This is a genomic window from Streptomyces agglomeratus (assembly GCF_001746415.1).
In the GTDB taxonomy this organism is placed as follows: Bacteria; Actinomycetota; Actinomycetes; order Streptomycetales; family Streptomycetaceae; genus Streptomyces; species Streptomyces agglomeratus.
In genome coordinates this window covers 2,601,452-2,659,122 of record NZ_MEHJ01000001.1, presented here as the reverse complement: position 1 = coordinate 2,659,122, position 57,671 = coordinate 2,601,452, and the positions used below count along the sequence as shown (strand labels likewise).

Annotated in this window: 44 protein-coding genes, 1 pseudogene and 2 riboswitches (2 of these 47 running past the window's edge); of the genes and pseudogenes, 20 read left to right on the top strand and 25 right to left on the bottom strand. The window is 71.5% G+C overall.

Annotated features, from left to right (window positions below):
• The 6 genes and pseudogenes from glgB to AS594_RS11080 all read right to left on the bottom strand — a co-directional run.
• Window positions 1-640, bottom strand: partial view of a 1,4-alpha-glucan branching enzyme gene (gene glgB / locus AS594_RS11105; RefSeq protein ID WP_420877774.1) — the 5' end (the start) only. Its footprint begins 1,997 nt before the window's first position; only the first 640 of its 2,637 coding nucleotides appear in the window; its start codon is at window positions 638-640; the stop codon falls past the left edge of the window.
• A gap of 478 nt (window positions 641-1,118) precedes the next feature.
• A pseudogene (locus AS594_RS11100) lies at window positions 1,119-2,558 on the bottom strand (maltokinase N-terminal cap-like domain-containing protein); the annotation flags it as partial.
• 203 nt (window positions 2,559-2,761) lie between these two features.
• Window positions 2,762-4,483, bottom strand: a complete 1,722-nt coding sequence (gene treS / locus AS594_RS11095; protein WP_069933050.1) for a maltose alpha-D-glucosyltransferase — start codon at window positions 4,481-4,483, stop codon at window positions 2,762-2,764.
• Window positions 4,480-6,468 carry an alpha-1,4-glucan--maltose-1-phosphate maltosyltransferase gene (locus AS594_RS11090; protein ID WP_069933051.1) on the bottom strand — a complete coding sequence of 663 codons (1,989 nt, stop codon included), beginning with the start codon at window positions 6,466-6,468 and terminating at the stop codon, window positions 4,480-4,482. Before AS594_RS11090 ends, treS begins: the two co-directional genes overlap by 4 nt.
• A 366-nt stretch (window positions 6,469-6,834) precedes the next feature.
• Complete coding sequence (locus AS594_RS11085) at window positions 6,835-8,043, bottom strand: S8 family peptidase (protein ID WP_069933052.1); 1,209 nt, start codon at window positions 8,041-8,043, stop codon at window positions 6,835-6,837.
• A 233-nt stretch (window positions 8,044-8,276) separates the two neighbouring features.
• On the bottom strand, window positions 8,277-9,212 hold the full coding sequence (locus tag AS594_RS11080) for an SDR family oxidoreductase (protein WP_176741045.1): 936 nt from the start codon (window positions 9,210-9,212) through the stop codon (window positions 8,277-8,279).
• A 127-nt stretch (window positions 9,213-9,339) separates the two neighbouring features.
• On the opposite strand from AS594_RS11080, the gene AS594_RS11075 reads away from it, so the two are divergent.
• The 6 genes from AS594_RS11075 (at window position 9,340) to glgP (ending at window position 18,928) form a co-directional block, all read left to right on the top strand.
• The gene (locus tag AS594_RS11075) at window positions 9,340-10,290 is read left to right on the top strand and encodes an AraC family transcriptional regulator (RefSeq protein ID WP_107358115.1); all 951 of its coding nucleotides are present in this window, start codon (window positions 9,340-9,342) and stop codon (window positions 10,288-10,290) included.
• Window positions 10,291-10,501: 211 nt separating this feature from the next.
• Window positions 10,502-11,956, top strand: a complete 1,455-nt coding sequence (locus AS594_RS11070; RefSeq protein ID WP_069933054.1) for a 4-hydroxyphenylacetate 3-hydroxylase family protein — start codon at window positions 10,502-10,504, stop codon at window positions 11,954-11,956.
• Window positions 11,953-13,377 (top strand): MFS transporter, encoded by a 1,425-nt coding sequence (locus tag AS594_RS11065; RefSeq protein ID WP_079148702.1) that lies wholly within the window; start codon window positions 11,953-11,955, stop codon window positions 13,375-13,377. The genes AS594_RS11070 and AS594_RS11065 overlap by 4 nt, the downstream gene beginning before the upstream one ends.
• A 300-nt stretch (window positions 13,378-13,677) precedes the next feature.
• A complete protein-coding gene (locus AS594_RS11060) occupies window positions 13,678-14,859 on the top strand; it encodes a monodechloroaminopyrrolnitrin synthase PrnB family protein (RefSeq protein WP_079148229.1) in 1,182 nt (393 codons plus the stop codon).
• Between the two features lie 14 nt (window positions 14,860-14,873).
• Window positions 14,874-16,160, top strand: coding sequence for an FAD-dependent monooxygenase (locus AS594_RS11055; protein WP_069933055.1), 1,287 nt, complete (start codon window positions 14,874-14,876; stop codon window positions 16,158-16,160).
• A 125-nt stretch (window positions 16,161-16,285) separates the two neighbouring features.
• Window positions 16,286-18,928: an alpha-glucan family phosphorylase gene (gene glgP, locus AS594_RS11050; protein WP_069933056.1), complete on the top strand. Its 2,643-nt coding sequence runs from the start codon at window positions 16,286-16,288 to the stop codon at window positions 18,926-18,928.
• Between the two features lie 78 nt (window positions 18,929-19,006).
• Here glgP and AS594_RS11045 read toward each other — a convergent pair whose 3' ends face one another.
• From AS594_RS11045 to glgX, 4 genes are all read right to left on the bottom strand, one after another.
• Entirely contained in the window at window positions 19,007-21,034 is a 2,028-nt protein-coding gene (locus AS594_RS11045; RefSeq protein WP_069933057.1) for a M4 family metallopeptidase, read from the bottom strand.
• 331 nt (window positions 21,035-21,365) lie between these two features.
• Window positions 21,366-23,282, bottom strand: coding sequence for an ABC transporter ATP-binding protein (locus AS594_RS11040; RefSeq protein ID WP_079148230.1), 1,917 nt, complete (start codon window positions 23,280-23,282; stop codon window positions 21,366-21,368).
• Window positions 23,279-25,087, bottom strand: a complete 1,809-nt coding sequence (locus tag AS594_RS11035; protein ID WP_069933058.1) for an ABC transporter ATP-binding protein — start codon at window positions 25,085-25,087, stop codon at window positions 23,279-23,281. Before AS594_RS11035 ends, AS594_RS11040 begins: the two co-directional genes overlap by 4 nt.
• A 44-nt stretch (window positions 25,088-25,131) precedes the next feature.
• Window positions 25,132-27,432, bottom strand: a complete 2,301-nt coding sequence (glgX, locus tag AS594_RS11030) for a glycogen debranching protein GlgX (protein ID WP_069933059.1) — start codon at window positions 27,430-27,432, stop codon at window positions 25,132-25,134.
• Window positions 27,433-27,585: 153 nt separating this feature from the next.
• Here glgX and AS594_RS11025 point away from each other — a divergent pair, with 153 nt between their 5' ends.
• The 6 genes from AS594_RS11025 (at window position 27,586) to AS594_RS11000 (ending at window position 34,248) form a co-directional block, all read left to right on the top strand.
• Entirely contained in the window at window positions 27,586-28,797 is a 1,212-nt protein-coding gene (locus tag AS594_RS11025) for a L,D-transpeptidase (protein WP_069933060.1), read from the top strand.
• A 177-nt stretch (window positions 28,798-28,974) separates the two neighbouring features.
• On the top strand, window positions 28,975-30,234 hold the full coding sequence (locus AS594_RS11020; protein WP_240508984.1) for a L,D-transpeptidase: 1,260 nt from the start codon (window positions 28,975-28,977) through the stop codon (window positions 30,232-30,234).
• Window positions 30,235-30,320: 86 nt separating this feature from the next.
• The gene (locus AS594_RS11015; RefSeq protein ID WP_069933062.1) at window positions 30,321-31,088 is read left to right on the top strand and encodes an enoyl-CoA hydratase/isomerase family protein; all 768 of its coding nucleotides are present in this window, start codon (window positions 30,321-30,323) and stop codon (window positions 31,086-31,088) included.
• Between the two features lie 247 nt (window positions 31,089-31,335).
• On the top strand, window positions 31,336-31,863 hold the full coding sequence (locus AS594_RS11010) for an ATP-binding protein (protein WP_069933063.1): 528 nt from the start codon (window positions 31,336-31,338) through the stop codon (window positions 31,861-31,863).
• 388 nt (window positions 31,864-32,251) lie between these two features.
• The gene (locus tag AS594_RS11005; protein ID WP_069933064.1) at window positions 32,252-33,067 is read left to right on the top strand and encodes a polysaccharide deacetylase family protein; all 816 of its coding nucleotides are present in this window, start codon (window positions 32,252-32,254) and stop codon (window positions 33,065-33,067) included.
• A complete protein-coding gene (locus tag AS594_RS11000; RefSeq protein ID WP_069933065.1) occupies window positions 33,064-34,248 on the top strand; it encodes a YncE family protein in 1,185 nt (394 codons plus the stop codon). Before AS594_RS11005 ends, AS594_RS11000 begins: the two co-directional genes overlap by 4 nt.
• A 21-nt stretch (window positions 34,249-34,269) precedes the next feature.
• Here AS594_RS11000 and AS594_RS10995 read toward each other — a convergent pair whose 3' ends face one another.
• Window positions 34,270-35,460, bottom strand: coding sequence for a cytochrome P450 (locus tag AS594_RS10995; protein ID WP_069933066.1), 1,191 nt, complete (start codon window positions 35,458-35,460; stop codon window positions 34,270-34,272).
• Between the two features lie 422 nt (window positions 35,461-35,882).
• Window positions 35,883-36,599, bottom strand: a complete 717-nt coding sequence (locus tag AS594_RS10990) for a GNAT family N-acetyltransferase (RefSeq protein WP_240508983.1) — start codon at window positions 36,597-36,599, stop codon at window positions 35,883-35,885.
• A gap of 106 nt (window positions 36,600-36,705) precedes the next feature.
• Between AS594_RS10990 and AS594_RS10985 the strand changes: the two genes are divergently transcribed.
• Window positions 36,706-36,921: an EF-hand domain-containing protein gene (locus AS594_RS10985; RefSeq protein ID WP_069926840.1), complete on the top strand. Its 216-nt coding sequence runs from the start codon at window positions 36,706-36,708 to the stop codon at window positions 36,919-36,921.
• A 27-nt stretch (window positions 36,922-36,948) separates the two neighbouring features.
• Here AS594_RS10985 and AS594_RS10980 read toward each other — a convergent pair whose 3' ends face one another.
• The 5 genes from AS594_RS10980 to AS594_RS10960 all read right to left on the bottom strand — a co-directional run bounded on the left by AS594_RS10980 (window position 36,949) and on the right by AS594_RS10960 (window position 42,663).
• Window positions 36,949-37,551, bottom strand: coding sequence for a PadR family transcriptional regulator (locus AS594_RS10980; protein ID WP_079148231.1), 603 nt, complete (start codon window positions 37,549-37,551; stop codon window positions 36,949-36,951).
• 25 nt (window positions 37,552-37,576) lie between these two features.
• Window positions 37,577-39,619 (bottom strand): oxidoreductase, encoded by a 2,043-nt coding sequence (locus tag AS594_RS10975; RefSeq protein WP_069935082.1) that lies wholly within the window; start codon window positions 39,617-39,619, stop codon window positions 37,577-37,579.
• Window positions 39,620-39,972: 353 nt separating this feature from the next.
• The gene (locus AS594_RS10970) at window positions 39,973-41,145 is read right to left on the bottom strand and encodes a serine hydrolase domain-containing protein (RefSeq protein ID WP_069933068.1); all 1,173 of its coding nucleotides are present in this window, start codon (window positions 41,143-41,145) and stop codon (window positions 39,973-39,975) included.
• 285 nt (window positions 41,146-41,430) lie between these two features.
• Window positions 41,431-42,006, bottom strand: coding sequence for a TerD family protein (locus AS594_RS10965; RefSeq protein ID WP_069933069.1), 576 nt, complete (start codon window positions 42,004-42,006; stop codon window positions 41,431-41,433).
• Window positions 42,007-42,204: 198 nt separating this feature from the next.
• On the bottom strand, window positions 42,205-42,663 hold the full coding sequence (locus AS594_RS10960) for a GNAT family N-acetyltransferase (RefSeq protein ID WP_069933070.1): 459 nt from the start codon (window positions 42,661-42,663) through the stop codon (window positions 42,205-42,207).
• A 168-nt stretch (window positions 42,664-42,831) separates the two neighbouring features.
• On the opposite strand from AS594_RS10960, the gene AS594_RS10955 reads away from it, so the two are divergent.
• Complete coding sequence (locus AS594_RS10955) at window positions 42,832-43,581, top strand: GNAT family N-acetyltransferase (RefSeq protein ID WP_069933942.1); 750 nt, start codon at window positions 42,832-42,834, stop codon at window positions 43,579-43,581.
• A gap of 77 nt (window positions 43,582-43,658) precedes the next feature.
• Window positions 43,659-44,543, top strand: coding sequence for a lysophospholipid acyltransferase family protein (locus AS594_RS47235; protein ID WP_276207396.1), 885 nt, complete (start codon window positions 43,659-43,661; stop codon window positions 44,541-44,543).
• Here the strand turns inward: AS594_RS47235 and AS594_RS10945 are convergent.
• Complete coding sequence (locus tag AS594_RS10945; RefSeq protein WP_069933072.1) at window positions 44,503-45,138, bottom strand: TetR/AcrR family transcriptional regulator; 636 nt, start codon at window positions 45,136-45,138, stop codon at window positions 44,503-44,505. The genes AS594_RS47235 and AS594_RS10945 overlap by 41 nt on opposite strands.
• A 170-nt stretch (window positions 45,139-45,308) precedes the next feature.
• Between AS594_RS10945 and AS594_RS10940 the strand changes: the two genes are divergently transcribed.
• A complete protein-coding gene (locus AS594_RS10940) occupies window positions 45,309-46,841 on the top strand; it encodes an APC family permease (protein ID WP_079148232.1) in 1,533 nt (510 codons plus the stop codon).
• Between the two features lie 146 nt (window positions 46,842-46,987).
• Here AS594_RS10940 and AS594_RS10935 read toward each other — a convergent pair whose 3' ends face one another.
• Complete coding sequence (locus AS594_RS10935; protein WP_069933073.1) at window positions 46,988-47,338, bottom strand: PRC domain containing protein; 351 nt, start codon at window positions 47,336-47,338, stop codon at window positions 46,988-46,990.
• Between the two features lie 152 nt (window positions 47,339-47,490).
• On the opposite strand from AS594_RS10935, the gene AS594_RS10930 reads away from it, so the two are divergent.
• The gene (locus AS594_RS10930) at window positions 47,491-47,670 is read left to right on the top strand and encodes a CsbD family protein (RefSeq protein ID WP_069933074.1); all 180 of its coding nucleotides are present in this window, start codon (window positions 47,491-47,493) and stop codon (window positions 47,668-47,670) included.
• 1,306 nt (window positions 47,671-48,976) lie between these two features.
• Here the strand turns inward: AS594_RS10930 and AS594_RS10920 are convergent.
• The 6 genes from AS594_RS10920 to gcvT form a co-directional block, all read right to left on the bottom strand.
• Entirely contained in the window at window positions 48,977-49,798 is an 822-nt protein-coding gene (locus AS594_RS10920) for a MerR family transcriptional regulator (protein WP_069933076.1), read from the bottom strand.
• A gap of 84 nt (window positions 49,799-49,882) precedes the next feature.
• Window positions 49,883-50,827, bottom strand: a complete 945-nt coding sequence (gene ppk2, locus AS594_RS10915; RefSeq protein ID WP_240508982.1) for a polyphosphate kinase 2 — start codon at window positions 50,825-50,827, stop codon at window positions 49,883-49,885.
• 181 nt (window positions 50,828-51,008) lie between these two features.
• On the bottom strand, window positions 51,009-52,376 hold the full coding sequence (locus AS594_RS10910; RefSeq protein WP_069933077.1) for an L-serine ammonia-lyase: 1,368 nt from the start codon (window positions 52,374-52,376) through the stop codon (window positions 51,009-51,011).
• Between the two features lie 142 nt (window positions 52,377-52,518).
• Window positions 52,519-53,781 carry a serine hydroxymethyltransferase gene (gene glyA / locus AS594_RS10905; RefSeq protein WP_069926827.1) on the bottom strand — a complete coding sequence of 421 codons (1,263 nt, stop codon included), beginning with the start codon at window positions 53,779-53,781 and terminating at the stop codon, window positions 52,519-52,521.
• Between the two features lie 19 nt (window positions 53,782-53,800).
• A complete protein-coding gene (gcvH, locus tag AS594_RS10900) occupies window positions 53,801-54,181 on the bottom strand; it encodes a glycine cleavage system protein GcvH (RefSeq protein WP_069926826.1) in 381 nt (126 codons plus the stop codon).
• Between the two features lie 58 nt (window positions 54,182-54,239).
• On the bottom strand, window positions 54,240-55,355 hold the full coding sequence (gene gcvT, locus AS594_RS10895) for a glycine cleavage system aminomethyltransferase GcvT (RefSeq protein ID WP_069926825.1): 1,116 nt from the start codon (window positions 55,353-55,355) through the stop codon (window positions 54,240-54,242).
• Between the two features lie 35 nt (window positions 55,356-55,390).
• Window positions 55,391-55,490, bottom strand: a riboswitch (glycine riboswitch).
• Window positions 55,491-55,588, bottom strand: a riboswitch (glycine riboswitch).
• Between the two features lie 126 nt (window positions 55,589-55,714).
• Here gcvT and AS594_RS10890 point away from each other — a divergent pair.
• From AS594_RS10890 to AS594_RS10880, 3 genes are all read left to right on the top strand, one after another.
• Window positions 55,715-56,440 (top strand): AAA family ATPase, encoded by a 726-nt coding sequence (locus tag AS594_RS10890; protein WP_069933078.1) that lies wholly within the window; start codon window positions 55,715-55,717, stop codon window positions 56,438-56,440.
• Between the two features lie 54 nt (window positions 56,441-56,494).
• A complete protein-coding gene (locus tag AS594_RS10885) occupies window positions 56,495-57,268 on the top strand; it encodes an enhanced serine sensitivity protein SseB (RefSeq protein WP_069933079.1) in 774 nt (257 codons plus the stop codon).
• Between the two features lie 78 nt (window positions 57,269-57,346).
• A protein-coding gene (locus AS594_RS10880) for an enhanced serine sensitivity protein SseB C-terminal domain-containing protein (RefSeq protein ID WP_069926822.1) crosses the window boundary here: on the top strand, window positions 57,347-57,671 show its 5' portion. Its footprint extends 476 nt past the window's final position; 325 of the gene's 801 nt are visible here — the first part of the coding sequence; the start codon lies at window positions 57,347-57,349; its stop codon lies beyond the right edge, outside the window.

The window sequence follows — 57,671 nt, the reverse complement described above, 5'->3', positions numbered from 1 at the left end:
CGTGCAGCGGCGTGCGGTGCCCGTCGGCCAGCACGGTGACGGCCCGGGCGAAGGGCCGCAGCGCACGGAAGACGACGCCCTTCGCGGCTCCCTGAACGGGGTGGGCGCCGAGCAGGCCGTGCGGGTCGTGATGACCGCCGGCCAGCAGCCGGTCCCGGTCACTGCCGTGGAGGGCGGGGCCGTCCGGCTGCGGCTGGGGAGCCTTGGTCCGCCGGGGCGTGGCGGCCTTTTCGGCCTTGTCGGCCTTCGTGTTCTTGGCGCTCCTGGCCGCGCGCGCGGCGGCCTGCGGCTTGCCGGACTCCGCGTCCTGAGCGGCCTTGGCGGCGGAGTCGGGAGGACCCGCGGCGGCCGGGGACTGCGTGACCTTGGCGGTCCTGGCCGGCCTGGGCTGCTTCACCGCCCTGGCGGGCTTGCGCGGCGGCGGGGTCTCGGCGGCCTTCAGGGGCTGCGGAGCGTCCTGCGGAGCCTGGGTCGGCTCGATCGCCTCTGCCTGCTTGGGAGCCCTGGCGGACTTGGCCCGCTTGCGCGGCGCCGCGGGCGGCGCGGCCTCGGGCTGCGCCGCCTCGGGCTGCGCCGCCTCGGGCGGCGTGGGCGCGTTCGGGGACTCGGCGGACTTGCGGGACGGTGGACGGGGGGTCACGGGTGCGGCCTCCTCGGGAGGATCCGGTCGGGTGCGGTGGACGGGGGGAGATTGGCTGAATCGCGTGGCGCGGGGGCGCGCGGGCCCGGTGGTCCGGCCGCGCGCCGGAGCCACAGGCGCCCGCGGCCGCCCCCGGCCGCCCACGGGCCGGCCAGGCCGCGCGGGCGTGCGGAGGGTCGTGCTGACCGGTGTCGGATCATGGCGTCGGTCCCGGGGTGTGGTCGGTGTCCGGGGGCGGTTCGGTTGCGCGGTGGCCGGTGGGGTCCGAGGGCGGTGCGGGGTGGCTGTGCGGGGGCGTCCCCGGGGGCCGGGTGGAACCCGCCCCGCCGCCGTGCCGCTGCGCCGCCCCGTGGAACGGGCCGGCGGTGCGGTGCGCGGAGCTCTCCGGGCGGTGGCCGGACACGCCGCCCGAAGTGGTCCCGTGGCGGTGGCCGACCGAGCCGGCGGGCGCCGCCGCGAGGCCGGTCGGGGTCGCCGACGCCAGGCGGTGGATGGCGGCCAGGGGGACCGGGAGCCAGTCCGGGCGGTGGCGGGCCTCGTAGAGGACCTCGTACACCGCCTTGTCCGTCTCGTACGCCCGCAGCAGCTCCGGCTCGTCCCGCGGATCGCTGCCGGACGCCTTCGCGTAGCCGTCGCAGAACGCCTCCCGGCACCGTGTCGCCCACTCCGCGTCCCACGGCTGGTGCGAGCGCGCCGCGTAGTCGAAGGACCTGAGCATCCCCGCCACGTCGCGTACGACCGGCTGCGGGCGGCGCCGTTCCGCGAGCGGGCGCGACGGCTCCCCCTCGAAGTCGATCACCGACCACTCACCGCCCGGCGCCCGGAGCGTCTGCCCCAGGTGCAGGTCGCCGTGCACCCGCTGGGCCGGCCACGCCCGCCCTGCCCGCCCCCGCGCCGCGAACGCGTCGAACGCGGTGCGCAGGGCCGGGACGTACGGAACCAGGGCGGGCACCGCCTGCGCCGCCGCGTCGAGCCGTTCGGTCATCGCCGCCGCCAGTGCCTCCGTCTGCTGCCTGCGCAGCGTCACCGTCGGCAGGGCGTCGGCGAGCGCGGTGTGCACCTCGGCGGTGGCCCGGCCCAGCGCCTGCGCGTCGGCGGTGAAGTCGTTTCCGACGGCGAGGGCCCGCAGCGCGCGCTGCCAGCCGTCCTCCGAGCCGTGCAGGAAGGGTTGCAGGACTCCGAGGGTGTAGGGCTCGTACGGATCGTCGGCGTTGTCGGCCTCGTACCAGGCGACCGGCGCCGGCACGCGCTCGCAGCCCTTGCGGGCGAGGGCCAGCGGCAGCTCCAGATCCGGATTGGAGCCGGGACTGACCCGTCGGAAGACCTTGAGAATGAACGAATCTCCATAGACGAGGGACGAGTTGGACTGTTCCGCGCCCAGCGGCCTCGGCGTGAGGCCGGGCGGGATGACGACCGACGGGTCGCGCTCGAAGCGCAGCGCCCCCGGCGCACCCGTGTTGCGCAGCCGCTCCAGAAGGAGACCCGCCAGCCGCGGGTCCAGCAGCGCGTCGTAGACGGTGAGACCGGCCAGCGGGCCCTCCTGTACGTGCCCGATCAGGGCCGGTGCCAGCCGTGGCGGCAGCGCGGACCGTACGCCGAGCAGCAGTTGATAGCAGTCGGCCACCGGCGGCGCCGGCGGACCGTGGGTGGAACCGGCGGGCTGCTGAACGCTCACCAGCAGATGCAGCAGCCCGGGAGCGCCCGGAGCACCGCCACCGGAGCCGCCGCCCGCGGGCAGCAACTCCGTGGCGGCGACGAGCGAGAACCCGGTGACCGGGCGTCCCTTTCCGGCGAACCACCGCTGCCTGGGCAGCCATTCGTGCAGCAGCGGCGCCAGCGAGGGGAGCAGCGCCGGGGGTGGGGCCGGCGGAGTGGCGCGGCGGGCGACCGTACTCCGGGTGGATGCAGCCTCCGACATGGCATCGCGTCCTTTCCCCGGGCACGCCACAGGATGCGCAGAGTGTCCCGGATTGCGACCGTAGCTGTCCGGGCGGTGCGTGGGGTTCTCCCCGCAGTCGAAACGCGGGAAGTGTCGGGTCGGGGATCGTCCGTACGGACCCGATATGAGGGGGAGAGTGCCCAGGGCGGGGCGGTGGAAACCGCCCCGCGCCGGACGGTACTTCAGGCGCGCTTGGCCGGCGGCGGCGTCGGGTCCTTGCGCAGCCGGAACCAGTAGAAGCCGTGACCTGCGAGGGTCAGCAGATACGGCCATTCGCCGATGGCCGGGAATCGCACCCCGCCGATCAGCTCGACCGGATGACGGCCGTTGAAGGTCTGGAGATCGAGTTCCGTCGGCTGCGGGAAGCGCGAGAAGTTGTGGACGCACAGCACCAGGTCGTCCTTGTACTCGCGCAGGAACGCGATCACGGCCGGGTTGGTCGACGGCAGCTCGGTGTACGAGCCGAGGCCGAAGGCCGGGTTCTGCTTGCGGATCTCGATCATCCGCCGCGTCCAGTGCAGCAGCGAGGAGGGCGAGGTCATCGCCGCCTCGACGTTGGTGACCTGGTACCCGTAGACGGGGTCCATGATCGTGGGGAGGAAGAGCCGTCCCGGGTCGCAGGACGAGAAACCGGCGTTGCGGTCGGGGGTCCACTGCATCGGGGTGCGCACGGCGTCCCGGTCGCCCAGCCAGATGTTGTCGCCCATCCCGATCTCGTCGCCGTAGTACAGGATCGGCGAGCCGGGAAGCGACAGGAGCAGAGCCGTGAACAGCTCGATCTGGTTGCGGTCGTTGTCGAGGAGCGGGGCGAGCCGCCGCCGGATGCCGATGTTGGCGCGCATCCGCGGGTCCTTGGCGTACTCCGCGTACATGTAGTCGCGCTCTTCGTCCGTGACCATTTCGAGGGTCAGCTCGTCGTGGTTGCGCAGGAAGATGCCCCACTGGCAGTTGGACGGGATGGCCGGGGTCTTGGCCAGGACTTCCGACACCGGGTAGCGGGATTCACGGCGTACGGCCATGAAGATGCGGGGCATGACCGGGAAGTGGAAGGCCATGTGGCACTCGTCGCCCCCCTTCTTGAAGTCGCCGAAATAGTCGACGACGTCTTCCGGCCACTGGTTGGCCTCGGCGAGGATCACGGTGTCCGGGTAGGACGCGTCGATCTCGGTGCGGACCCGCTTGAGGAACTCATGGGTGCGCGGGAGGTTCTCGCAGTTCGTTCCCTCCTCCTGGTAGAGGTAGGGAACGGCGTCGAGGCGGAAGCCGTCGATGCCCAGGTCCAGCCAGAAGCGCAGGGCGGAGATCATCTCCTCCTGCACGGCCGGGTTCTCGTAGTTGAGATCCGGCTGGTGCGAGAAGAAGCGGTGCCAGAAGTACTGCTTGCGGACCGGGTCGAAGGTCCAGTTGGACGTCTCCGTGTCGACGAAGATGATCCGGGCGTCCTGGTACTGCTTGTCGTCGTCGGCCCAGACGTAGTAGTCGCCGTAGGGGCCGTCCGGGTCGGACCGCGACTCCTGGAACCACGGGTGCTGGTCGCTCGTGTGGTTCATGACAAAGTCGATGATGACGCGCATGCCGCGGTGGTGTGCGGCGTCCACGAACTCCACGAAGTCGGCGAGGTCACCGAACTCGGGGAGGACGGACGTGTAGTCGGATACGTCGTAACCGCCGTCGCGCAGCGGTGACTTGAAGAACGGCGGCAGCCAGAGACAGTCGACGCCGAGCCATTGGAGGTAGTCCAGCTTGGCGGTGATGCCCTTGAGGTCGCCGACGCCGTCTCCATTGCTGTCCTGGAAGGATCGGACGAGCACCTCGTAGAACACCGCGCGCTTGAACCACTCGGGGTCGCGGTCCTTGGCGGGAGTGTCCTCGAATGTGTCGTGGACGGGCTCATTGACGATCATGATGTGGGTGACCCTCCGATCGGCGGGGACGGTCGCAGGACGACGATGTGCGCGGGCGTACGGCCCGGCTCGAGGCGCACATAGTTGGCCCTGCCCCAGTGGTAGGTCTCGCCGGTGAGCTCGTCGCGCACCGGGACGGAATCGGACCAGTCGAGGCCGAGTTCCGGCATGTCCAACGAGACCGTGGCCTCCTGGGTGTGGTGAGGGTCGAGGTTGACGACCACCACAACGATGTTCGAACCGGAGCGCTTCGAGTACGCGATGACCGCGTCGTTGTCGGCGTGGTGGAAGTGCAGGTCGCGCAGCTGCTGAAGCGCCGGGTGACGGCGGCGCACGCGGTTGAGGGTGGTGATCAGCGGGGCGATGGTGCGGCCCTCGCGTTCGGCCGATTCCCAGTCGCGCGGGCGCAGTTGGTACTTCTCCGAGTCGAGGTACTCCTCGCTGCCCGGCTTGGCCGGCGCGTTCTCGCACAGCTCGTAGCCCGCGTACACCCCCCACGAGGGAGCCAGCGTGGCGGCCAGCACGGCCCGTACCTCGAAGGCGGGACGGCCGCCCTGCTGGAGGTAGGCGTGCAGGATGTCCGGGGTGTTCACGAAGAAGTTCGGGCGCATGTACGAAGCCGCGTCGCCGGTGAGTTCGGTGAGGTACTCGGTGAGTTCCTGCTTGGTGTTGCGCCAGGTGAAGTACGTGTACGACTGCTGGAAGCCGATCGCTCCGAGCGTGTGCATCATCGCGGGGCGCGTGAACGCCTCGGCGAGGAAGATGACGTCGGGGTCGGTGCGGTTGATGTCCGCGATGACCTTCTCCCAGAAGACCACCGGCTTGGTGTGCGGATTGTCGACGCGGAAGATCCGTACGCCGTGGCTCATCCACAGCCGCAGCACCCTGAGCGTTTCCCTGACCAGGCCCGGCATGTCGGCGTCGAACGCGATCGGGTAGATGTCCTGGTACTTCTTCGGCGGGTTCTCGGCGTACGCGATGGAGCCGTCGGCGCGGTGGTGGAACCACTCCGGGTGCTCATTGACCCAGGGGTGGTCGGGCGAGCACTGGAGCGCGAAGTCCAGCGCGATCTCCATGCGCAGGTCCCGGGCGCGTGCGACGAAGTCGTCGAAGTCCGCGAAGGTGCCGAGGTCGGGGTGGATCGCGTCGTGGCCGCCGTCCGCCGAACCGATCGCCCACGGCACGCCGACGTCCTTGGCGGACGCCGAAAGCGTGTTGTTCGGGCCCTTGCGGTGGGTGGTGCCGATGGGGTGAACGGGCGGCAGGTAGACCACGTCGAAGCCCATCGCGGCGACGGCGGGCAGCCGCTCGGCGGCCGTCTTGAACGTGCCGCTCTTCCACTTCCCTCTTTTGTCGGTACGTGCGCCCTCGGAACGCGGGAAGAACTCGTACCAGGACCCGAAGAGCGCGCGCTCGCGCTCGACGAGCAGCGGCATCTCGGGCGAGGACGTGACCAGCTCGCGCAGCGGGTGGCGGGAGAGCGCGGCGTCCGCCTCCGGGCCGAGCGCGGCGGCGAGCCGGACGGCGGGGGGCTTCGCGGTGTCGCGCAGCGCGTCCACGGCGGCCAGGACGGCCTCGCGCCCGTCCTTCTTCGGCACGCCCGATGCGGCCCGCTCGTACAGCTCCGCGCCCTCCGCGAGGACCAGCTCGGTGTCCTGGTCCGCCGGGATCTTGATCCGGGCGTTGTGGCGCCAGGTGGCCACGGGGTCCGACCATGCCTCCACGGCGTACGTCCACTGCCCCTCGGCCAGGGGCGTCACGCGGGCCCCCCAGCGGTCGGTGCCCGGCGCGAGTTCGCGCATCGGGGTCCAGGGGCCCTCCCGGCCCGCCGGGTCACGCAGGACGACGTTCGCGGCGACGGCGTCGTGGCCCTCGCGGAAGACGGTGGCGGTGACTTCGAACGTCTCACCGGCCACCGCCTTCGCCGGCCTTCTGCCGCAGTCGACGGCGGGACGTACGTCCAGGACAGGGATGCGACCGATCATTGGCTCACCTGGGGGCTGTGCGGCCGCGGTCGAGCGCGGCTCGCGTTCGGGGGCTTTCTTGGGGTCTGTCCTTTTTATCTGCTCCGTTGGCGACTGGTGGGGTGCGGGCATCACCGCTCCTGTCCACGTTCACTCGGGTGGACCGACTTGGACCGACTTGGGGTGCGTGGGGGGCGTACCGGAGGAGCCTTCCCTCGTACTACGGGTGCGCAATCCGGGGCCTTGTTAACTACCGATGCGTAAGGGTGGCGAAAAATGTCGGCCCGGACCGGCGCGAACCGGACCGCGGGTGCGGGTGCGGAACGAAGGCCGCCCCGCCTTGTGGGCGGGGCGGCCGTTGAACCGGTGCGCGGGGGTGCCGCTGGGTCAGTTGTTCACCTGGAGCAGGCGGTTCGGGGAGGCGAGGCCGGCGCCGGTGATCTTGTCCGGGACCGCCTTCGCGGCCAGGGCCCCGCTCACCTCCGCCGGGGTCGCCGACGCGTGGTCCGCCAGGTAGAGCGCCGCGGCGCCGGCCGTGTGCGGGGCAGCCATCGACGTACCGGAAAGGGTCTTTGTCACTGTGTCACCCGTGTTCCAGGTGGACGTGACCGCCACGCCGGGGGCGAAGAGGTCGAGCCCCGGGCCCCAGTTCGAGAAGCTCGCGCGCGCGTCCTTGGCGTCGGTGGCGCCGACGGTGACCGCCTCCGTGACGCGGGCCGGCGAGTAGAGGTTCGCCGGCAGCCCTTCGTTGCCCGCCGCGACCGTGTACGTGACGCCGGACGCGATCGAGTTGCGTACGGCCGCGTCGAGCTGGGCGTTGGCGAATCCGCCGAGGCTCAGGTTCGCCACGGCCGGCTTCACGGCGTTACGGGTCACCCAGTCGATGCCCGCGATCACCTGGGCCGTCGTACCCGCGCCCGCGTCGTCGAGCACCCGTACGCCGACCACCTCGGCCTTCTTCGCGACCCCGAACGTCCCGCCCGCCACGGTCCCGGCGACGTGCGTGCCGTGGCCGTTGCCGTCCTGGGCGGTGGCGTCGCCGTCGACGAAGTCCCAGCCGCTGCTCGCCCGGCCGCCGAAGTCCTGGTGGGACGCGCGGATGCCGGTGTCGATGACGTACACCCGCACGCCGCCGCCGGCGCTGTCGGGATGGGTGTACGAGGTGTCCAGGGGCAGGGCCGGCTGGTCCAGCCGGTCCAGGCCCCAGGTGGGGTCCGTCTGGGTGGTGTTCAGCCGGACCTCGGTGTCCTGGACCACCGAGGCGACGTTCGGGTCGGCCGCGAGGCGCTTGGCCTCCGCCTCGCCGGCTCTCACCGCGTAACCGTTGAGCGCCGTGCTGTACGTGTGCTCGATGGTCGCGCCGTACAGCCGCGCGAGGTCGCTGCCGGCCTCGGAGGGAGCCTTGATTCCCCCCGGCCCGGTCTTGAGCGTGACGATGTAGCTGTCGCCGACCGAGCCGGGGGCACCGGCTCCGAGTATTCGCCCCTCGGCCGGGGCGGCCTGCGCGGGCAGTGTGACGGCCGAGAGAACCGCTGCCGCGGTGACCGCGGTGAAGGCCCCCGCGAGGCGCGGGCGGGTATGTCGCGTTCGAGCCATGGGCTGAGTTCCCTCCTCAACATGGCGCACCTGCCGCGGAGTTGATCCGGCACTTTCCGCCGGTCCGGGGTGGGCTGCCGCAGACACCTGCGAGGCAGCTCCTGTGCGCTGTGAAGCACTACAAGACCGCACGCCGGGACGGAATGGTCGGGAGTACCGGTGAGGGCATTGCGCAGGAGATCACTCAGGTCGTCCGCAGGTCTTCCAAAAGAGGGAGGCCGGGTACGCCGGTACTACGAGGCCGCGGTCGCCTCGTCCGACCAGATCTGCCACGGCTGCCTGGCCACCCACTCGTCCACCGGAGCCGGCCGCACGGACAGCGCCCCGGCGGCGCCGTCGTCGGCCGCCATCAGGTCCGGGCCCGCGCCGCTCGCCAGGTAGTGGTAGATGCCCGCCACACCGGCCGCCGCGACCGGGCCGACGACGCGCGCCAGCCCCTCTTCGAAGACGTGCGGGTCCAGCGGTACGTACCGCACGTCCCGGCCGAGTCCGCGCGCGAACGCCTGCGCGAGCTCGTGCCCCGTAAGGCTCCGCGAGCCGCCGATGTCCAGCGTGCGGCCGGCCACACCGTCCACGGTGAGCGCCGCGTACACCGCCTCGGCGAGGTCCCGGTGCGAGATCCAGGCGGTCCGGGTGGCGGCGGGCAGGGGGTAGGCGAGTACGCCCTCCTTCGCCAGCGCCGGGCCGTTCCACGGGCTGAAGAGGTTGTCGAGGTAGACCGGCGGGCGCAGCACCACCAGCTCCACGTCGCTGCCGCGCAGGCCCTCCCGCAGCACCGTCTCGGCCAGCCGCCGGGTCTCGAAGGCCGCCACATCGGTGGAGGCCCGGGGGACGCGGGTGTTGGAGTTGTAGACGACTCTGCGCACTCCGGTCTCACGGGCCGCGTCCGCGATGTTGCGCGCGTACGCCCCGACCGTCTCGGCGTCGTACACCAGCGGCATCACCACCGAGGCGTGCGTGGCGCGCTCGAAGAGGTGGCGTACGTGGTCCGCGTGCGCGAGGTCGCCGTTGACGAAGGCGGTTCCCGCGAGGGCGGGGCGCTCGCCCTCGGGCCTGCGCGTCAGGGTGCGGACGCGGTGCTTGCGCTCGGCCAGCAGACGGGCCACCGCGCCACCCTGGAAGCCGGTCGCCCCCACGACCGCGACGCGCATCGGAATCTGATCGGACATGAGTGTGTAGAGCCCTTCGATAGGGTGAGGCTGTCGCCGTGAACGGTCTGTCCAGGCTGGCGGCGGGGGCTTCGGCCGATCAATTAACAAACCGGGGCGAGGGTTGAGGGATCGTCCAATGGACGGCATGGCACGAGAAGTCGACGACGGCGAAGATCTGCTCAGCGAGCTGCTGAAGCCCTTGCGCCTCACCGGCGTTTTCGACAGCCGCTGGCACGTGAACGCCCCGTGGGCCATCGAGGGCGACGCCGAGCAGAGCTGCGCCGTACTCCACTACATCGTCGAGGGCGGCTGCTGGATCAGCGGCGAGGGCCAGACCCCTCTCGAACTGAACACGGGCGACCTCGCCGTCTTCCCGACCGGCATCGCGCACCGGCTCTCCGACCGGCCGGACCGGCAGGGCCTGCCGCTGCGCGCGGTGCTGCCCGAACGGCAGCCCGGCACGTCCGGCGAGATCCGGATCGAGGGCAGCGGGCCGGCGAGCCGGCTGCTGTGCGCCGGGCTCCACTACGACGCCAGCGCCGCCACCGGGCTGTACAAGGCGCTGCCGTGGGCCCTGGTGCTCGACGGCCCGCAGGTCGCGGCCGAGCCGCTGCTGCGGGACACGCTGCGGCTGCTCGCGGCCCCGGACCGGCCGGTGGGGCCCGGCGACCGGCTCATCACGCTGCGCGCCTTCGAGATGGCGCTGGTCCTCGCGCTGCGGCCGCTGCTGCGGGAACTCGCCGACAGCCCCGCCGCGCTGCCGGTACTGCGGCACCCCGGTATCAGCAGGGCCATGGTGATCATCGCGACCCGGTTCGCGGAGCCGTGGACCATCGAGTCGCTGGCCCGCGAGGTCGGCATGTCCCGCTCCGCCTTCACCGCCGCCTTCCGCTCGCTAGTCGGTGACGCTCCGGCCCGGCACCTGACGGGGCGGCGGATGCAGGAGGCGGCGCGGCTGCTGCGGGAGACGACGGTCGCGCAGTCGGCGGTGCCGCAGCGGGTCGGCTACCAGAGCGCGGTCGGCTTCCACCTCGCGTTCCGCAAGTGGTTCGGTACGACGCCGGGCGAGTACCGCACCGCGGCGGGCGCGGCGTAGGCCCCGCCGGACGCGATTGGCCGTTCGTCCCGGACCCGATTGGCCGTTCGTCCCGGACCCGGCCGGCCGGTTCGTCCCGGACCCGGCCGGCCGGTTCGTCCCGGACCCGACTGGCCGGTTCATAAGGACCGGTGGACGGGTGTTCATTGCCGGGGCGGACGCGGCCAGACAGGCTCGGCAACGGCAGTGCCGTTCCGCATGAGGAGAAAAGGTGACGAGGTCCGGTCAGGATTATCTGGAAGCGCTGCGAGACGGCCGAGAGGTGTGGCTGGACGGCGAGCGGGTCAAGGACGTCACCCGGCACCCCGCCTTCCGCAACACCGCGGGCTCCATCGCCCGCCTCTTCGACCTCGCGCACGACTCCGAGCACACCCCGGTGCTCACCACCGGGGGTGTCCACCGGGCGTACCACGTCCCGCACTCGTACGAGGACCTGGTCGCCCGCCGCCGGGCGTACAAGGTCTGGGCGGAGGCGAGCTTCGGCTTCCTCGGCCGTACGCCCGACTACATGGCCGGCGGCGCGGCCGGCTTCGCGGCGCTCCCGCACGTCTTCACCACGGAGTCCTTCGACGGGGCCCCGAACGCCCTCGCCTACCACCGGCGGCTGGCGGAGGGCGACCTCTACCCCACCTTCACCATCACCAACCCGCAGATCGACCGCACCAGGTCCGCCTCCGAGCAGGAGGAGGACGACCTCGTGGTCCGGGTCGTCGCCGAGCGCGACGGCGGGATCGTCGTACGCGGCGCCAAGATGATCGGCACCGGGGCCGTCTTCGGCAACGAGGTGATCGTCGGGACGATCGAGCCGCTCGCCCCGCAGGACATCGAGCACGCGGTGTGCTTCTCCGTACCGATCGACACCCCGGGGCTGAAGTTCCTGTCCCGCACGTCCTACGAGGCACAGGCGCGCAGCGTCTTCGACAACCCGCTCTCCTCCCGCTTCGACGAGAACGACGCGCTCCTGGTCTGCGAGGACGTCTTCGTACCGTGGGAGAACGTCCTCGCCTACCGCAACGTCGACGCGAGCTTCGCGATGTGGTGGCAGACCCCCGCGTACGTCAACTTCGTGCACCAGGCGGCGACCCGCTTCTGGACCAAGCTGGAATTCCTCACCGGCCTCGCCATCCTCATCACCAAGGCCAACAACACCTACCGGCTGCCGCCCGTCACCCAGGCCGTCGGCCGGCTGATGGGCAAGGTCGCCCAGGCGAAGGCGTTCGTCCTGGCCGCCGAGGCGTCGTACGAGAACGTCGAGGGCGGCCACGGCGTGAAGCCCGGCAAGGAGATCTCCTTCGCGCAGCGCATCATGGCCGGCGAGCTCTACCCGCAGGCCGTGCAGGAGATCAAGATGCTCGCGGGCGGCGGAGTCATCCAGTTGCCCGCCTCCGCCGAGGACCTGCTGCACCCCGAACTCGGGCCGCTCGTCAAGAAGTACATCCGCTCGCCCGGACACCCCGCCGAGGACCGGATCAAGCTGCTCAAGCTGGCCTGGGACGCGCTCGGTTCGGAATTCGCCGGACGGCACGAGCAGTACGAGCGCTTCTATCACGGCGCCCCGCACGTCTACCTGACGCAGCAGGCGTGGGAGGGCGACACCGATGCCTGCGAGTCGCTCGCGCGGTCCTGCCTCGACGGCTACACACTGGGGCGGGGCGCGACGCGGTGAAGGGCTCCCCGAAGGCGGCGCTCGCGCTGCTCGCCTCCACCCAGCTGCTGCTCATCATGGACACCGCGATCATCAACGTCGCGCTGCCCTCCATCGGTGAGGATCTCGGCTCGGGGTCGGCGGGACTGTCGTGGGTGGCCAACGCCTACCTCATCACCTTCGGAGGTCTGCTGCTCCTCGGCGGCCGCACGGCCGATCTGTTCGGTCACCGGCGGCTGTTCGTCGCCGGCCTCGGCCTGCTGGCGGCGGCCTCCGCCGCCGGCGGGCTCGCCCAGACCTCCGGCGCGCTCGTGGCCGCCCGCGCCGTCCAGGGCGTGGGGGCCGCGCTCGCCGCCGCCGCCGCGTTCGCCCTGCTGCTGATCCTGTTTCCGCACGGGCCGGCGCGGCACACGGCGCTCGGCGCGTTCGCCGCGATGGGCGGGCTCGGCGGCGTACTCGGCACCGTCTTCGGCGGGGTCCTCACCGACCTGCTCGGCTGGCGCTCGACCTTCTGGCTCAACGTGCTCGTCGAGGTGCTCCTCGGCGTACTGGCCCTGCGGCTCCTCGGCGGCGGTACGCGCTCCGCCGAGCGCGGCTTCGACCTCGGCGGCGCACTCACCGCCACCGGGGGGCTGGGCCTGATCGCGTACGCCCTCGTCGGCGCGGGCGAGGCGGGCTGGACCGGCGGACGGACGCTCGCCGCCGGCGGCGCCGGACTGCTGCTGCTCGTCACCTTCGCCGTACTCGAACGGAAAATCGCGCGCCCGCTGGTGCCGCCCGCCGTGCTGCGGCGGCCCGCCCTGCGGCTCGCCAATGTCCTCAGCGCGCTCGCGCAAATGGCGCTCTTCCCGATGTTCTTCCTCGTCAGCCTCTATCTCCAGAGCGTGCTCGGCCACTCCCCGCTCATCGGCGGCCTCGGGCTGCTGCCGCTGTCGGTCGTCGTCGTGCTCACCGCACCGCAGAGCGGGCGCCTCATCGCCCGCATCGGCCTGCGGTCCACCATGACGCTCGGCTTCGGCCTGCTCTTCGCCGGTACGGCCTGGCTGGCCCTGGCGCTGGCCGCCGAGGGCGCCTTCCTCACCACCGTCCTCGCACCCAGCCTGGTGCTCGGCCTCGCGCTGCCGCTGGTCATGGTCACCACCAATGTGGCCGCGACAGCCGAGGCGTCACCCGAGGAGACGGGGCTCGCCTCCGGACTCGTCAACACCAGCCAGCAGTTCGGCTCGGTGCTGGGCCTCGCCGTACTCGTCGCCGTCGCCACCGCCGCCACCGAGGCGTCCGCCGGCGCGGCGGCCACGGCCGAGACCGAGGGCTTCAGGGCCGCGCTGCTCGTCGGCGCCGCTCTGGCCGGCGTGGCCGGACTCCTCTCCACCCGGTTGCGCCTCCCCGCGACCGCCCATCTCCCGGCACCCCGGGAGCAGGTGGAGAACGCCGCGAAGTAACCGCGGGGCGTGCGGCGTTGAGGGGCGCCGCCCGCCCGCGCGCGGGCTCACCGCGCTCCGGCGCGCCCCGCGTGCCGTACCGAAGGACAGTGCGCCCCGCCTGCGGCCCGCCCGGGCGCCGGCCGGGCACCACGCGAGCGCCGGCCACGAGCCGCCGCCGCGACTGATCGGGGTTCGCCACCACGGACCGCACCACCGCACTGCGCACACCTCCGCCGCGCCCCCACCGCAGCGGACCCACGCCGTCGGCCGCACCGCATGGCATTCACCGCATCTTCATTGCCCGAGGAGGGCATTTCCATGACCACGCACCTGACGCACCTCACGCACCTCACGCACTTCCCGCATCCGAGGACCGCCGTAGGGCTCGTCGCGCCCGGTCTTGACGCACTGAACGAGCCGCGTTACCGGATATCCGAGATACGCCAGGCCGACCCGCTCGCCGCCGACCCGCTGCTCGCCGTACTGCCCGCGATGAACCGCGACGCCGATGTCCCCGCGCTCACGGTCGCCCTGCGCACCCTCCTGCCGCTCCCCGCCGCCGCCGACGAGTGGAGCGTCGTCGAGTCCCTCGCCGCCATGCGCGACCTCGGCATGTTCCTCGGTTCGCTCAAACGCCACGGCACCGAGCCGCTCGACGCCGTCCCCGAAGCCCTGCCGGTCCTGGAGACGCTGGGGCGGCGAACCGACATGGTGCCGCGCGACACCGTGCACCACTACACGACGTGGAACCCCATCGGCCTGCGCCGGCGCACGTACACGGGGGAGGCGATGGAGGCCGACCTCCAGGACGCCGTCCGCATGGTCTTCCCCAGCCTCGCCGCGTCGCTCGACACCTGCGCCGCGCTGGCCCGCCTCGAACCGCACGATCCCGGGTTCGCCGTCTCGCTCGACCGCACCGCGCAGCACGTCCAGTCCATGGTCGACTCCATCGACTTCACCGTCGCCAACGTCTCGCCGGTGTTCTTCGCGCGGACCCTGCGTCCGTACTTCGAGGAGATCGACGTCGCGGGCCGCGACTACCTCGGCCCGGCCGCCGCCCAGGTGCCCCTGTGGCTCATCGACCTGACGCTGTGGCAGTGCGACCACAGCAGCCCGGAGTACGACGAGTTCCTCGCCGAGTCGGTGCCGTACTCCCTCCCGTCCTGGCGCGACTTCCACGCCGCGCACACCGGCGGCGCCTCCGCGGTCTCCAAGCTGGCCGCCGCCGTCGACTGGGAGAACGCGGACCGGCTGTCGCCGCAGCTCGCCGCCTCCGCCGTCTCGCTCGCCCGCGTACTGCGCATCCTGAAGACGTTCCGGGCCCGCCACATCGGCATCGCGCGCAAGGCGTACAGCGACGACCTGCGGCTATACGAGGTGGGCTCCGGCGGCGCGCCGATCGAGCTGCTGCGCTCCGTGCTCGACCTGACCCGGGACAACGAGACCCTCGTGCGCCGCGCCACCGGCCGGTCCCGCACCCCGGTCGCCTCCCACGCCTGAAGGGCTGCCCTCCGATGACGCACATCCTGATCGCCGGCGGCGGCATAGCCGGACTCACCGCCGCCCTCAGCCTGCACGCGGCCGGCTTCGACCGGATCACCGTGGTCGAGGCGGCGCGCGAGATCCAGCCGGTCGGCGCGGGGCTGAACATCATGCCCAACGCCGTGCGCGAACTCGACGCGCTCGGGCTCCTCGGCGTACTGGACCAGCAGGCCGTACGCACCCGCGAGCTGCGCTACTACCACTGCTCCGGCGGCCTGATCTCCCGAGAGCCGCGCGGACTCGGCGCCGGCTACCGCTGGCCGCAGCTCTCCGTCCACCGGGGACACCTCCAGCTCTCGCTGGCCGACGCGGTACGCGAACGGCTGGGCCCGGACGCCATCGTCGGCGGTGTCCGGGTGTCCGGGCTGACCACGCTTGCGGACGGCCGCGCCCACGTGAAGCTGGAGCACCGGGACGAGGTGACCCGCGGGCACGCCGCCCTGGAGCCGGACGTACTGATCGGCGCCGACGGCATCCGCTCCACCGTCCGTACCGCGCTCGACCCGGCCGGGGGTGAGCCGCCGTGGAACGGCATGCTCGTCTGGCGCGGGGTCTCCCGGATGCCCGCCGAGCGCGCCGGGACGTTCATGCTCGTCGCGGGCTCCGACCGGCAGAAGGCCGTGGTCTACCCGATGACGGAGCCCGATTCCGGGACCGGGGAGGTGCTGGTCAACTGGGCGCTCGCGATGCCCGCCGAGTCCGTCGACGACGCCGCGCGGGGCGACTGGAACCGGCCGGTCCCGGTCGGCAAGTTCCTGCGGCACTACGAGGGCTGGGAGTTCGACGGCGTCAGCGTCCCGGACGTACTGCGGGCCGCCGACCGGGCGTTCGAATACCCCATGGTGGACATCGATCCCCTGGAACGCTGGACGTACGGCCGTACGACGCTGATCGGGGACGCGGCCCACGCCATGTACCCGATCGGGTCCAACGGCGCGACCCAGTCCATCGTCGACGCCCGCGCCCTCGCCCACGCCATGGCGCTCCACGCCGACCCGGCCGAGGCGCTGGCGGCGTACGAGGCGGAGCGCAGGCCCGCGATGACGGAACTCCAGCGGGCCAACCGGCGGCTCGGGCCCGAGGTCGTCATCAATCTGGCGCACGAGCGGGCACCCGGCGGTTTCACCGACATCGACGAGGTGATCCCGCCCGGGGAACTGGCGGAGATCGCCGCCCGGTACGCGGCGACCGGGGCCTTCGACCCGGCCACCGTCAACCGCGGATCACCGTACGGAGCCGGGGCGCACGCCCTGCGCTGATCTCCAGCGCTCCCGTGCGCCGTGGCTGCGGGGGACGGGGTGCCACTACCTTCGTGGGGGAAAGGCCGGACACACACCGCCGTGCGTCCGACCCGGTTCGTATGTCCCCTGCGAAGGTGGAACACGTGAAGGCCATTCGTCGATTCACCGTGCGCCCCGTTCTTCCCGAACCCCTACGACCACTCAGTGACCTCGCCCGCAATCTGCGATGGTCCTGGCACACCGAGACCCGCGAGCTGTTCCAGGCCGTGGACCCCGAAGGCTGGGCAGCCGCCGGGGGTGATCCCGTACGGCTGCTCGGGGCCGTACCTGCCGGGCGGCTGGCCGAGCTGGCCCAGGACCGGCGGTTTCTGCGCCGGCTGACCGTCGCGGCCGACGACCTGGACGACTACCTGCGCGGCCGGCGGTGGTACCAGTCGCAGTCGCCGACCCCGGAATTGCCCGCCGCCGTCGCCTACTTCTCACCCGAATTCGGAGTCACAGCGGCCCTGCCCCAGTACTCGGGCGGTCTCGGCATCCTCGCCGGGGACCACCTGAAGGCCGCCAGTGACCTCGGCGTACCCCTGATCGGCGTAGGACTCCTCTACCGTCACGGGTACTTCCGCCAGAGCCTGTCCAGGGAAGGCTGGCAACAGGAGCACTACCCCCTCCTCGACCCCAACGAAATGCCCGTGTCCCTGCTGCGGGAGGCCGACGGCAGCCCCAGCCAGGTCGCGCTGACCCTGCCCGGCGGCCGGTCGCTGCGGGCCAACATCTGGCAGGCCCGGGTCGGGCGCGTACCGCTGCTGATGCTCGACTCGGACGTCGAGGACAACGCGGCGGGCGAGCGTGACGTCACCGACCGCCTGTACGGCGGCGGCAGCGAGCACCGGCTGCTCCAGGAGATGCTGCTCGGCATCGGCGGAGTGCGGGCGGTCCGCTCGTACTGCCGCCTGACGGGCCATCCGGCCCCCGAGGTGTTCCACACCAACGAGGGGCACGCCGGCTTCCTCGGCCTGGAGCGGATCCGGGAACTGGCGGGCGAGGGGGTGGAATTCGACCCCGCCCTGGAGTGGGTCCGCGCGGGAACCGTCTTTACGACGCACACGCCCGTACCGGCCGGCATCGACCGGTTCGACCGCGAACTCGTCGCGCGCCACTTCGGTGAATCCGGCGAGCTGCCGGGCGTCGACGTCGGACGCATCCTCCAGCTCGGCATGGAGACCTACCCGGGCGGTGAGCCCAACCTCTTCAACATGGCCGTGATGGGCCTGCGGCTGGCCCAGCGCGCCAACGGCGTCTCCACCCTCCACGGCGCGGTCAGCCGTCAGATGTTCTCGGGGCTCTGGCCGGGATTCGACCCGGAGGAAGTACCGATCACCTCCGTCACCAACGGCGTCCACGCGCCGACCTGGGTCGCCCCCGAAGTCATGCGCCTGGGGGCGAAGCGGATCGGGGCGGGTCGCGCCGAGGACGCCCTGTCGGTCGGCTCGCTCGGCGGGTCCGACCGGTGGGAGAGCGTCGCCGACATCGCGGACGCCGACATCTGGGACCTGCGGCGCACCCTGCGCGAACAGCTGGTCCAGGAGGTACGGGAGCGGCTGCGCGCGTCCTGGCGCCAGCGCGGCGCCGGGGACGCGGAACTCGGGTGGATCGACGAGGTGCTCGACCCCGAGGTACTGACGATCGGCTTCGCGCGCCGCGTTCCCTCGTACAAACGCCTCACCCTGATGCTGCGCGACCGCGACCGGCTGATGGAGATGCTGCTCCACCCGGAACGGCCGGTGCAGATCGTGGTGGCGGGCAAGGCCCACCCGGCGGACGACGGCGGGAAGCGGCTGGTGCAGGAGCTGGTGCGGTTCGCGGACGATCCGCGGGTGCGCCACCGGATCGTCTTCCTGCCCGACTACGGCATGGGCATGGCGAAGAAGCTCTACCCCGGCTGCGACGTCTGGCTCAACAACCCGCTGCGCCCGCTGGAGGCGTGCGGGACGAGCGGCATGAAGGCGGCCCTCAACGGCTGCCTCAACCTGTCAGTGCTGGACGGCTGGTGGGACGAGTGGTTCGAGCCGGACTTCGGCTGGGCCATCCCGACCGCCGACGGCTCGGCGACCAGCGAGGACCGGCGCGACGAGCTGGAGGCCAACGCGCTGTACGAGCTCATCGAGCAGCGCGTCGCGCCCCGCTTCTACGACCGAGGGCGCGGCGGGCTGCCCGACCGCTGGATCGAGATGGTCCGCCAGACCCTGGTCCGGCTCGGCCCGAAGGTGCTGGCGGGGCGCATGGTGCGGGAGTACGTCGAGAGGCTGTACGCCCCGGCCGCCGAGGCGCACCGCGCGATGGTCCCGGAGGCGGCACGGGAGCTGGCCCGGTGGAAGGCGCGGGTGCGCGCCGCCTGGCCCAAGGTCGCGGTGGACCACGTCGAGGCGCTGGCGGCGGCCCCCGTCAACGGCACGGCGGAGCTGGGCTCGACGCTGAGCCTGCGGGTCCGGGTGGCGCTCGGCCCGCTGGCTCCCGACGACGTGGAGGTGCAGGCCGTCGCCGGCCGGGTCGACCCGGACGACGCGATCGGCGAGGCCCGGACCTTCCCGCTGAAACCGGCGGGCGGCCCGGACCTGGAGGGCCGCTGGATGTACGAGGGTCCGCTGGCCCTCGACCGTACGGGTCCCTACGGCTACACCGTCCGGATACTGCCGTCCCACCGCCTGCTGCCGCACAACGCGGACCTGGGCCTGGTGGCACTGCCGACGGAGGCGACGGGCGAGGGCGCGGGCGTGCTGATGCGCTGACGGCCCGTACCGGCCCATGGAACAGCCCTGCGGGAACGGTGGTCCGCTCCCGCAGGGCTGGTCTGCGTTCGAGGTGCCTTACGGGAAGGTCACCTTGAAGCTGTTGATGTAGCCGGTGTCCTGCGCGGCCACGTCCTGGACCTTCAGCTTCCAGACGCCGTTGGCCGTCTCGGACGACGCGTTGACCGTGTAGGCCGCGACGACGTTGTCGGCGGAGTCGGAGCCGCTGGAGTTCTTCAGCCGGTACGCCGTGCCGTCCGGTGCCAGCAGGTCGATGACCAGGTCACCGCGCCAGGTGTGGACGATGTTCACGTCGACCTTGAGGTTGCTGGGCGCCGCGCCCGTCTTTGTCGAGGTGACCGAGGAGGTGACCGCCGCGCCGTTGTCCGGGATGGCCACGTCGGTGGTGTTCTCGAACGACGTGCCCGTGCCCGGGTCGCCGCCGCCGGGACGCGTCCCGACGTTGACGCCGGCCCACGCGTCGGCCACGGCCTTGTACTCGGCGCTGGTGGTGCCGTACAGCTCACCGGCGACCGCGAGGGTGCCGGTGCGGGCGCCCGCGTAGTTGGTCGACGAGCCGAACTTGGTGGTGAGCGCCTTGAACCAGATCTGCGCGGCCTTCTCCCGGCCGATGCCGGTCACCGGCAGGCCGTCGGAGGTCGGCGAGTCGTAGTTGACGCCGTTGACGGTCTTCACGCCGCTGCCCTCGGAGAGCAGGTAGAACCAGTGGTTCGCCGGGCCGGACGAGTAGTGGACGTCGATGCTGCCGATGCCCGAGTACCAGGCGTCCTTCGACGAGCCGTCCCTGCTCGGCTTGTCCATGTAGCGCAACGGCGTGCCGTTGCCGCGGATGTCGATCTTCTCGCCGACCAGGTAGTCGCCGACGTCCTTCGGGTTGTTGGCGGCGAACTCGACGGCGGCGGCGAAGATGTCGGAGGTGGCCTCGTTGAGGCCGCCCGACTCGCCGCTGTAGACGAGGCCGGCGGTGTTGGAGGTGACGCCGTGCGTCATCTCGTGCGCGGCGACGTCGATCGAGGTGAGCGGCTTGGCGTTGGCGGCCCCGTCGCCGTACGTCATGCAGAAGCAGGAGTCCGACCAGAAGGCGTTGACGTACGCGTTGCCGTAGTGGACGCGGGAGTACGCGCCGACGCCGTCACCGCGGATGCCGCTGCGGCCGTGCACGTTCTTGAAGTAGTCCCAGGTGAGGCCGGCGCCGTAGGCCGCGTCCGCGCCCGCCGTCTCCAGGTTCTGCGGAGTGCCGTCGCCCCAGATGTCGTCGGAGCCCGAGAAGAGGGTGCCGGTGCCCGACGTACCCCGGTTGAGGTTGTACGTCTTGTGGTTGCCGCGCCCGGTGTCGGTCAGGGTGTACGAGGGTGCGGAGCCCACCGTCACCTGGCCGCTGTACTGGGTGTTGCCGGTGCCGTTGTGGATGGCCTGCCATTCGAAGATCTTCTTGCCGGTGGAGGCGTCCGTGACGACGTGCAGCTCGTTCGGGGTGCCGTCGTGCTGGAGGCCGCCGACGACCGTCTCGTACGCCAGCGTGGGCTTGCCCTGGCCCATCCACACCACCTTGCGCGGGGCGCGGTCGGCCTCGGTCTTCTTCGAGCCCTCGGCCTTCGCCGCGACCAGTGCCTGCTTCTCCGCGGTGGCGGGTGCGACCTCGGCGCTCGTGTCGACGGACTTGAGTTCCGCCTTGGACGCCTTGGTCACGCCCTCGGTCTTCCCCGCCTTGGTCTCGGCGACGATCAGGTCGCCACCGAGGACCGGGAGTCCGTCGTACGTGCGCTCGTACCGCGTGTGGGTGGTCCCGTCGCGGTCCTGGACGACATCGCGTACGGCGAGCTTCTCCTTGGCGCCGAGGCCGAGCTCCTTCGCGGTGGCCGCCTTGGTGGCGTTGGCCTCGCGTATCAGCTCGGCGCGCTGGGCGGGGGAGAGCTTCGCGGGCAGGGCGCCGGGGTCGGCCTTCCCCGCTGCGGCTGTCTTCGGGGCGGCGGTCCAGGGATCGTCGGCCGATGCGGTGCCGGTCTGTACGCCGACGGTGAGCAGTGCTGCGGCGGTGAGCAGCGCGCCGGTGGCGGTGGCACGTCGTCTGGGCGTGGATCTCACGCGAACTCCTTCTGCAAGGGGGGTGGCGGGCGGCTTGGGTGGGCTGCCCGGGCAGAGCCGTGCGGAGAAAGGTGGAGCGCCGAACGGGGGAAGAGTGGCAGGAGCGGAGACCTCCTGTCAGGAGCGCGTCAAGAAGTTGGCCGGAAATCGTCCGTTGCCCGAATAGTCATGTTCGTTAAGCGGACGTTTCACGGGCTGTTACCGGGCCCCTGTAATGGCGTCCGGGGCGGCGGGGCACGATGTCGTCCGCTGACCGGTTCCGCACGTCACGGAAGGCGGCGACCCGCGCGCACCCGACCGGCGACGGCGGCCGGGCGGCTGCGCGCGGCCGTCAGGTCAGGCTGTCGCGCCAGGCCCGGTGCAGACCGGCGAAGCGCCCCGTACCGCCGACGAGTCCGGCGGGGGAGCCGTCCTCGACGATGCGGCCGTGCTCCATGACCAGCACCCGGTCGGCGATCTCCACCGTCGACAGCCGGTGCGCGATCACCACCGCCGTACGCCCCCGCAGCACCGTGTCCATCGCGCGCTGCACCGCCCGCTCGCCGGGGACGTCCAGGGACGACGTCGCCTCGTCGAGGATGAGTACGGCGGGGTCGGCCAGCAGCGCGCGGGCGAAGGCGACCAACTGCCGCTGGCCGGCCGAGATCCGGCCGCCCCGCTTGCGCACGTCGGTGTCGTACCCCTCGGGCAGGCCGCTGATGAAGTCGTGCGCGCCGATCGCCTTCGCGGCTCGCTCGATGTCGTCCCGGGTGGCGTCCGGGCGGCCGATGGCGATGTTCTCGGCGACCGTCCCGGAGAACAGGAACGCCTCCTGGGTCACCATCACCACCCCGCGCCGCAGTTCGGGCACGGCCAGATCGCGCAGGTCGGTGCCGTCGAGCAGAATCCGGCCCTCGGTCGGATCGTAGAACCGCGCCAGCAGCTTGGCGAGCGTCGACTTGCCCGCGCCCGTCGATCCGACGACGGCGACGGTCTGTCCGGCCGGGAGGGTCAGGCTGAAGCGCGGGAGAACCTCGCCGCCCGTGCGGTAGGCGAAGCCGACGCCGTCGAAGACGACCTCGCGCCCCGGCCCGCCGCCCGCGGGAGCGGGCAGCGCGCGGGGCTCGGCGGGCTCGCGGACGGTCGGCGTCTGGGCGAGCAGCCCCGCGATCTTCTCCAGGGAAGCGGCCGCCGACTGGTAGGAGTTCAGGAACATCCCCAGCCGGTCGATCGGGTCGTACAGGCGCCGCAGGTACAGCACGCAGGCGGCGAGGACGCCGAGTGCCAGGCTCCCGGCCGCGACCTGGTAGGCGCCCCACAGCACGATCCCGGCGACCGTCGTGTTGGCGACGATCCGCGAGCCGACGACGTACTGCGCCATCTCCAGCAGGCCGTCGCCGTTCGTCCGCTCGTGACGGCGGTTGAGCGCGCGGAACTCCGCATCGTTCGCCCGCTCGCGCCGGAACGCCCGGACCGGCCGGATTCCGTTCATCGTCTCCGCGAACTTCACGATGACGGCGGCGATCGCCGTCGACCGCTTGCCGAAGACGACGGACACCCGCCTCCGGTAGCGCCGGATGAGCAGATACAGCGGTACGAACGACAGCACCGCGAGGCCGCCGATGCCCGCGTCCAGGTACAGCAGCAGCGCACAGATGTAGACGCAGGAGAGGACGACTCCGATCAGCTCCTGGAGGCCCTCGCCGAGCAGTTGCCGCAGCGATTCCACGTCGGTCGTCGACCGGGAGATCAGCCGCCCCGAGGTGTACCGCTCGTGGAAGTCGACGCTCAGCGCCTGCGCGTGCCGGAAGATCCGGCCGCGCAGTTCGAGCAGTACGTCCTGGTTGACGCGGGCGGCGAGCCGGACGAAGGCGTACTGGAACAGCCCCGCGCCGAGCGAGCACAGCAGATAGGCGGACGCGACGGCGATCAGTGGCCCGAAGTCGTCGCGCCGCAGGGCCGGTACGCCCCGGTCGATGGCGTACGCGACGAGCAGCGGTCCCGCCTGCACCGCGGCCTGCTGGAGCAGCAGGACGAGCGAGGCGACGGCGACCCGCCCCCGTCGGGGCCACAACAGCGAACGCAGCAGCGTGCCCGTCGCTCCCGGGGCCGCGGGCAGCGCGTCCCGGTCGAAGGGATCGCCGCCGCCGGCCGGCTCTCCCGCCTTCCGCGGCGCCGCCGTCGGGGACCGCTCCCCCTCGCCGGGCGCCCGGTCGTCCGTCAGCTCGTCCGCCCGGTCGCCGGCCCGGTCGTCCGCTGTGGTGGTCATACCGTGTCCCCCTTCTCGCCGGCCGTCCCGCTGTCGCCCGCCCCCGACATCAGCCAGGCGTACTCCTCGCTGCTGTGCAGCAGTTCCTGGTGGGTGCCGACCGCCGTGATACGGCCGCCGGACAGCAGCGCCACCCGGTCGGCCAGCAGCACGGTGGACGGCCGGTGCGCGACGACCAGCGCGGTGGTGTCCGCCAGGACGCGCCGCAGCGCCGCCTCCACCAGCGCCTCCGTATGCACGTCGAGCGCCGACAGCGGATCGTCGAGCACCAGGAAGCGCGGCCCGCCCACCACCGCCCTGGCCAGCGCGAGCCGCTGCCGCTGCCCGCCGGACAGGCTCAGCCCCTGCTCGCCGACCTGCGTGTCCGTACCCTCGGGCAGCCGGTGCACGAAGCCGGCCTGCGCGGTGTCGAGCGCCCGCTCCAGGTCTGCCCGGCCGGCGCCGCCACCCGCGCCCATCAGGACGTTCTCGCCGACGCTCGCCGAGAACAGCGTGGGCTCCTCGAAGGCCACGGACACCAGCTCCCGCAGCCGCTCGCGCGCCATGGCCGTGATGTCCCGCCCGTCCAACGTGATCCGTCCGCCCGTCACCTCGTGCAGCCGTGGCACGAGCGCGGTGAGCGTCGTCTTGCCGCTGCCGGTGGCTCCGACGAGCGCCATCGTCTCGCCCGGCCGTACGTGCAGATCGACGCGGGACAGGACCGGCGGCGCCCCCTCGGGCGCGTCGGGGTAACGGAACTCGACCCCGTCGAACACCATCCCGTCCCGGTCCCCGGCCGCCGGGGCCGACGGCGGCGTCGTGCCGCCCTCCGTCTCCTGCGGCGCGTCCATCACCTCGAAGTACCGCTCGGTCGCCGTCGCCGCGTCCTGGCTGATCGCGAGCAGGAAGCCGATCGACTCCACCGGCCAGCGCAGGGCCAGCGCCGTCGACAGGAACGCCACGAGCGTGCCCGCGGACAGATCGCCGTCGGCCACCTGCACCGTGCCGAGGACCAGCGCCGCCCCGACGGCCAGTTCCGGCAGGGCTGTGATGGTCGCCCAGATCCCCGCGAGCAGCCGGGCCTTGGCCAGTTCGGTGCCCCGGAGGGTCAGCGACAGCTCCCGGAACGCCTGCGCCTGGCTGCGGTGGCGGCCGAACCCCTTGATGACGCGGATGCCGAGCACGCTCTCCTCGACGACCGTTGTCAGATCACCGACCTGGTCCTGTGAGCGCCGCGCGACCAGCGCGTACTTCGACTCGAAGACGAAGCACAGCGCCACCAGCGGCACCACGGGCGCCAGCAGCACCAGCCCCAGCGACCACTGCTGCTGCAACAGGATGACGAACCCGACGAGGATCGTCACCGCGTTGACCAGCAGGAACGTCAGCGGAAAGGCCAGGAACATCCGCAGCAGCATCAGGTCCGTGGTCCCGCGCGACAGCAACTGCCCCGACGGCCACCGGTCGTGGAACGCCACCGGCAGCCGCTGGAGATGCCGGTACAGATCGTCCCGCATCGCCGCCTCGACCCCGGCCAGCGGCCGCGCCACCAGCCACCGCCGGAGCCCGAAGAGCCCCGCCTCCGCGAGCCCGAGCAGCAGCAGGTACAGCGCCCCCAGCCACACCCCGCCCGGGTCCCGCTCCGCGACCGGGCCGTCCACGATCCACTTCAGCACGAGCGGAATGACCAGGCTCAGGCAGGAGGCCAGCACGGCGACGAACGCCGCCCAGGCAAGGCGCGCCCGCACCGGGCGCACGTAGGGCCACAGCCGCAGCAGTGAACGTACGGTCGATCGGTTCCTGGTGGGTAAATCCGTTCCGGTCATCAGGATCGAGCGTACGGTTCACCACTGACAGCGCTCACTTTCTTTTACGCCGTCCTCGCCTTCAGCAGCAGGACCGAGCCGGCCGGCACGGTGATCGTCCCGCCCGCCGGGTGCACCGTCCCGGGGCCCGCCTCCTGACTCTCCAGCGAGGTGTCGACGACCAGTTCGTACGCCCGCGCCCACGGCGGCCCCGGCAGCACGAAATCCGCCGGGCCGTCCCCCGCGTGCAGTACGGCGAGAAAGCTGTCGTCCGCGATCTTCGCGCCGCGCGCGTCGCGTCCCGGGATGTCGCGGCCGGACAGGTAGAAGCCCACGGTCCGGGCGGGCGCGTACCAGTCCTGCTGCGTCATCTCCTCGCCGCGCGCGGTGAACCACGCCAGATCGCGCAGCCCGTCCGCCGCCTGTGGGCGCCCCGAGAAGAACGCGCGACGGCGCAGCACCGGATGCGCGTGGCGCAGGGCCAGCAGGCGCGAGGTCAGCCGGAAGAGTTCCCGCCAGCCGGGCTCCTCCAGCAGCGACCAGTCGATCCAGCTGACCTCGTTGTCCTGGCAGTACGCGTTGTTGTTGCCGCCCTGGGTACGCCCCATCTCGTCGCCCGCGACCAGCATCGGCACGCCCGTCGACAGCAGCAGCGTCGTCACCAAGTTGCGCAGTTGCCGCCGGCGCAGCGCGTTCACCCCGGCGTCCTCGGTCTCGCCCTCGGCGCCGCAGTTCCACGAGCGGTTGTCGTTCGTCCCGTCCCGGTTGCCCTCGCCGTTCGCCGCGTTCTGCTTCTGGTGGTACGACACGAGGTCCCGCAGCGTGAAGCCGTCGTGCGCGGTGACGAAGTTGACGGACGCGTACGGGCGCCGGCCGCCCCACGCGTACAGGTCGCTCGACCCGGACAGCCGGTAGCCCAGGTCCCGCACATCGGGCAGCGCACCCCGCCAGAAGTCCCGTACGGCGTCCCGGTAGCGGTCGTTCCACTCCGTCCACAGGGGCGGGAAGGCGCCGACCTGGTAGCCGCCGTTGCCGACGTCCCAGGGTTCGGCGATCAGTTTCACGCGCCGCAGCACCGGGTCCTGCGCGATGACCGCGAGAAAGGGCGACAGCATGTCGACGTCGTGCATCGAGCGCGCGAGCGCCGCCGCGAGGTCGAAGCGGAAGCCGTCGACGCCCATCTCGCTCACCCAGTAGCGGAGCGAGTCCGTGATCAGCCGCAGCACGTTCGGCTGGACGACGTGCAGGGTGTTCCCGCAGCCCGTGTAGTCGGCGTACCGTCTGGCGTCGTTCTGGAGGCGGTAGTAGCCGCGGTTGTCGATGCCGCGCAGTGACAGCGTGGGCCCGAGCTCGCCCGCCTCGGCGGTGTGGTTGTAGACGACGTCGAGGATGACCTCTATGCCGGCCGCGTGCAGGGCCCGCACCATCGCCTTGAACTCGCCGACCTGCTGCCCCGCCGTACCCGACGCCGCGTAGCCCGCGTGCGGCGCGAAATAGCCGATGGAGTTGTAGCCCCAGTAGTTGCGCAGGCCCCGCCGCAGGAGGTGGTCCTCGTGGGCGAACTGGTGCACCGGCAGCAGCTCCACGGCCGTCACCCCGAGCCGCTGGAGGTGCTCGATGGCCGCCGGGTGCCCGAGTCCGGCGTACGTACCGCGCAGTTCCTCGGGGATGCCCGGGTGCAGCTTGGTGAATCCCCGCACGTGCAGCTCGTAGATCACGGTGTCCGCCCACGGCGTCTTGGGCCGCCGGTCGTCCACCCAGTCGTCGTCCGGCGCGTCGTCGTGCACCACCACGCCCTTGGGGACGAACGGCGCCGAGTCGCGGTCGTCCCGTACGGTGTCCGCGACGTTTTGCTGCGGCCAGTCCCTGACGTGCCCGTACACCTCGCCGGGCAGCGTGAAGTCGCCGTCGACGGCCCGTGCGTACGGGTCGAGCAGCAGCTTCGCGTGGTTCCAGCGGGCGCCGGTCCACGGGTCCCAGCGGCCGTGCACCCGGAAGCCGTAGCGCTGTCCCGCCCGTACGCCGGGTACGAAGCCGTGCCAGATCTCGTGGGTCAGTTCGGTCAGCGGGCAGCGCGTCTCGGCGCCGTCCTCGTCGAAGAGACACACCTCGACGGCCTCGGCCCCGCCCGCCCACAGCGCGAAGTTCGTGCCCGCGACACCGTCGGGCCCGACGCGGAACCGTGCCCCCAGGGGGGTCGGCGCGCCGGGCCACACGGGCGGTGCGGCCGGTTGGGGGCCGGGGCGGCGCCGCCCGTTGACCGCGGCCGGGGCGGGTGCGGGCGACGGGCGGCTGTCGCCCGCCGCCCCGGGCACCGCTGCCCGCACCGCCTCCTGTACTGCCTCCTGCTCGGGTGCGCTGGACACCTGTAAGCCTCCCGCGGCTCGTGGGACCGGCGGATCCTTGAGACCGAACGGCGTCCCGGCCGCGGCCCCCTCGCACAGTCCTCCCACCAGTTCTTCCCGTAACGGGGCTCGTACTCACGTTTCCCCTGGAGGGGGGCGGTCGTTGGGCCGGGCGTGAGAGACGCAGTGAGACGCGCGCGGGCGGCCCTGGCCGCCGCACTGGCAGGGGCGGCACTGATCGCCGGGCTGGCGGGATGCACGCCCGGCGGTGAGCCGCTGTTCGGCGGGAAGCCGCGTTCCCCCAGGGACACCATCCGGATCACCCCCGAGGACAGGGCCAAGGACGTCAAACCCGACACCCGTATCGAGGTCGAGGTCCCCGACGGGCGGCTGGAGCGGGTCCGGGTGGTACGGGTCGAGGACGCCGACCAGCACGAGGTCACCGGCCGGATCGCCGGCGACGGCCTGAGCTGGCGGCCGGACGGCGGGCCGCTGCGGCTGGCCGCCAAGTACACGGTCGACGCGGTCGCCGTCGACGGCGACGGCCGCCGCTCCGCCCGCCGGACCTCGTTCACGACGGTCGTCCCGGAGCACCGCTTCATCGGGTACTTCAAGCCGGAGAACCGCTCCACCGTCGGCACCGGAATGATCGTCTCCTTCTCCTTCAACCGCGCGGTCTCCCACCGCGCCGCCGTCGAACGCGCCATCAAGGTCACCTCGCAGCCGCCGGTGGAGGTGTCCGGCCACTGGTTCGGCTCCCAGCGCCTCGACTTCCGGCCGCGCGCGTACTGGAAACCGGGCACCCGCGTCTCCATCGACCTGCGGCTGCGCGACGTGGAGGCGGCGCCCGGCGTGTTCGGCATCCAGCACAAGACCGTCGGCTTCACGGTCGGCCGCTCCCAGGTCTCCACGGTGGACGCGGAGGCGCACACCATGGTGGTACGCCGCGACGGCGCGAAGCCGGTGCGGGTACCGGTCAGCGCGGGGGCGCCGAAGACCACGACGTACAACGGGAAGATGGTCGTCACCGAGCTGTACGACGTCACGCGGATGGACGGCAGGACCGTCGGCTTCGGCGGCGAGTACGACATTCCGGACGTACCGCACGCGATGCGTCTCACGGCCTCGGGGACCTTCCTGCACGGCAACTACTGGGCCCCGGCGGACACCTTCGGATCGGTCAACACGAGCCACGGGTGCATCGGTCTGCGCGATGTGAAGGGCGGCAGCCCGGACACCCCCGGCGGCTGGTTCTTCGACCGCACGCTCGTGGGGGACGTGGTGGAAGTGGTGAACTCCCGTGACCGGAAGGTGGCTCCCGACAACGGCCTCGGCGGCTGGAACATGGACTGGGACAGCTGGAAGGCCGGCTCCGCGCTCCAGTGACCCCTCGCTGACCTGCACGGCCCGCAGGCGCCCCACCGGACGGTTGGGACGGAACGGTGACATATCCGGGGAGTCGGCGACACGCCCGGTGTGATTACCATTCACCAGGCGCGCGGTTGCTGCGCGTGGGGGTGCGGGCCATGGCTGGGGCCAGGCCGTGCGAGGGGAGAACAACACGTGAAAAGGCAGCCGATACCGGGGACATCGGCCGGAGCGCCGTGGGGGCGCGGAACCCGGCGCGGGGGACCGGGACTGCTCGCTCTGCTGCTGGGGGCCATGCTGCTGTTCGTCACTGCGTGCGCGGGAGGCGGCGCGGGTGACGGCGACGGCAAGGGCAAGAAGGACGGGGCCGGGAAAGCCGGTGACAACCAGGCGTCGCAGGCGGTCGTGTCGATCGCGCCCAAGGACGAGGCCAAGAACATCGCCACCAGCGGGGCCCTCAAGATCGGCGCGGACAAGGGCCGGCTGACGTCCGTCAAGGTCGAGGACACCAAGGGCAACGAGGTCGAGGGGAAGATCACCGGGGACGGCAAGTCCTGGGAGCCCGCCCACCACCTCGGTGCCGCGACCAAGTACAAGGTCCACGCGATCGCGAAGGACTCCGAGGGACGCGAGTCCGCGAAGGACACCACCTTCACGACGCTCGTGCCGCAGAACACCTTCGTCAGCTACTTCACGCCCGAGGACGGCTCGACGGTAGGCGTCGGCATGCCCGTCTCGCTGCGCTTCAGCCGGGGCATCACCGCGCCCGAGGCCGTCGAGAGGGCCGTCAAGGTGACGGCCGAGCCGTCGGTGCCGGTCGAGGGCCACTGGTTCGGCAACGACCGCCTCGACTTCCGCCCGGAGAAGTACTGGGCCGCGGGCACCAAGGTGACGCTCAAGCTGAACCTCGACGGGGTCGAGGGCCGGCCCGGGGTGTACGGCAAGCAGACGAAGACCGTGAGGTTCACGGTCGGCCGCAGCCAGGTCAGCGTCGTGGACGCCGAGGCGCACACGATGACGGTCAAGCGTGACGGCAAGGTCTTCAAGACGATCCCGATCACCGCGGGAGCCCCGTCGACGACGACGTACAACGGGCAGATGGTCATCAGCGAGAAGTACCGGGTGACGCGCATGAACGGCGCCACCGTCGGCTTCGGCGGCGAGTACGACATCAAGGACGTGCCGCACGCGATGCGCCTGTCGACCTCGGGCACCTTCATCCACGGCAACTACTGGGCGGGCGCGGGAACCTTCGGGTCGGCGAACGTCAGTCACGGGTGCGTCGGCCTGCGGGACGTGCGGGGCGGATGGGACAAGGAGGCTCCGGCCGCCTGGTTCTTCAACAACTCGATCCTCGGTGACGTGGTCGTCGTGAAGAACTCCCACGACAAGCAGATCCAGCCCGACAACGGCCTCAACGGCTGGAACATGTCCTGGGCGGAGTGGAAGAAGTAGTACGCGCTGTACGTACGTACGGACCCGGTGCACTGTGATCGAGCGCACCGGGTCCGTTGGCGTTAACGGGGGCTAACCTCGCTCGTATGACTGTGAATCTCGAAGTCTCCGAGGGCGTCGGCACCATCCGCCTGGACCGCCCCCCGATGAACGCGCTGGACATCGCCACCCAGGACCGGCTGCGCGAGCTCGCCGAAGAGGCGACCCGGCGCGACGACGTGCGCGCCGTGGTCGTCTACGGCGGCGAGAAGGTGTTCGCGGCCGGAGCGGACATCAAGGAGATGCAGGCGATGGACCACGCGGCGATGGTCGTACGCTCCAAGGCTCTCCAGGACTCCTTCACCGCCGTCGCCCGCATCCCCAAGCCCGTCGTCGCCGCCGTCACCGGTTACGCGCTGGGCGGCGGCTGTGAGCTCGCCCTGTGCGCCGACTTCCGCATCGCCGGAGAGAACGCCAAGCTCGGCCAGCCCGAGATCCTCCTCGGCCTGATTCCGGGCGCGGGCGGAACCCAGCGGCTGGCGCGGCTCGTCGGTCCGTCCAAGGCCAAGGACATGATCTTCACCGGGCGCCACGTACGCGCCGACGAGGCGCTGGCGATCGGCCTGGTCGACCGCGTGGTGCCGGCCGCCGAGGTGTACGAGCAGGCGCACGCCTGGGCCGCGAAGCTGGCCCAGGGCCCCGCGATGGCGCTGCGGGCGGCCAAGGAGTGTGTCGACGCGGGCCTGGAGGCCGACCTGGACACCGGGCTCACCATCGAACGCAACTGGTTCGCGGGGCTGTTCGCCACCGAGGACCGCGAGCGCGGTATGCGCAGTTTCATCGACGAGGGTCCCGGTAAGGCCAAGTTCCTCTGAAGCCCGGCAAGTTGGCGCTCCGCGGGCGGGTACTCCTCCCGGGCGGTTAACGCAGCCTTAACGCAGTCTGAAGGCAGCCTTTTCGCGAGCGGCGTGTGATCAGTCGCATGCGGTACGTCATCGCTGGTCGTGTGGGGTGCGGAGGGTGATTTCCTGCCTTTGGCATATGCCATTCCGCACCCCGGCACGGGGTGATGACGGGGGGCCGATTCCCCCGGAACGGCCCCGGGCGGCCTGCCGGACCGCCATGATGGGGGGCATGGCGGGGCTGGAGGATGTGGAGCAACCGCGGCCGCGCGGCAGCGCGACCGCCGCACGGTTAACGCCGGCCGTCGAGGACGAACAGGCGTTCAGGGCTGTGGAGTTGTACGGGAACCCGACGGACGAAGAGGTGCGGTTGCCCTCTCGTCCGGAGTCGGCGGCCACCGCCCGGCGGCTCACGCACTGCGTGGTGGCCAGGCAGTGGGGGCTCTCCGCGCAGACGGCGGAGTACGCGGTGCTGCTCGTGTCGGAACTCGTGGGCAACGCGGTGCGGCACACCGGCGCCCGCGTCTTCGGCCTGCGCATGCTGCGCCGCAGGGGCTGGATAAGGATCGAGGTGCGCGACCCGTCGCGCGGCCTGCCCTGTCTGATGCCCGTGCACGAGATGGACACCAGTGGCCGCGGGCTCTTCCTCGTCGACAAGCTGTCCGACCGGTGGGGCGTCGATCTGCTGCCGCGCGGCAAGACCACCTGGTTCGAGATGCGGGTGGGCGACCGCACGGCCGAGCGCTGAGGCGTACCGGCCGGCATGCACGAAAGCCCCCTGCGGCCGGGGTGCGGCACTGTCGGGGGCTTTCGTGGAGCGCCGTGGAACGGGGGGGTGTGATCCACGGCCGCTTGTGGAGACGACCTGGCCCGGGTCAATGGGGGTCGTGGCACCGACTATGGCAGACAGGTGAGCACGGCGCCAAGCACCCTTACCGGCGCATGTAGTCGCAATTCCGGACATTCAAGCAATGAATCGCAGGTGAGTTGAACCACTCGCCTGGCAATGCGTGCATAAATATGGGTCGTGACGGGTGAATCATTAGCCAGCGCCCCTGGGTGCGGTCACGGTGTCGGGCGACCCGCTGTGCCGCGAATTGGCTCAATCGTTATCTTTTGCTCGCATTACCCCTTAAATGGGGCGCGTGACACTGACATGCCGCCGTAGCGTGCTGCGCGCCGGAGCCGGAGCGGCCGGGGCGGCCGCCGCGGGAACACTCGCCACCGGCTGCGAGGCGGGCCCCGGGTCACCCGCCCCCGCACCGTCCGCCGGCGCGCCCTCCGGTCCTGCCGCCACGGCCCGGCCCGCGGCCCCCCGCCCCGCCCCCGGGCCCCACCGCTTCGCGGGCCTGCCCGTCCAGATCACCCACGGCCCGCGCGACCGGCCCCGCGTCGCCCTCACCTTCCACGGCCAGGGCGACCCGGCCACCGCGCGGGCCGTGCTCGCCGAGGCCGAGCGGCGCGGCGCCCGCCTCACCGTCCTCGCGGTCGGCAGCTGGCTGGACGCCCACCCCCGGCTTGCCCGCCGCATCCTCGACGGCGGCCACGACCTCGGCAACCACACCCAGCGCCACCTCGCCATCTCGGCCATGGGCGAGCGGGAGGCGTACGCCGAGATCAGCGGCTGCGCCGACCGGCTGCGCCGGCTCACCGGCTCTATCGGCACCTGGTTCCGGCCGTCGCGCGCCCAGTACGCCACGCCGCTCGTGCAGCGGCTGGCGCGCCGGGCCGGCTACCCGCACGTCCTCTCGTACGACGTCGACCCGCTGGACTTCACCTCACCCGGCGCCCCGGCCGTCACCCGCAGGATCGCCGGGGAGGTCCGCAACGGATCCGTGGTGAGCCTGCACTTCGGCTACGCGGACACGGTCGCCGCCCTGCCCGCCCTCCTCGACGAACTCGACCGCCGTGGCCTGCGCGCGGTGACGACCACGGAGCTGCTGACCCGATGACGACGATCACCCGACGTACGGCCGCACTGCTCGCCGGCGCCCTCCTGGCCACCCTCGCGGGCTGCGCCGGCCCCCACGACAAGGGCCCGGCCGAGGCGCGCGGCACCGAGGGCGCCGCGCCGCCCGGCAAAGTGGAGAAGACCGTGCCCGCCGGGCTGCCCGGGATGCCGCCGGTGCTCGACCCGAAGGACGTCTACGCCGCCGACCGGCCGAACCAGCTGTCACCGGCCGTCAAGAACTTCCCGTCCCGCGTCTACGTCCCCAACACCAACTCCAACACGGTGTCGGTGATCGACCCGAAGACGTACAAGGTCGTCAAGACCATCCCGGTCGGCGTCCAGCCGCAGCACGTCGTCCCGTCCTGGGACATGAAGACCCTGTGGGTCAACAACAACCGGGGCCACACGCTCACCCCGATCGACCCGGCGACGGGCGAGGTGGGCAAGCCGGTGGAGGTGCACGACCCGTACAACCTCTACTTCACGCCCAACGGGAAGTACGCCGTCGTCATGGCGTCGATGGACCGCGAACTGGTCTTCCGCGACCCGCACACCATGGAGCGCAGGAAGACCGTTCCGGTCTCCTGTTACGGCGTCAACCACGCCGACTTCTCCGCCGACGGCCGGTACTTCGTCGTCTCCTGCGAGTTCTCCGGGGAGCTGCTCAAGGTCGACACCGAGAAGATGAAGGTGGTCGGCCAGCAGAAGCTTCCGTTCGAGGGCGCGATGCCGCAGGACGTGAAGATCTCGCCCGACGGGAAGACGATCTACATCGCGGACATGATGGCGCACGGCATGTGGGTCCTGGACGGCGAGAAGTTCACCACCCCCGAGCTGCTGCCGACGGGCAAGGGCTGCCACGGCCTCTACGTCTCGCGCGACTCCCGGGAGATGTACGTCTCCAACCGCGGCGAGGGGTCCGTCTCCGTGTTCGACTTCACCAAGAAGAAGCTGACGAAGAAGTGGCACCTGCCGGACGGCGGCAGCCCGGACATGGGCGGCGTCTCGGCCGACGGCAAGGTGCTGTGGCTGTCCGGGCGTTACGACTCCGAGGTGTACGCGATCGACACCACCACCGGTGACCAGCTCGCCCGCATCCCGGTCGGCGGCGGCCCGCACGGCCTGGCGGTCTACCCGCAGCCGGGCCGCTACTCGCTCGGCCACACGGGCGTCTTCCGCTGACACGGGCCGCCGCCGGATTCCCTACCAGAGCACCGGAAGCCGCTCCGGCAGCCGCTTGATGAAGCCCGTACGCCACACCAGTTGCTCCGCCGGAACCGCGAGCCCCAGCCGCGGCATCCGCTCCACCAGCACCGAGAGCGCCGCACGGGCGTGCGCGCGCCCGAGCGCGGACGCCGGGCAGAAGTGCCGGCCGGCACCGAAGGCCAGATGCGGGTTGTGCTCGCGGTTCAGGTTCAGGGTCCGCGGGTCCTCGAAGACCTCCGGGTCGAAGTTGGCCCCCTCGACGAGGACCAGGACCAGCTCGCCCTTGCGCACGAGCACGTCACCGAGCCGTACGTCGGCGAGAGCGAGGCGCGGCAGGCCGTCGCCGACCGACAGGTTCCAGCGCAGCAGCTCGTCGACGGCGCGGCCCATCCGGTCGGGGTGGTCGCGCAGATAGCCGATCAGTTCCGGCCGCTGGAGCAGCGCGAGCACCGCGAGCACCAGGAACGCGGACGTGGAGACCGCGCCCGCGCCGAACAGTGAGGCGGCGACGGTGGCGAGCATCTCGTCCGTCAGGTGTGAGGACTCCGCGTCCTCACGCAGCGCGGCCAGCTCACCCAGGAGCCCCGCCCGTTCGGACGCGGGAGCGTTGAGCCGCTCCACCATGTAGCCGACGTCCTTGTACCAGTTGAGCTGTGCGCCCTCGAAGGGGTGCGCGCTGGTCATGAACGCGATGTCCAGACTCGACATGAGCCGCGGCCAGTCCTCGAACGGCACTCCGAGAACCTTGCAGTGCAGCGCCGCCGAGAAGGGGTCGGCGAACCCCGCCCGGAGGTCCACCGGAGGTCCCCAGGCCATCAGGTCGTCGATGAGCCGGTCCGCCGTGATGCGCAGCCAGCCGTTCAGACCCTCGCCCGTTCGCGGGTTGAGCGCCTTCATCACGGCCCCGCGCAGAGCGGCGCTGTCGATGTTCCCCATGTTGTTCACGACCTCGGGCGGGACGGTCGGCGCGTACTGGCGCGGCACCCCCGGAGCGGTCGTGTCCTTGAGACTGAACCTGTCGTCCTCCAGCACCTGTTTGGCCAGCGCGTAGCTGCTCACCAGCCAGGCACTGTCACCGGTGAGTGTGCGCACCCGGGCCACCGGCTGCTGCTCGCGCAGCCAGGAGCACTCTTCGGGGAGTACGTCGCCCCGCCGCGAAAGCGGGAAATCAAGCAGCCTGTCGCTCATCGTCCGCGGTCCTTCCGTAGGCGTCGTGCGGCAACTCGTACGCGGCGTCGGCCGGAGAATGCGAAGGGGTCCGCCGCCCGGGCCGGAACACCGGGTGGCCCTGCCGTCTCGACCCCGGCCGGATTTCGCCGGCGGACCGCTTCGAATTGCCTGGCGGCGAGGCGGGCGGAATGCTGCGGAGTTCGGCGGATGCGCCAGGTGCGGGAATCGCTCGTGAATGCGTCAGTCGTGAGGTCCACTGAGAGAACGCCCTTGCGCCGCTAGTCCCGAGGAGCCCTGTGCTCCTGGTGTGGCGGCGACGTCATGAAGTTATCGCCCGGCGGCGGAGAGTGACGAAGTGGGCCCTGGTATTGGCCGGAACTCAGCACTCCAGGGCGAAAAACGCGCTGTCCCGGCGGGCTGATGCTTTGTCGAGAAATACTTCAGTGCGCGACCATCAGGGCCTCCGATCCCACGGGCCGGTATCCCGCCTGCTGGAAGGTGCGTACGCTGCGGGCGTTGCCCGGCGGCTGCTGGGCCCAGACCACCGGGTCCGGCGTCAGATGGCGCGCGGCCAGCGCGAGTTGCCGCCCCAGACCCCGGCCGCGGGCCTTCTCCTCGACCTCGATCGCGGCCTCCCGGCGTCCGGCGACGCCCCGGCCGAGTATCAGTACGCCGCCGTCGGCCGACCAGACCCGTACGTCGTGCCGGAACTTCCTGGCCCGCACGACCCGCGGGTGCTCCGGGTCGTCGAGTTCGCGCAGCTCCACCTCCGGGGCGCCGGGCAGGGCGGGTGCGTACGTCAGCAGGTCGATGGTGTCGTTCATCCTGCGGCCCGTGCGCGCCATCAGGGTCATGAGGAAGGCGGGATTCATCGAAGCGGCCAGCGGGTCGCAGCGGGTCGCGGCCAGGGCGGACCGGACCCAGTCCGGGTCCTCGTCCGTGAAGATCACCGAGTGCGCGGTGAAGGCCAGGACCCCCGCGTCCCGCGCGTTCGGCTGCGGCACCACGGTCGTGGAGCCGTCGGCCGCGGGGAAGTCGCCGCGCGCCACGGCGGCGAGGATCCGCGCCAGTGCGCTGTCGGCGCTGTCGGCGCTGTCGGCGGTGCTGGTGGTGCCAGTGGTGGCGGTGAATTCGGTGGAGCCGGCCGAGTCGGTCATACGGAGATCCAAGCACCGCCCGGGGGCGCCGAAGGCAGGGGGGACCGGCAACCGGCCGGACCGATAATCTGTGCGGGTTCTGATCAGCACCAGAAGGGGTGGGTCCATGGCGGACATCGAGTCGGCGCGCAAGGCTTTCGAGCGGTACGACCTCAACGGGGACGGGACGATCTCGGCGGCCGAGTACAAGAGCGTCATGGCGCAGCTCGGTGACCCCTATGTCACCGAGACGGTGGCCCAGGCCGTGATCAACGCCCACGACGGCAACGGTGACGGCAAGCTCACCTTCGACGAGTTCTGGGCCTCCCAGAACAAGGGCTGACGCCTCGCGTACGGGCCCGGAATCCGCTCAGATGGCTGATTCCGGGCCCGTATGCGCATCCGCGCCGGTGTCCCTCCCCACGGTGTCCGTGGGGTCCATGGTGTCCAGCTCCGCTCGCGCCGCTTCCAGCCAGCCGACCCAGAAGTGCTCCAGGTCGATCCCGGCGCGCAGCACGAGGTGCCGCAGCCGGTCGCCCTCGCTGTCCCTGCCCTCACCGAAGTCCCGCTCCTCGATCGCGCGGTACTCCGCCAACTGCGCCCGGTGGAGCGTCAGATGGCGGCGCACCTCGGCCGCCAGGCCCTGGGTGCCGACGACTCCCGCCGCGCGCAGGCGCAGCAGGAGCGCGTCACGGATGGGCTTCGGGTCCTCGATCTTCGCCACCCAGGCGGCCAGTTCGTCGCGCCCGGCCGGCAGGACCTCGTACTCCTTCTTCTGGCCCCGCGTCGGCCGGTGCGGACGGGGCAGGGCCCGGATCGCGCCGGACTGCTCCAGCTTGCCCAGCTCGCGGTAGATCTGCTGGTGCGTGGCGGACCAGAAGTAGCCGATCGACTTGTCGAACCTGCGGGTCAGTTCCAGCCCGGACGACGGCTTTTCGAGCAGGGCGGTGAGGATCGCGTACGGGAGGGACATGACCGCATCCTAGGTACGGGCCCCGTCACAGGGCCGCCGCGAGTTCCGTTCCCTGCCGGATCGCGCGCTTGGCGTCCAGTTCCGCCGCGACGTCGGCGCCGCCGATGAGGTGCACCGGGAGCCCGGCGGCGAGCAGGGTGTCGTACAGCTCACGGCGCGGCTCCTGGCCGGTGCACAGGACGACCGTGTCGACGGGGATCAGCCGCTGCTCACCGTCGACGGTGATGTGCAGTCCCTCGTCGTCGATGCGGTCGTACGCCGCGCCCGCGACCATCGTGACGCCGCGGTGCTTGAGCTCGGTGCGGTGGATCCAGCCGGTGGTCTTGCCCAGCCCGGCACCGACCTTGGTGGCCTTGCGCTGGACCAGGTGGACGGTACGGGTCTGCGCGGGGCGGGCCGGCGCCCGGAGCCCGCCGCGCGAGCCGTACTCCATGTCGACGCCCCACTGCGCGAAGAAGACCTCGGGGCTGAGGCTCGCCGCGTCGTCGGCGCCCGTGGACGTGTCCGTGAGGAACTCGGCCACGTCGAAGCCGATGCCGCCGGCGCCGATGACGGCGACGCGGTCGCCCGCCTTGGCGTCGTCGCGCAGGAGGTCGAGGTAGCTGATGACGCTGGGGTGGTCGATGCCCTCGATGGCCGGGACGCGCGGGGTGACGCCGGTGGCCAGGACGATCTCGTCGTAACCGGCGGCGGTGAGGGTCTCGGCGGTGGCGGCCGTACCGAGGCGGACGTCGACGCCGTGTTCGTCGAGCTGGTGGCGGAAGTAGCGCAGCGTCTCGTTGAACTCCTCCTTGCCGGGCACCTTGCGGGCGATGTTGAGCTGGCCGCCGATCACGTCGGAGGCGTCGTACAGCGTCACGGTGTGACCGCGCTCGGCGGCGGTCACCGTGCAGGCGAGCCCGGCGGGTCCGGCGCCGACGACGGCCACGCGCTTGGCGCGGCGGGTGGGGGAGAGGACCAGCTCGGTCTCGTGGCAGGCGCGGGGGTTGACCAGGCAGGAGGTGATCAGCCCGCTGAAGGTGTGGTCGAGGCATGCCTGGTTGCAGCCGATGCAGGTGTTGATCGCTTCCGAGCGGCCGGACGCGGCCTTGGCGACGAAGTCGGGGTCTGCGAGGAAGGGCCGGGCGAGCGAGACCATGTCCGCGCAGCCGTCGGCGAGCAGTTCCTCGGCCAGTTCGGGGGTGTTGATGCGGTTGGTCGTCACGAGCGGAATGCCCACCGAGCCCATGACGCGCTTGGTCACCCAGGCGTAGGCGCCGCGCGGCACGGAGGTCGCGATGGTCGGGATGCGGGCCTCGTGCCAGCCGATGCCGGTGTTGATGATCGTCGCGCCCGCCGCCTCGACCGCGCGGGCGAGTGTGACGACCTCGTCGAGCGAGGAACCGCCGGGGACCAGGTCGAGCATCGACAGCCGGTAGATGAGGATGAAGTCCGGGCCCACACGCTCGCGCACCCGGCGCACGATCTCCACCGGGAAGCGCATGCGGTTCTCGTACGAGCCGCCCCACCGGTCGTCGCGGTGGTTGGTGTGGGCGGCGATGAACTCGTTGATCAGGTAGCCCTCGGACCCCATGATCTCCACACCGTCGTACCCCGCCGACTTGGCCAGGCCCGCCGCCCGGACGAAGTCCTCGATCGTCTCCTCGACCTCGGCGTCGGTCAGGGCGTTCGGGGTGTACGGGCTGATGGGGGCCTGGATCGCGCTGGGGGCGACGAGGTCGGGGTGGTAGGCGTACCGCCCGAAGTGCAGGATCTGCATCGCGATCCTGCCGCCCTCGCGGTGCACGGCCTCGGTCACCTGCCGGTGCTGCGCCGCCTCCTCGGGCGTGGTCAGCTTCGCGCCGCCGGGGTAGGGGCGGCCGCGGTCGTTGGGGGCGATGCCACCGGTGACCATGAGGCCGACGCCGCCGCGTGCGCGCGCCGCGTAGAACTCGGCCATCCGCTCGAAGCCGCGCTCGGCCTCTTCGAGTCCGACGTGCATCGAACCCATCAGCACGCGGTTGGGCAGGGTCGTGAAGCCCAGGTCGAGGGGGCTCAGCAGGTGGGGGTACGCAGGCGTCGGACTCATGCCGCAATGTGTAGTCCACGCGAGACGTCTTGTGCAACAAGTTGCATAAAGAAGGACGGTGTTAGTTCCGCTACACCGCGCGCCTCCGGCCCCCGTGCGGCCGCAGCGGTGTCGGTGGCCACGTGCGACTGGCACTCCGTCGCGCCGAGGACGCTCAGGCGAATGCCCCTGGGTGAGACCACCGTCATGGCCGTGCCCGTGCTGTGCGTGGTGGTGATGCACAACCTGCCGTCGGCGTGGTCGTCCACCGGGGCGGGACCGTGGAGATCGTCGGCCTGAACCAGTACAGCGCCCGGATGCACGGCACGCTCAGCGGCGAACTCGGCGGCGGCTGGGCGGGGGCCGGGCCGCGGTCAGGCCGCGCTGTAGACGGCCTCCACCAGTGCCATCTTGCGCGGGTCGTCGGCGATGCCGTTGCCCATACGGTTCATGACGTACCCCATGCTGAGGTCCGCCTCGGGGTCGGCGAGCCCGCAGGAACCACCGAAACCGTCGTGGCCGAAGGCCCGCGGATTCGGTCCGTACGAGCCGCGCGGTCCACTGAGCCACAGGCCGAGCCCGATCTCCGTCTCACGGCCGAAGCCGGCGCCGAGCACCAGGTCCCGGCAGCTGCCCTGACCCTCGCGGACCCGTTCGGCGGCCTCGGGAGACAGGACGCGTCGCTCACCCGAGCGCCCGCCCCGGGCGAAGATCCCGTACAGGGCGGCGACCGCGCGAGCCGTGCCGTGGCCGTTGGCGGCGGGGATCTCGGCGGCCCGCCATTCGGCGGTGTTGGCCTGGGCCGCGCCGGGGCCCGGGTTGAGCAGGGCCGCTACGGCGACCGGCTCCAGCGCTGCGAACAGCGCCGCCTGTTCTCCGGTCGGCTCGGCCCGGGCGTGCACGAGTTCGGCCGCGCGTCCGGCCTCCTTCTCCGGCAGCCCTATCGTGAAGTCGATGCCGAGCGGCCCGGTGACCTCCTGGTGCAGGAACTCACCCGGCAGCAGGCCGGTGACCCGCCGGACTACCTCACCGACCAGGAAGCCGTACGTGATCGCGTGATAGCCGGACCGCGTGCCCGGCTCCCACCACGGCTCGGTCGCGGCCAGTCGCGCGCAGGTCAGCTCCCAGTCGTAGAGCTCGGCGAAGGTGTGCGGCTCGCGCAGCCCGGCCAGTCCCGCCCGGTGCGACAGGAGGTGGCGTACGGGAACGGACTCCTTGCCCGCGGCGGCGAACTCCGGCCAGTACGACGCGACGGGGGCATCGAGGTCGAGCAGCCCCCGGTCGGCCAGGAGATGGGCGCAGAGCGCCGTCGGGCCCTTGGTCGTCGACCACACGTTGACCACGGTGTCCCGCTCCCACGGCCGCCCGCGCGCGGCGTCGGCCCAGCCGCCCCAGAGGTCGACCACGGTCTGCCCGCCGGCCATCACGGTCACGGCCGCGCCCAGCTCACCGCGCTCCCGGAAGTTCTCCTCGAACGCGGTGCGCACGGCAGTGAACCGGTCGTCGCAGTGGCCGTGGATCTCAGGTACGGGCGTGGGCTGGCTCATCGGGCCCCTCCAGGCGGCAGTCGGTTACCGAGGAACGTACCGACTGGTCGGACTGGCGGGAAGACGGCCGCACCGGCGAACCGGGCATGGACGGCCGGGCATGGACGGCCGGGCATGGACGGCCGGGCAAGGACTACCGGGCAAGGACTACCGGACCCGGGCGCGTCGATCGACGCGCATCGGACCGGGTGAGGCCCCCCGCGCGTCGGACCGGGTGAACCCGGGCACGGCGAGCCGGGCTGTCCGGGCCAGAAGCCCGGCACGGACAGCCCGCGCGGCGGCGTATCAGATGTTGACGCCGAAGTCCGTCGCGATGCCGCGCAGGCCCGAGGCGTACCCCTGGCCGACGGCACGGAACTTCCACTCCGCGCCGTTGCGGTACAGCTCGCCGAAGACCATGGCCGTCTCGGTCGAGGCGTCCTCGGAGAGGTCGTAACGGGCGAGCTCGTTGCTGTCCGCCTGGTTGACGACCCGGATGAAGGCGTTCCGCACCTGACCGAAGCTCTGGCCGCGGCTCTCGCCCTCGTGGATCGACACCGGGAAGACGATCTTGTCGACCTCGGCGGGCACCGTCGAGAGGCCGACCTTGATCTGCTCGTCGTCGCCCTCGCCCTCACCCGTGAGGTTGTCACCGGTGTGCTCGACCGAGCCGTCGGGGCTCTTGAGGTTGTTGAAGAAGACGAAGTGCTGGTCCGAAACGACCTTGTTGTTGACATCGAGCAGCAGGGCGCTGGCATCGAGGTCGAAGTCGGTACCGGTCGTGCTGCGTACGTCCCAGCCCAGGCCCACCGTGACAGCGGTCAGGCCGGGGGCCTCCTTGGAGAGCGAGACGTTGCCGCCCTTGGAGAGACTGACACCCATGAAGATCCCTGCTCAATCCGGCGCGGGCCGCGCCCTTTGACGATCTCTTTGCCCAATCCGCCAACGCTTGTGCGGCCCGCTCAGTTCCCGTCCGCTCCCGTCAGTCCTCCGAATGGCCGCGTGACGGGTGCGCGCGAGGAAAGCGCACGGAAAGCGCGACGGAAGGCATGACGGAGCGCGGGGCCCGGCCGGACGGCGTCAGGCGACCGGAATCAGCAACTCCGGGCGGTCCCACATCACCGCGGGCGGATTGGCGCGCTCGGTTCCGGTCCGTTCGCCGCCCACGCTGAGGTAGAAGCCCTCGGCGGGCGGATGCGAGACCACCCGTACGCCGGTGATCCCCGCGTCACGGGCCTGGCCGAGCATGTGGGCCACGAGCAGACGGCCGATCCCCAGGCCCTGCGCGGAGTCGGCGACGAACATCAGGTCCAGCTCCGGCGGGTCGAGCACGAGAGCGTAGAAGCCGAGCAGCCGGTCCTCGTGGGGCTCCACGGCCACGAAGACCCGGTGCGCCTCGATGTAGTCGGGCCCCACCCGGTATCCGGCCACCATCGGGGCGTACGGACCCTCGTACGCGCGCGAGGTCCGCACCAGCCTGGTGAGCCGCTTCGCGTCCCGCGCCGTGGCGCGCCGGATGCCCGTAATGCATGTACCCATACAGCGAGTATTACCCACCCCGGCATCGGGGCGACAGTCGTCCGCTCCGCGAACCCGCTGTTCATGCGCCGGATCCGGCGACCGGCCCTCCCTGTCACCGGTACGACCGCCGCCGGCGCCATGCTCGCTTGCGCGATCGGCCCCGAACCGGACGGAGTACGGCACCTCATGCATCCCATAGCCACCGCCCCGACGCCCACCAGTTCCTACGTCACCTCCATCGCGCATTCCGCGGAGCAGATCCGGGCGGCGCAGCGGCTCCGGTACCGGGTCTTCGGCGAGGAGATGGGCGCGCGCCTCGACTCGCCGCTGCCCGGACACGACATCGACGCGTACGACGACCTCGTGGACCACCTCGTCGTCACCGAGACCGTCACCGGCGAGGTGGTCGGCACGTACCGGCTGCTGCCTCCCGGCCGGACGGAACGGTCCTACTCCGACAGCGAGTTCGACCTGGCGGCCCTGGACGGCCTGCGCCCGGCCATGATCGAGGCAGGCCGTTCGTGCGTACACCCGGACCACCGCTCCGGCGCGGTGATCAACCTCATGTGGTCCGCGCTCGCCCGCTACGTCCTGCTCTCCGGCCACCGCTACCTGGCCGGCTGCACCTCCGTACCCCTGTCGGACGGCGGCGCGGCGGCGGCCGGCGCCTGGCTGCTCGGCACGGCGAAGCACTCCTCGCCGCCGGGGCTGAGGGTGCACCCGCGCCGGCCGTGGACGCCCGCCGGGCTGCCGTCCGCACAGCCGGGTTACGCGGGCCTGCCGCCGCTGCTGCGGGGGTACTTCAGGCTCGGCGCGTGGATGTGCGGGGCGCCCGCCCACGACCCCGACTTCGAGGTGGCCGACTTCTTCGTCCTGCTGGACATGGACCGTCTCTCGGACCGCTACCGCCGCTATTTCCTGGGCGGGACCCCGTGACCGCGGAGGCCGTGCGGCGGGGAGAGGGAGTGTGCCCGCGGGCCGTGGAGTCCACGGGCCCAGGGGCCGCGGGGAGAGTGAGCCCGTGGGCCGTGGACACCGGCTGCGCTCCGGACTGCGCGGCCGACGCGGCCCCGCCCGTGCCCATGACGGAAGCCGTACGCCGCTGCGCCGGGCTGGCCCGCGAGCTCGCCCGGGCCGTGTCCCGGGGCGAGCGGCTCGCCGGACCCGGGGTGCTGCGCGCCCAGGCCGGCAGCATCCTCGACGCCCTCGGCGTACGCCTGGTGGCGGGCCCGGAGCCACTGGCCGCGCCTCGCTCCGAGGGCGGCCCCGGCACCCTGATCGTCGCCAACCACATCTCCTGGCTCGACGCCGTCGCCGTACTCGCCGCCGAGCCCGTGACCCTGCTCGCCAAGCGGGAGATCGGCCGGTGGCCGGTCGTCGGCACCCTCGCGCGCCGCGTCGGCACCCTCTTCATCGACCGCGAGCGGCCGCGCGAACTGCCCGCCGCCGTCGCCGGCCTGGCGTCGGCGCTGCGCTCCGGTCGGTCCGTCCTGGTCTTCCCGCAGGCCACCACCTGGTGCTCCGTGCCCGGCGGCCGGTTCCGGCGGGCCGCGTTCCAGGCGGCGCTCGACGCGGGCGCCCCGGTCCGGCCGCTGACGATCGCGTACGAGCAGGCGGGCGCCCCCAGTACGGTGGCCGCGTTCCTCGGCGACGAGGACTTCGTGTCCTCGCTGCGCCGGGTGGCCGGTGCGTCCGGCCTGACCGTACGGCTCACGCCTCACCCCCCGCTGCGCCCGGCCGACCGGCGGTCGACGGCCGCCGGAGCCCGGTCCGCCGTCGGCGGAGCCGAGTGGCTGGTCCGGGCCGGCGGCGGGGGGATCCGCGCCGAGGGACCGGGCTACGGACCCGGCCGACGGCCTACGGCGCCGCGAGCCGGGCGGCGAGGCCGTCGAGGATGAGGCGAAGGCCCAGTTCGAAGCCCCGGTCGTCGAGCGCGGCGAGCCCGCCCGGACGGGCGTCCGCCGACTCCAGGGCATCGGCGAGGGCCGGGTGGGCGGGGCGGTAGCCGGCCGGGTCGCGGGTGAATCCCGCCGCGAACGTTTCCAGGGCGGAGCCGAGGACCAGGTAGTCGAAGGCGGCGGCGGCCTCCGCCGCCCGGTCCGGCGTGCAGCCCGCGCGTACCAGGGTGGCCAGCAGGGCGTCGTAACCGCGCAGGGCCTTGTCGGCCTCGACCCGGCGGCGGGCGACCAGGGCGATCACGTTCGGGTAGCGCAAGTACACCCGGCGGTATCCACGGGCGTACTCGGCGAGACCGTCGCGCCACTCGGGGTTCTGGAGCGGGCCGAGGTCGATCTCCTCGTTGATGAGTTCCGAGGCCGCGTCCAGCAGGTCGTCCTTGGAGGCGACGTGGTGGTACAGCGAGGCGCCGCGCACTCCCAGCCGCTCCGCGAGCGCCCGCATCTTGAGGGCCTGGGGGCCCTCCTCCTCAAGGAGCTCCAGGGCGGCCCGCGCGATGATCGCGCGGCTCAGCAGCGGCTGACTCGGTCGGGCCATGGTGGCGCTCCCCCTCTTTCGCCGGTCAGGTTACTCGGCGGCAGGGGCTTCACAAGGGGACGGGGGCGCGTTACCGTCCCCGCAGCCCGTAAACCTAACAACGTTAGATTTAGGTCGGCAGTGCGATGCCGGCCGCCTCCCTCGTGTCCCCTGCCCTCCGAGGTGCCCCCATGTCAGAACCCTCTTCCTCCGGCCCGGCGGCCACCGTCCCACCGGCCGCCGCCCCGCAGCCCGTCGCCGGCCCTGCCGCCACCCGGGACGCCGACGCCGCCCGGCTCGGCGATCTGGGATACCAGCAGGAGCTGCGCCGCAGCCTCGGCGTCCTGGGGAACATCTCCATGGGCTTCGCCGTGGTCTCGCCCGTGGTCGCCCTGTACGCCGTGTCCATGGTCGGCACGATGATCGCCGGGCCCGCCTGGGTATGGGCGCTGCCGGTCGTCCTGCTGGGCCAGTGCCTGGTGGTCAACGTGTACGCCGAACTGGCGTCCCAGTGGCCGCTGACCGGCGGCCCGTACCAGTGGGGCAGACGGCTCCTCGGGCCCTCCTTCGGCTGGATGAGCGGCTGGGTGTGGCAGTTCGCGGTGATGTTCGGCAACACCACCGTGGCCTACCTGGCCGCGCCCTGGGTGTTCGCCCTCGTCGGGGTCGCGCCCACGCCCGGGACGATGGTGGCGGTGGCCGCCGGCATCCTCTTCGGCTGCATGCTGGTCAACGCCTTCGGCATCAGGATCCTCAGCTGGTTCGTGTCGCTGGGCATCGCCGCCGAGGCGGTGGCGTCGGTACTCGTCGGCTTCGCCCTGCTGCTGTTCTTCCGCGAGCACGGCTTCGCGCTGTTCACCCGGACGCTCGGGGCCGAGGAGCTGTCCGGCGGCTCCACCGTCATGGCGTTCCTCGCCGTCCTCGCCGTCGCCGGCTGGGGCTTCATCGGCTTCGACGCGTGCGTCTCGACGGCCGAGGAGACGAAGGACGCCGGACGCCAGGTGCCGCGCGCCATGTGGTGGGCGCTGCTGAGTGTCGGCGTCGTCGTGATCCTCAACGCCATCGCCGTCGCGCTGGCCCACCCCGACCCGGCGGCCGTGGTGGCGGGGGAGGACCTGGACCCCGTGACGACCGCCGTGATCTCGTCGTTCGGCTCCTGGTCAGACAAGCCGTTCGTGCTCGTCGTACTGATCGGCTTCCTCGCCTGCGCCATGGCCTCCCAGGGCGGCGCCGCCCGCGGTGTGTACTCGCTGGCCCGTGACGGCGTCTTCCCCTTCTCCCGGTACGTACGCAAGGTCAACCGGCGGCAGGCCCCGATCGGCGGCCTCGTCGCCTCCACCGTGGTCAGCTGCTCCGCGCTGCTGCTCGGGCTGAACGCGACCGCGATCGGCAGCCTGATCGCGGTCGGGACGGCGGCCACGTTCCTGCCGTTCTTCCTGGTGTCGCTGGCCGCGCTGATCGCCCGCCTGCGCGGCACCTGGGTGCCGTCCGGCCACATCCGCCAGGGGGCAAAGGGCACCCTCCTCAACGTGCTCGCGGTGCTGTGGACGGCCTTCGAGGTCGCCAACGTCTGCTGGCCCCGCGCGATCCTCGCCCCGCCGGGCGCCCCCTGGTACCAGGTCTGGGCCGGGCTGCTGGGCACCGGCGTCGTGATCACCGCCGGTCTCGTCTATCTGCTCGCCAGGCGCCCGCAGGACAAGCTCCGCGCCGCCGAAAGCGCCTGATCTCCCCGCCGCCCGTGGCAAGCGGAGCACCCGGGCCGCGGAGCACCCGGCCCGTACGGCACACATGCGGGTGGGGTCACACATACGGGTGGGGCCCGGCAGGAGTCGCTCCTGCCGGGCCCCACCCGCATCGCGCGTGCGGATGCTCAGACGCGCCGGTGGCGGCCGTAGTAGCCGCCCACCTGCTCGTGGTAACCGGCGTCGCCGATGTGCTTGTCCCTGTCGAACTCGGGCGCGTCCTTGATCTGGTCCTTGGTGAGATCGACGTAGATCTTCTCTTCGGCCGTGTCGACGCGCGTCACGGTGCCGGCCGGCAGCAGTACGTGCTTGCCGAAGATCCAGACGCCCGTGTCCACGACGACGTAGGACGACCCGACCTCGTCGGAGTGCTTGTCCACCTTCCCGATGCTCCCGTCGGTCGCCTCGACCTTGAATCCGGTCAGCGTGTTTCCCGCGGTGTGCCCGGTCGTCGGCTGGTAGCCCCAGATGTCGCTCATGCTCAATGGCTCCTTTGTGTCGACGAGGTGTAACCAATTCATCGGGTGTCCGGGATTCGGCGACTTACACCGGAGCAATGGCACGTTTGAATGGCGCTTTTACGGTGAGACGCAATAGCGTCAAATCTTCCGACCGGCAGGACGTGAGTGTCGTGGCTGACAAGAAGGACCAGAAGACGAAGGCGAAGGCCGAGCAGGTCAAGGGCAAGGCCAAGGAAGTAGCCGGCCGGGCGGTGGGCGACGAACCCATGGAGACCGAAGGCCGGCTGGAACAGTCCAAGGGCGACGCGCGTCAGGCGAAGGAAAAGATCAAGGACACCTTCAAGCACTGACCGCGCGACAAGGCGTACCGCGTGACAGCGTCCGGTCCGGGCAGAAGGAAATGTGCCCGGACCGGACGCTGTCACGCGGCTTTCCGTTTGTCGCAGCTTTACGAATTGCCGAACGGCTCCACACGCTGCTCCGGCACGCGGTCGCCCGCCGGCTGCCCGCAGCCGAGGAAGCCATGGGAATCCAGGCGAACCCGCTTCTCCGCCGCCGACGGACTGAAGGCTTACGCGGGTGCGGCCCCCCTCATCCGGCCTCCGGCAAACGCAAGAACGTCGGTCACCGGTTTGTGAAGAACAACCGGCTCAACCACGCCGGATACCTCGGTGCCTTCACCACCCTCACCCATGCGTTCCCTTCGACGAAGCCATCGCCTTTCCTACCGCCTGCGCCGGATAGGCAGACTGAGCAGGGAAAACGCAGTCGTGACCGACGCTGTCGGTGGGATACAACGGCTCGTATGACGGGCTTCTACTGCGCGAAGTGCGGTGCCGAACTCACCCCGGGCCTGCAAGAGCTGCCGGGCGTCCCGGACGTCTCCGTGCACGACAAGGACCGCCACGGCACGACACGGCTCGCGCCATCGACAGTCCCCCGAGGCAGCTACGCCATCGACCCCGAACCCTGGGGCGCCCCCTTTGAAAATCCGGATGCCCAGACCGCGGACGTGCAGGGGAGCCGCGCGCTTCTCATGCCACCTGACATGACCGGCATGGTGCCTGCCGGACCCAGGAACTCCGTGGTCGTGCATCCACAGGACATGCCGAGTCTGCGGTTGACCAGCTCGTTGGGCATTCACCACGGGTGCTGCGGGCCGCTTGGAACCGGAGGCCGCAACATGGCGTGCAGGTGCGGGGCACGCGTGGCCACTCTTGCCGCGGACTGTACGGGCCCGCACGAGCTGCACCTCGATCCGCTCCGGACGTGTGCCTTCATGCCTGACACCTCAACGTGATCACGAAGCATCCGGCGTCCACAGGCCGGCGTCACCGGCGGGCGCCTTGACCCGTGAACCGCATGAGGTGTCTTTCGCGACGGCACACCGCCGGTTCACGGCGTGGACGGAGGCGATCCTGTGGCGTCGGCTGCACCGCGCTGTCGTGGATTTACTCGGGGCCAGGGGCGAGGTCGACTGGCCTTCGGCGATCACCGACGCAGCGTCCGTGCGGGCGAAAAGGGGCGCACCTTGACCGGGCCGAACCCGGTCGATCGCGGTAGGAAAGGCAGCAACCTGCACGTCCTGTCCGACGCTCAGGGCATCCCGCCGGCCGCCGCGGTGTGGGCCTTGTCCCGGGACGATGGCCCAGGGTCTCAGGGCTTGGTCACCGGCGCCTGGAGTTCGGTCACCCAGTCGTCGCGGTTGTCCGGGCACTCCAGGTTGATCTCCCGGGGGTATCCGGCTGACCGGTACCCGTTTTCGTCGATCCAGAAGGCCAGGGCCTGGGCCGTGGGCAGCACGGTGTCCATTGAGCCACGGTGCACGATTGTCGCCGCCTGGTCGACGGGCGGCAGGTCCAGCACCCGGAAGGCGCCGTCCTGGAGCGGGGCCGCGACCTGGACAGCGGCGTGGATGGTGATCCTGCCACCACCCTCCGGGGCTTCCTCGTAATAGGCGACACCGGGCCCCGCGGGCGCTACCCCGGCCGTGTCCAGACGCCGGAACAGCTCGTCGTAGAGCGGCCCGATGACCGGGCCGATGTCCTCGGGCTCGAAGCTCGCGGCGGTCGCGGTCAGTTCCGCCACTCGGACAGCCGGGACGCTCTTGAAGACGACGTCGTTCGTGGGCATGTGCCCCTCGCTCTCGATCGACCGGAGCCTCGCCTCGACCTGGATCAGCCGCGCCGCCGCGGCGGTCATCGCGACCTCCAGCTCGGCCCGCCGCAGCCGCAGCATGGCGCGCAGTTCTTCGGTGGTGACCTTCTCGTCCAGGATCTGCTGGACCTGCTGGAGGGTCAGGCCGAGGTCTTTCAGCGCGATGACGCGGTTGAGGCGGGCCAGCTGGGCAGCCGAGTAGTACCGGTAGCCAGTGGCGGGGTCGACGTGGGCCGGGCGTAGCAGTCCAGTGGCGTCGTAGTGACGCAGCATGCGGACCGATACGCGGCCGTGCCGGGCGAAGTCTCCGATGGTGAACATGATGTCTCCGAGTTCAGCACCTGACACGGTGTGAGGGTCAACAAGCCGCTTCCCGCCCAGCACACGACAGCCACGCCGACGGTGTCAGGGGTGCTCGCCCGGGCCGTCGCGGTGGCCGGTGAGCGGCGTCGGGGACAGGGCGGTGCTCTCCTCCCCGGGCTCCAGGAGGGTGTCCGCCGGGCCGACGATCAGCGGATCGGGCTCTCCGACCGCCTTCTCGTCCTTGTTCGCGTAGTCGAACCGCCACAGCAGGCTGCGCATGGCTTCCAGCCGGCCGCGCTTCTTGTCGTTGTTCTTCACGACGGTCCACGGCGCGTGAACGGTGTCGGTGGCCCGGAACATGTCTACCTTCGCCGCGGTGTACGCGTCCCACAGGTCCAGCGAGGCCAGATCGGTCGGCGAAAGCTTCCACTGGCGTACCGGATCCACCTGCCGGATGGCGAAGCGCGTGCGCTGCTCGTTGCGCGAGACCGAGAACCAGAACTTCACCAGCAGGATCCCGTCGTCCGTCAGCATCCGCTCGAAGAGCGGTGCCTGGTCCAGGAAGCCGCGGCACTCGGCCGGCGTGCAGAATCCCATCACGCGCTCGACGCCCGCCCGGTTGTACCAGGAGCGGTCGAAGAAGACGATCTCCCCCGCGGACGGGAGATGGGCGACGTAACGCTGGAAGTACCACTGACCGGACTCCCGCTCCGTGGGCTTCTCCAGCGCCACCACGCGGGCACCGCGCGGATTGAGCCGCTCGGTGAATCGGTGGATGGTGCCGCCCTTGCCCGCCGCGTCACGTCCTTCGCAGATGACGACGATCCGCTGCCCCGTGTCCTTGACCCACCGCTGGAGCTTGAGCAGTTCGATCTGGAGCAGCCGTTTGTTCCGCTCGTACTCCTGGCGCCCGAGCTTGCGGTCGTACGGGTGGTTCTCCCGCCACGTCCGCAGGGGACGCCCGTCGTCGTCGAGCAGTACGGGCCGCTCTGGGTGACGGTCGTCGACGGTCAGCCCTTCGAGAAGGGCCTCCTCCTCAGCAGCCACCGGGCATCGCGTGCGTCGCGGACGCACTCCCCTGATCAGACATGCACGCTCTCCAGACGAGTCGCGGACGTGTTTTCCCCGCAGGCAGGGTGCCCGCGCTCCGTCCGCCTACGCGCCGACTGCCCGCCCGGAAAACGGATCACCAAGATCCGGACGGGGCCCCCGGGGCGTCCGGGAGGGCTCAGCACTCGATGATGTTCACCGCCAGACCGCCGCGCGCGGTCTCCTTGTACTTCACCGACATGTCCGCGCCGGTCTCCTTCATGGTCTTGATGACCTTGTCCAGCGACACCTTGTGGCTGCCGTCGCCGCGCATCGCCATCCGCGCCGCCGTGACGGCCTTGACCGCCGCCATGCCGTTGCGCTCGATGCACGGGATCTGGACCAGGCCGCCGACCGGGTCGCAGGTCAGGCCGAGGTTGTGCTCCATGCCGATCTCGGCCGCGTTCTCCACCTGCTCGGGGGTGCCGCCGAGCACCTCGGCGAGCGCGCCGGCCGCCATCGAGCAGGCGGAGCCGACCTCGCCCTGGCAGCCGACCTCGGCGCCCGAGATCGAGGCATTCTCCTTGAAGAGCATGCCGATCGCGCCCGCGGAGAGCATGAAGCGGACCACGCCCTCCTCGTCCGCGCCCGGTACGAAGTTCATGTAGTAGTGCAGTACGGCCGGAATGATGCCGGCCGCGCCGTTCGTCGGCGCGGTGACGACGCGCCCGCCCGCCGCGTTCTCCTCGTTGACCGCCATCGCGTAGAGCGTGATCCACTCCATCGCCAGGGCCAGCGGGTCGCCCTCGGAGCGCAGCTTGCGCGCGGTGTTCGCGGCGCGCCTGCGCACCTTGAGACCGCCGGGCAGGATGCCCTCCTGGGACATGCCGCGCGCCACGCAGTCCTGCATGACCCGCCAGATCTCCAGCAGCCCCTCGCGGATCTCGGTCTCCGTGCGCCACGCCTTCTCGTTCTCCAGCATCAGCGCGGAGATCGACAGGCCCGTCTCCTTCGCCAGGCGCAGCAGCTCGTCGCCGGTGCGGAAGGGGTACTTCAGCACCGTGTCGTCGAGCTTGATCCGGTCCTCCCCGACCGCGTCCTCGTCGACGACGAACCCGCCGCCCACCGAGTAGTACGTCTTCTCCAGCAGGGGCGCGCCCTCGGCGTCGTACGCCCACAGCGTCATGCCGTTGGCGTGGTACGGCAGGGCCTTGCGGCGGTGCAGGATCAGGTCCTCGTCGAAGTCGAAGCCGATCTCGTGCACGCCCAGCAGGTTGAGGCGCTTCTCCGCCTTGATCCGCTCGAACTCCGCGTCGGCGGTCTCGACGTCGACCGTGCGCGGCGAGCTTCCCTCCAGGCCGAGCAGTACGGCCTTCGGGGTGCCGTGGCCGTGGCCGGTGGCGCCGAGCGAGCCGAACAGCTCGGCGCGTATCGAGGCGGTGTGGGCGATCAGACCGTCGTTCTTGAGGCGGCCCACGAACAGGCGGGCGGCGCGCATGGGGCCGACCGTGTGGGAGCTGGAGGGGCCGATGCCGATCGAGAACAGGTCGAAGACCGAGATGGCCACGGGGGAACTCCTAAGGGGTGGGGAAGACGCCGTTGTCTGCCTGGGTGGTGCAGATGATCAAGGCGGGGCAACACGGTGCGGGGCACCGCACTCACTGTTCAGTGTGCGCGGTGCCCCGATATTCAGTCTGTGCCGTACGTAACTACTTCAGACCAGGGTAAAGCGGGTGCTTGCCGGCGAGCGCCGTGACGCGGGCCGAAAGAGCGTCGGCGTCGTACGACGGCTTCAGCGCCTCGGCGATGATGTCCGCCACCTCGGCGAAGTCCTCGGCCTGGAAACCGCGCGTGGCCAGGGCCGGCGTACCGATCCGCAGACCCGAGGTGACCATCGGGGGGCGCGGGTCGTTCGGGATGGCGTTGCGGTTGACCGTGATGCCCAGACCGTGCAGGCGGTCCTCGGCCTGCTGGCCGTCGAGCTCGGAGTTCCGCAGGTCGACGAGGACCAGGTGGACGTCCGTGCCGCCGGTGAGGACGGACACGCCGTGCTCGGTGACGTCGGCCTGCACCAGGCGCTCGGCCAGGATGCGGGCGCCGTCCAGGGTGCGCTGCTGGCGCTCCTTGAACTCCTCGCTCGCGGCGACCTTGAAGGAGACGGCCTTCGCGGCGATGACGTGCTCCAGCGGGCCGCCCTGCTGGCCGGGGAAGACCGCGGAGTTGATCTTCTTGGCGAGCTCGGCGGTGGAGAGGATCACTCCGCCGCGCGGGCCGCCGAGCGTCTTGTGCGTGGTCGTGGTGACGACGTGGGCGTGCGGCACCGGGTTGGGGTGCAGACCCGCGGCGACCAGACCGGCGAAGTGCGCCATGTCGACCATGAGGTACGCGCCGACCTCGTCCGCGATGCGGCGGAAGGCGGCGAAGTCCAGCTGGCGCGGGTACGCCGACCAGCCGGCCACGATCAGCTTCGGCTTGGACTCCTTGGCGAGGCGCTCGACCTCGGCCATGTCGACCTCGCCGGTGGCGTCGTCCACGTGGTACGCGACCACGTTGTAGAGCTTGCCGGAGAAGTTGATCTTCATGCCGTGGGTCAGGTGACCGCCGTGGGCCAGGTTCAGACCCATGATCGTGTCGCCGGGCTTGAGCAGCGCGAACATCGCGGCGGCGTTGGCCTGGGCACCCGAGTGCGGCTGTACGTTCGCGTGCTCGGCGCCGAAGAGCGCCTTGATGCGGTCGATGGCGATCTGCTCGACCACGTCGACGTGCTCACAGCCGCCGTAGTAACGGCGGCCCGGGTAGCCCTCGGCGTACTTGTTGGTCAGTACGGAGCCCTGGGCCTCCATGACCGCGACCGGAGCGAAGTTCTCCGAGGCGATCATTTCGAGGGTGGACTGCTGGCGGAGCAGCTCGGCGTCGACGGCGGCGGCGACGTCCGGGTCGAGCTCATGCAGGGGAGTGTTGAGAAGCGTCATCACGGTCCCGATCGAGGTCTTAGTTGCCGGAGGAGAAGGCGTCGTACTCGTCGGCGGAGAGCAGGTCGCCCGGCTCGTCCGTGACGCGCACCTTGAAGAGCCAGCCGCCCTCGAAGGGGGCGGAGTTCACCAGCGACGGGTCGTCGACGACGTCCTGGTTGGCCTCGACGACCTCGCCGGTCACCGGGGAGTACAGGTCGCTGACCGACTTGGTCGACTCCAGCTCGCCGCAGGACTCGCCCGCGCTCACCGTGTCGCCGACCGCCGGGAGCTGGGCGTAGACGACGTCACCGAGCGCGTTGGCCGCGAACTCCGTGATGCCGACCGTCGCGACGCCGTCCTCGGCGGTCGACAGCCACTCGTGCTCCTTGCTGTAACGCAGCTGCTGGGGGTTGCTCATGACCTGAATTCTCCTGTACGCGGGGGAGTGCTGGTGAACGGGGAGGTTGTGCGGGGGGTCACTTCTGGCGCTTGTAGAACGGCAGCGCGACGACCTCGTACGGCTCATGCGTACCGCGAATGTCGACGCCGACACCGGAGGTGCCGGGAGCGGCGTGCGCGGCGTCGACGTACGCCATGGCGATCGGCCTGCCCAGCGTCGGGGAGGGGGCGCCGGAGGTGACCTCGCCGATCACCTTGCCGTCCGCGACGACGGGGAAACCGGCGCGCGGGACGCGGCGGCCCTCGGCGATCAGGCCGACGAGCTTGCGCGGCGGGGCGGTCTCGGCGCGCTCGGCGGCGGCTTCGAGGGCGGCGCGGCCGACGAAGTCACCTTCCTTCTCGAACTTCACGACGCGGCCGAGGCCCGCGTCGAACGGGGTGAGCGCGGTGGTCAGCTCGTGCCCGTACAGCGGCATGCCCGCCTCCAGGCGCAGCGTGTCGCGGCAGGAGAGGCCGGCCGGGACCAGACCGACGTCCTTGCCCGCCTCGGTCAGCGCCTGCCACAGCGTCTCGGCGTGCCGAGGCTCCACGAACAGCTCGAAGCCGTCCTCGCCGGTGTAACCGGTACGGGCGATCAGCGCCGGGACGCCGGCGACGGTGCCGGGCAGGCCGGCGTAGTACTTCAGCCCGTCGAGGTCGGCGTCGGTGACGGACTTCAGGATGCCGGGGGACTCGGGGCCCTGGACGGCGATCAGGGCGTACGCGTCACGGTCGTCCCGTACGACGGCGTCGAAGCCGGCGGCGCGCTCGGTGATCGCGTCGAGGACGACCTGGGCGTTGCCGGCGTTGGCGACGACCATGTACTCGGTCTCGCCCAGCCGGTAGACGATCAGGTCGTCGACGATCCCGCCGTCCTCCTGGCAGATCATCGTGTAGCGGGCGCGGCCGAGACCGATGGTGCCGATGTTGCCGACGAGGGCGTAGTCGAGCGCGTTCACGGCCTGCGGGCCGGAGACGGTGATCTCGCCCATGTGGGAGAGGTCGAAGAGGCCGGCGCGGGTGCGAACGGCGTTGTGCTCGTCGCGCTCGCTGGCGTACCGCAGCGGCATGTCCCAGCCCGCGAAGTCGGTCATGGTCGCGCCCAGCGCACGATGAGTGGCGTCGAGGGCGGTGTGACGGGGGACAGTGCTCATGTGAGGGGCTCCCAGGGCATGACAGGCGAGGACGATCCTCCCCATCTGTCATCGGAACCTGAGAGGTTCACCGGGAGAGCCCCGGCTTGCACCTTGGGTGGAGCCGCGACGAAGCGGCCCGCTTTTCAGATCTGCCTCGCCCGCGCGGTACGGGGCCTGAGAGATTCAAGGGAGGAACTTGCTCCTTCGGCGTCCCGGGCACAGGGTGCCCCGGACTCTCCCGCGCGGATTCAAGCGGCCGGTATGCAGTTGGCGGGCACATCATTGCACGGAAATGGACTTGTGGCGCATTACCTTTTCTTTACACTTCTTGGGGAAGGGTGGGGGAAGGGTGGGGGACACCCGACAGGGGGAAGACGATGACGTTCCAGCAGCCAGGTGCCTACGCGGCGACCGCCGGTGCCGCACAGCGCGCGGTACCGGCCCAGCAGGGCGTGCCGATGGCCGTGCCCGTACCGGTTCCGGTCAGGGCGGCCGCGCGGCGGCCCGCGGCGACCGTGCGCGACCTGCGCGAGCGCGAGGGGCGCAGCCCGCGGGTGCTGGCCTTCGCGGCCGGTGACACGGTGGTGGTGTCCGGCCTGCCCGGCAGCGGGAAGAGCACCCTCATCCGCCGTACGGCGAGTGCGGCGGCGCACCGCATCGACTCGCAGGACGTGCGCGAGCGGTGGGAGGCGCGGATGCCCCGCGCGGTGCCGTACGCCCTCTACCGGCCGCTGGTGCGCGTGGCGCACTACGCCGGGCTCCGGCGGGCGCTGCGTTCGGGCGAGGGCGTCGTGGTGCACGACTGCGGTACGCAGACCTGGGTGCGGCGCTGGCTGGCGCGCGACGCCCGCCGCCGGGGCGTCGCGCTGCACCTGGTGCTGCTCGACGTGACCGCCGACGTGGCGCGGGCCGGCCAGCAGGAGCGGGGCCGAGGCGTCTCGGGTTACGCCTTCGCCCGGCACCGCAGGGCGGTGGCCCGGCTGGTACGGGACGCGGAGGCGGGCCGGCTGCCGGTGGGCTGCGCTTCGGCGGTGCTGCTGGACCGGGACGCCGCGGGCGCGCTCACGGTGATCGAATTCCCGGGGCCGGCGGCGGGGGCGTAGGCGGGCAGGGGAACAGGCCCCCGGGGCAGCCGCGCCCCGCGTTAAAGTCGTGCCGTGGATTACCCAGACTTCCCGGTACCGGCCCACCCCCACGGCGGCAGCGGCTGGCCCGGCAACGAGCTCGAAGAGGTGCTGGGCGCGTCGCTCGGCAACCCCGCCGCCGGCGGCCGCATAGTCGAGGTGCTGGGGCGCAGCCAGGTGTGGGTGCCGCTGCCGAACGGCGGCGGGCCGGACTCCCCGAACCTCGACCTGCCCACGGTGCAGATCCACGGCGAGGCGTACGTCCCCGTGTACAGCTCGGAGGAACAGCTGCGCCAGTGCGCCGGGCCCCACATGTCCTTCACCGTGGCCCCCGCCCGCGAGTTCGCCCGCGGCCTGCCCCCGCAGCTCGGCATCGCCGTGAACCCGGACGGCCCGGTCGGTGTGCCGCTGCCGCCGCCCGCCGTCGCCGAACTCTGCAGGGCCGGGCGTACGCCGCTGGACGGGCCGGCCAGCGGGGGCAGGGTGCGGCTCTTCGAGCCGGACTGGCAGGAGGAGCCGGTCGACTTCCTCTCCGCCGCCGCCGGTGAGTTCCAGGAGAGCGGTGTGGTGCTGACCGCCCGGCGGGCGCTCGCGAGCATCGAGGGCGGCGCCCCGGTGATGTTCGTCGGCGTACAGCTGTCCGCCTGGGAGGGCCCGGACCGCAACGCCCCGATGGACGCCCTCGGCCGGGCGCTCGGCCGCGTCCAGGTGCCCTGGGAGGTCAACCTCGTCCTGCTGGACGTGGCGCAGGACCCGGTCGCCGGCTGGATGCTGGAGAAGGTCCGGCCTTTCTACACACGTGCCTGACTCGTGTTCTGTGTCAGCGCTGCCGCTTAAGCTTGGCCGACAACCGACACGGTGGATCGAAGAGGGGCGGGACCCAGGGTGAGCGCGTCAGGCACTGCGGCGGCCGGGCAGGTCGAGCACATGCTGCGCCAGGTGACACCCGGGCGCTACGACGCGTACGAGGCACTCCTGCGCGCCCTCGCCGATCCGGCGGGCGGCAAGGTCTGGATGCTGCTCTGGCACGGCCAGGCGGGATCGCCGGACGCCCAGTACGGAAACATGGACGTCGACGGCCTCGGTTACGCGCCGTGCGTCACCTCCGCCCAGGAGCTAGCCGCGAGCGGGTGGAGCAGGGCGTACGAAGTGGTGTCCGGACGTGACGTCGCGCGTGCCCTCTTCCCCGACCGCTGGGGGATCTGGCTCA

Bases quoted from the DNA above. Each gene is read 5' to 3' on its own strand.
- treS (WP_069933050.1), bottom strand. From the start codon at position 4,483: ATGATCGTCAATGAGCCCGTCCACGACACATTCGAGGACACTCCCGCC.
- AS594_RS11090 (WP_069933051.1), bottom strand. From the start codon at position 6,468: ATGATCGGTCGCATCCCTGTCCTGGACGTACGTCCCGCCGTCGACTGC.
- AS594_RS11085 (WP_069933052.1), bottom strand. From the start codon at position 8,043: ATGGCTCGAACGCGACATACCCGCCCGCGCCTCGCGGGGGCCTTCACC.
- AS594_RS11080 (WP_176741045.1), bottom strand. From the start codon at position 9,212: ATGTCCGATCAGATTCCGATGCGCGTCGCGGTCGTGGGGGCGACCGGC.
- AS594_RS11075 (WP_107358115.1), top strand. From the start codon at position 9,340: ATGGCACGAGAAGTCGACGACGGCGAAGATCTGCTCAGCGAGCTGCTG.
- AS594_RS11060 (WP_079148229.1), top strand. From the start codon at position 13,678: ATGACCACGCACCTGACGCACCTCACGCACCTCACGCACTTCCCGCAT.
- AS594_RS11055 (WP_069933055.1), top strand. From the start codon at position 14,874: ATGACGCACATCCTGATCGCCGGCGGCGGCATAGCCGGACTCACCGCC.
- AS594_RS11040 (WP_079148230.1), bottom strand. From the start codon at position 23,282: ATGACCACCACAGCGGACGACCGGGCCGGCGACCGGGCGGACGAGCTG.
- AS594_RS11035 (WP_069933058.1), bottom strand. From the start codon at position 25,087: ATGACCGGAACGGATTTACCCACCAGGAACCGATCGACCGTACGTTCA.
- AS594_RS11015 (WP_069933062.1), top strand. From the start codon at position 30,321: ATGACTGTGAATCTCGAAGTCTCCGAGGGCGTCGGCACCATCCGCCTG.
- AS594_RS11010 (WP_069933063.1), top strand. From the start codon at position 31,336: ATGATGGGGGGCATGGCGGGGCTGGAGGATGTGGAGCAACCGCGGCCG.
- AS594_RS11005 (WP_069933064.1), top strand. From the start codon at position 32,252: ATGGGGCGCGTGACACTGACATGCCGCCGTAGCGTGCTGCGCGCCGGA.
- AS594_RS11000 (WP_069933065.1), top strand. From the start codon at position 33,064: ATGACGACGATCACCCGACGTACGGCCGCACTGCTCGCCGGCGCCCTC.
- AS594_RS10995 (WP_069933066.1), bottom strand. From the start codon at position 35,460: ATGAGCGACAGGCTGCTTGATTTCCCGCTTTCGCGGCGGGGCGACGTA.
- AS594_RS10990 (WP_240508983.1), bottom strand. From the start codon at position 36,599: ATGACCGACTCGGCCGGCTCCACCGAATTCACCGCCACCACTGGCACC.
- AS594_RS10985 (WP_069926840.1), top strand. From the start codon at position 36,706: ATGGCGGACATCGAGTCGGCGCGCAAGGCTTTCGAGCGGTACGACCTC.
- AS594_RS10980 (WP_079148231.1), bottom strand. From the start codon at position 37,551: ATGTCCCTCCCGTACGCGATCCTCACCGCCCTGCTCGAAAAGCCGTCG.
- AS594_RS10975 (WP_069935082.1), bottom strand. From the start codon at position 39,619: ATGAGTCCGACGCCTGCGTACCCCCACCTGCTGAGCCCCCTCGACCTG.
- AS594_RS10970 (WP_069933068.1), bottom strand. From the start codon at position 41,145: ATGAGCCAGCCCACGCCCGTACCTGAGATCCACGGCCACTGCGACGAC.
- AS594_RS10965 (WP_069933069.1), bottom strand. From the start codon at position 42,006: ATGGGTGTCAGTCTCTCCAAGGGCGGCAACGTCTCGCTCTCCAAGGAG.
- AS594_RS10960 (WP_069933070.1), bottom strand. From the start codon at position 42,663: ATGGGTACATGCATTACGGGCATCCGGCGCGCCACGGCGCGGGACGCG.
- AS594_RS10955 (WP_069933942.1), top strand. From the start codon at position 42,832: ATGCATCCCATAGCCACCGCCCCGACGCCCACCAGTTCCTACGTCACC.
- AS594_RS10945 (WP_069933072.1), bottom strand. From the start codon at position 45,138: ATGGCCCGACCGAGTCAGCCGCTGCTGAGCCGCGCGATCATCGCGCGG.
- AS594_RS10940 (WP_079148232.1), top strand. From the start codon at position 45,309: ATGTCAGAACCCTCTTCCTCCGGCCCGGCGGCCACCGTCCCACCGGCC.
- AS594_RS10935 (WP_069933073.1), bottom strand. From the start codon at position 47,338: ATGAGCGACATCTGGGGCTACCAGCCGACGACCGGGCACACCGCGGGA.
- AS594_RS10920 (WP_069933076.1), bottom strand. From the start codon at position 49,798: ATGTTCACCATCGGAGACTTCGCCCGGCACGGCCGCGTATCGGTCCGC.
- glyA (WP_069926827.1), bottom strand. From the start codon at position 53,781: ATGACGCTTCTCAACACTCCCCTGCATGAGCTCGACCCGGACGTCGCC.
- gcvH (WP_069926826.1), bottom strand. From the start codon at position 54,181: ATGAGCAACCCCCAGCAGCTGCGTTACAGCAAGGAGCACGAGTGGCTG.
- gcvT (WP_069926825.1), bottom strand. From the start codon at position 55,355: ATGAGCACTGTCCCCCGTCACACCGCCCTCGACGCCACTCATCGTGCG.
- AS594_RS10890 (WP_069933078.1), top strand. From the start codon at position 55,715: ATGACGTTCCAGCAGCCAGGTGCCTACGCGGCGACCGCCGGTGCCGCA.